The organism is Priestia endophytica (assembly GCF_026790145.1).
Classification (GTDB): Bacteria; Bacillota; Bacilli; order Bacillales; family Bacillaceae_H; genus Bacillus_I; species Bacillus_I endophytica_A.
In genome coordinates, this window is sequence record NZ_JALAMS010000016.1 from 1 (window position 1) to 49,716 (window position 49,716).

Here is a 49,716-nt window from a genome sequence, read left to right on the forward strand (position 1 = left end):
TTACCGGTCCCGCAGTTTTGGACGGGGACAGTTTTTGCGTCTAAACTAGTGGAGTAAGCCACACTATATAGAAGCGACTTCTTGTCGCACCATAAAACATGTTATAGGAAAACTATGTATTCTTAATGTTGGAAGTCGACTATTTTTGGCTAAATTAAGGGTAACCAAAACATAAATAAAGAGGAAGCAAAACATAAATAAAGAGGAAGCAAGTTCTCTTCCTCTTTATGATAAAGTTATTCTTTTTTCTCTATAAAGCAGTTTTTTCGTGTGTTGAAGAGGGCTGACTTTTATTTAACTTCCGTTTCATTGGAAAATAGTACAAAATTGCGGGGACAATTAATCCCACTAACCAAGCAATGTCCGCCCCTCCAAAAGCCTTTGCTATAGGACCTATATAGAATGAAGTATTAATAAAAGGAATTTCTGCAATAATGGCTATACCAAACGCTATACATGTAACTTGGTTTATCTTCCCGTATTGACCATTTAAGTCAAAGATATCTTTCACATTATATTTACCATGACGTAATAAATAATAATCTACAAGGTTAATAGATGTCCAAGGGATTAAGAAATAACTAATAAAAAAGATAAAGTTTAAGAAAAAGGACAGAAAATTACTTTGTCCTAATAGACACAAAATAGTACCTGCTAACGTAACACAAAATATCATTCCTATACGAACTTTTTGTGTTACTTTTATCTTCCAAAAAGGTTCTATGGTTGTAATGGTTGACATGAAGGCGCCATATAAATTAAAAACATTAATAGCAAGCTGGCCAAAAATAATAATTAGGTACATGAAGATAGAAAATTTTCCAAATAAAGAGGCTAAATTCCCCCCAGAGTGATCAAGAAAATTGGGAATTGCAATAGTCAAAGTTGCTCCTAAAACCATCATCCATACCGTTCCAACAAATGTACCTAGATAGCTATACCAAAATGTTTGAGAAGTTGATGTATTCACTGGCAGATAGCGAGAGTAGTCTGCTACGTATGGGGCGTATGCTAATTGCCATGTTGCTACAACACTAATCGATAGCAAGAATACAGGCCAATCTAAGCTAACTAACGACAAGCTGCCTGTCGGAAGTGGTAACTGAAATATAATAATAGTTGCTACTAGGTAAATTACAAGGGAGGACCATGATAATAATTTCTGCATTTTATGAATTAAATCGTGACCGTAAATTGTCACTACAAAACAAATAATGCTTAAAATTATGATACTCCAGCTCTGATTAATAGGAATTAAACTACTTAAAGTTTGAGCTGCAAGCACACTACTACTCGCAAAAAAACCTAAGTAAACGAACATTACAAGAAATAATGGAAAGATGGCTCCAATTACTCCAAACTGTGCTCGACTCTGAACCATTTGAGGGATTCCAAGTTTAGGGCCCTGAGCAGAATGAGAAGCCATGAAAATGGCACCTAATAGTGTTCCAATAATGATAGCAGCAAAACTCCAAAATAGATTAAGACCTAAACTAATGGGTAATGCACCTGTTACAAGAGTTGTAACATGCATATTTGCGCCAAACCAAATAGGGAATAAATCACGAGCTTTACCATGCCGTTCCTCCACTGGAACAAATTCAATACTACGTGTTTCAACTTTCACGGGACACGCCTCCTCATAAATTAACTGTTGAAAGTATTTGTATACATAAATGCATGTAGTGAAATTAAATTAGACTATATGAATAAACCTGTATACATTCTCTTCTTACAAAACATTTCAGACTATAAGGTTCTTATCCATTTACATACTTACACTCCATTAAGGGTTGATAATATCTGAATAATCAGAAAAATAAAGTTTTGATATTTTTCTCCTTTAGTCCCGTAAATGTCACATAGTAGAATCTGTTAATGCAAGAGGAATAATACTTACTACCGTTAATTCAAGAGGAACGTTTATCCTGTATAGTTATCTGCTTATAAAGCAATAATAACCTGCATCTTAATAGAGAAATTTTATACTATGTTTCATAGCATATACTCACTAAAAAAACAGAGCATAATGCATTTACGGATATTCCATTATTCTATTTTAAGCTAATTAAGGTTCCTAAAATTATTTTTAGTAGAAAGATTAGGGAATTTAATATTTTCTATTAATTGTTGTTTGCAAATAAGATTTGCACCACCAAAAAACTTCTTGCTTGTCTTAAGGAAGTTCTAAAACTTCCCATTCCTTGAGTTCTAAACGACGAACCCCTTCCAGAACATGGGGATCATTCTCCGCCATATATTTGGCTTCTTCTAGAGTTTCAGCGATATAGATAACCATTCCACCTGATTTATCTGAAAAAGGCCCTCTTCCCCAAATTTTCCCTTGTTGATCTAGTTTATTAAGATATTCAATATGATAAGGGAGAATCTTTTTATTCTTTTCTAAATCGAGCATATGCAATATTGCCGCGTAATACCTCATCTATTACGCCTCCTATTTAAACTAAAGATTAGTTTCTATTCCAAACAACGAGTTTTATCTCGGTCATTTCCTCAATTGCGTATTTTAACCCCTCTCTACCAAAACCACTCTCTTTTACTCCCCCATAAGGCATATGATCAACACGGAAAGTAGGGATATCATTAATCATGACGCCACCTACATGCAATTTTTCTGCTGCATTCAAAGCTGTATGTACATTTTCTGTATAGATTCCAGCTTGTAGACCATAGCGTGAATCGTTAACCAACTCAAAAGCTTCTTCAATAGAACTAACTTTATTAATTAAAACAATTGGGGCAAATACTTCTTGGCAAGATACTTTTAAAGAAGGCTCAGCATTTAAAATAACAGTTGGATAAAGGATATTATTCTCCACTTTTCCTCCTGTAACAATGTCTGCCCCACGTTCCTCTGCCTCCCTTATCCACTCCATACTTCTTTCTAAATCATTTGAAGAAATTAAAGCCGATAAATCTGTCTCAGCATCAAGAGGATTTCCTACTACTAATTTATTTGTTGCTTCAACAAATTTTTCAACAAATTCATTATAGATTTCTTCATGAACATAAACACGTTGTAATGAAATACAAACCTGACCTTGATTAGAAAAAGCTCCGGTTACACAACGGGAAATAATCTTATCAATATCAATCCCTTTATCAATAATTACTCCTGCATTAGATCCAAGCTCCAATGTTACTCGCTTTAACCCAGCCTTATTTCGAATCCCCATTCCTACACTTGGGCTACCAGTAAAGGTAATCATATTTACTCTCTTATCATTGACAATCTGATCTCCAATCACTCGACCACTTCCTGTTACTACATTGAGAGCTCCATTGGGAAGCCCAGCTTCTTGTAGTAGTTCAGCTATAAAAAAGGCTGATAAGGGTGTCTGTGAAGCTGGTTTTAAGACAATAGTATTACCAGCTGCGATTGCTGGACCAATTTTATGGGCTACTAAATTCATTGGAAAATTAAAAGGTGTAATAGCCCCTATGACACCTATAGGTTCTCTTTTTGTATAAGCAATTCTTCCTTCTCCCCCTTGAGCAGCATCAAGTGGCAATGTTTCACCATAAATTCGCTTTGCTTCTTCTGCAGCAAACTTATAAGTTTCTATTGTACGAGCAACTTCCGATTTAGCTGTTGTAATAGGTTTTGCAGCCTCTAGTGCGAGAATTCGTGCAGCTTCGTCTGCCTTTTGTTCTAATAGTCTACTTAAAGACTCTAAAATCCTTGCCCTTTGATGGGCTGGCATCTTCGCCATTTCATTACGGGCCTGATAAGCAACCTCTATGGCTTGATTTGTTTCTCTTTCAGTGGCTATAGGAATTTCAGCAATTACTTCTCCAGAATAGGGAGAAGATAGTGAGGTATACTCATCAGTTTCTATCCATTCCCCATTTATGAATAATCTTTTTTTCATATATCATTTCTCTTCCTTTCACCCATTAATTATAATTTTCAGCACCTAATTTATCGATTAAGTACCTGTTTCTAAATAATCCTTCGAAAAGTAGTTCTGTAATTTTATAGATAAACCTCCAGGTCCAAACTTCAATCGACCTTTTTCTGCCGTTTCAGATTTGAATTTTATTGATTCTAAAAAAGATAAGATATTTCGACGTCTTTCTAATATATCTGTTAATCCGTGTTTATAAAGCCAAGCATCTATTGTATTGTATACACCTCTGTTAATGCCATATTGAGAGTCACATAAGTTAACAAACATCAAGTCAGGTAAATGAATATTCCTTTCTAAAACTTTATTCATTTTATCCCTCCTATTAAAAGTAATTCATTTTTAGCCATCTGTTAGCTTACAAACGACTTTTAGCAAACTCAATATCCTTCTTAATTTGCAAAATTAACTGATCCAAATTTTCAAAGGCAATTTCATTCCGTATAAAGAAACAAACATCAACTTCTAGACGTTCGTTGTAAATTACTTTATTAAAATCAAAGATATGCACTTCGTAGTGGATACACGATTTTTCTTCATTAATCGTAGGTCTTGTTCCGACATTCATAATTCCTAAAAAAGATTCTTTATTATATATAACCCTTACGGCATATACCCCATGTGATAAATAGATTTTTTGTGAATCCACAAAAAGATTTGCAGTAGGAAAGCCTATTTCCCGGCCTATTTGATTTCCCATAATTACACGACCGGTAAACGTACATAAAACTTTTGATTTGTCTGTACGAAGAATCATATACTTTCCCTACCTTCCTATCAAACTTCTACTCCCTTTAGAGACTTTTGCATATAAACGACTTCTTTAGCCAGATTGTTCACTCTAGTTATAACCTCTTCATCAACTAATTCTTTTTGATCATTGAAATGACTATTATGAGCATATACATAACTAGGAGCAACAAAGGATCTAAAGTATCCCGCAATAGGTTTTAATTGGTTTTCAATCACAAGATAATGCTGATAAGTTCCCCCTGTTGCAGCGAATCCCATTACTTTGTTACGGAAAGATGTTGGAGGAATTAAATCAAATAAATTTTTAAGAACTCCGGTAATAGACCCCTGAAATATAGGAGTGCCAATAATATAGAAATCAGCTGAAGAAACGATATCAATGACTTTTCTCGTATCTTCGTTATAGGTAGAAGGGTTCCGTCCATCACAGAACTGGACATCGTAATTTTTCATATCCAGCAATTCCACCTTAATTTCCGGGTTGTTTCTTTTTACCTCTTCTAATAGGTTCTGAATGACTATAGCTGTCTTTGATCCTGTTATAGTTCCTGAAATCCCCAGTAATTTCATATTTAAAACGCTCCTTTACCTCATAATGAATGGGTCGACCATAGGTTCAGTTGAAGTATTCATCCAAACTACTTTATTTTGAGTATATTCATGAATGGACTCCACTCCGCCTTCTCTTCCATATCCACTCCAGTGTGATCCTCCAATAGATGCAATGGGGGAGATACTTCTATAAGTATTAACCCATACAATACCAGCTCGAACTGCCTTAGATATTTGATGTGCCCTTGCCAAATTGTTTGTCCAAATACCCGCAGCCAATCCATAGTTTGTGTTATTGGCTAAGCTAATGACTTCTTCTTCATTTTCAAATGGTATGATTGTTAAAACGGGGCCAAATATCTCTTCCTGAGCAATTCGAATTTCAGCATTAGTATGTTCAAAAATGGTTGGTTCAAAATACCATCCTTTTTTTAAATGTGCTGGTCGTTTTCCCCCGTAAATAAGATTAGCTCCTTGTCCCTTTCCTAGTTCAACATAATGTTCCATTCTTTTTAATTGTGATTCGGTTGCTAATGGTCCCATTTCTGTTGTTGGCGACATAGGATCGCCAATAACAATATTAGATGTGCGCGTAACAATTCGATCAACGACCTCATTATAAATACTTTTATGGAGAAACGCCCTAGATCCAGCCACACAACTCTGCCCCGATGCTCCAAAAATTCCTGCAATGATACCCATTGAAGCGCTTTCAATATCTGCATCATCAAAGACGATATTTGGTGATTTCCCTCCCAATTCTAATGATAATTGGGAAAAGTGTTTAGCTGAATTATGAACGACATGACGAGCTGACTCTGTTCCACCCGTAAAGGCAATTTTTCTAACAAGTGGGTGGCTTGTTAAAGCATTTCCAACAGGATCGCCAAACCCAGTCACTACATTTACAACACCTGGTGGGAATCCTGCTTTTTCTATGAGTGGCATTAATTCTAATAAGGAAGCAGAAGTAACTTCAGATGGTTTAATTACTATTGTGTTACCAGCTGCCAATGCTGGCGCTAGTTTTAACGTTGTAAGGTACAAAGGGGAGTTCCAAGGTGTAATAGCAGCTACTACCCCTAAAGGTTCTCTGGAAGTAAATACAAACATGTCTTTCTTATCAATAGGAAGAGTATCCCCATGAATTTTATTAGCGAGCCCTGCATAATAATAGTAGAATTCAGGAATATATTGAAGTTGTCCTCGCATTTCACGAATTAATTTTCCGTTATCTAATGTTTCGTAATCAGCTAGTTTCTCATAATCTTCTGCTATCAAATCGCCTAAACGTTGTAGTAGTTTTCCACGTTGTGAATATGTCATGGAAGTCCATTCAGAGTTCTCAAAAGCCTGGTGGGCAACTTGTACGGCTCTCTCTACATCCTCTGATGTTCCTTTTGCTACTTGGCACCAAGGTTCACCCGTTGCTGGATTGTAGCTCGTAAAATATCCACCATCACTTGATTCAACCCATTCTCCGTTGATATACATTTTATATTTTGCTAGTTCTGTCATTTGGTCATCTCCTTTTCAGAATATTTACTTAGTTGAGAAAGTAGGAGTTGATTTAGCGACTCAGGCGCCTCAATAGGTAACATGTGCCTAATGCCTTGGAAAATAACGACCTCTGAATGAGAAATTTCCTTAGCCATAAGTTCAGCCATTTCTGGGGTTGATCCATAATCCAATTCCCCTGTAACAATAAGAGTTTGACACTCTATTTGTGTTAATTGCTCATATATTTCTTCATCAGCCGTAGCAAACACGCGATAAGCTGCTGCATAAGCATCAGGTTGATTATTTTCAAGACATTTTTGAATTTGCCCTACTACCTCAAGATTTTCCTCTATAAAAGTCTGATTAAACCAACGTTTTATAGCCGCCTCAATAGTAGATTTATGTCCTTCTTTTTCAACTTTCTCTACCCTTGTAAGGACACCTTTTCTCTGCTCCTTGGAGCGTTTGGCGACGGAACTTATAATATTTAATGAAGATACTTTATTTGGATGAGATATAGCGTATGCTTGAGCAACTAATCCCCCCATAGAAAACCCTACTAAATGAGCTTCCGAAAGATTCAACAAAGAAAATAAATCATCTAATTGTTTAACAAAATGTTCTAACGCATAAGGCCCCGGGGGGCAGTCAGATCTCCCGTGGCCTAGCATGTCATAACAAATAACCCGATATTGGGAGGATAAAGATTTCACTTGCTTATGCCACATGTTTAGATCTAATCCAACCCCATGAATAAGTATAATCGGAACTCCTTGTCCTTCTTCCATATAATAAGTGGAACAATTACAGTTTAAAGATTGTTTCATTACGATTTCAATCCCATTTCTACCATATCCTGATGACGATCGCCAATTCGTGGATGTGGACGCCCTCCTGTGGAAGCACCAATGGCTACAACAATTTCATCCGCACGTGGTGCGTCTGGTATATTCACTTCAAAAGTAATAAAATGAGAACGTTTGGATTCATCAGTTTTGTGTACCATTGGGATGGTAATATAAGTACCTGGTCCACCTCGTTTATTTGTAAAAGATAAAATACTGGTTCCCTCTACTGCATCACGAAACTTGTTACCGAATCTAAACGTGTGAATGAGGGCAGAAGCATGTTCTAATTCGCCATTTACACCAACTACAGCTGCCTTACCAAATGCTTCTACCTGATCAGAGGAATCAATAACTTCAAATAGTTTGTTAACAAGCATCTCGCCTAATGGAGGAGCGTATTCTAAAATCTTCGGTTTTAAATCCTCCGTATACTCACAATCATTCCATGGGTTTTGAAGAACTGCTACAGCAGCAATGTTTAAAATTGGTGGTTTTACCTCCTTTCCACCCTCCATTCTTGTTTCCTCAACTACTGTATACAATTTTCGAACATTCACCATAATAAATAGCCCCCTTATACATGTAATGAAATATCTTTTTTAAATTTAGGCATAACCTCTTCTGCAAATAGTTTTGTACTACGCATAATTTTTTCATGTGATAAACTACCATGATTTGTCCAAAGTAATAATTGTTTTAAATTAAGTTCCTCTTTAAGTTCTTGAATTTTTTCTGCTACGTAATCTGGTGTTCCAAATAATAGATTACGAGAATGTAAAAATTCATAACTAAGTTCAGTACCAGGCTTTAATTCTTCTCCAGGATCCAGCATGTTGCCTAAACCACGCCAATGACAAATCCAACGATAAGTGTGTAATACAGCTTCCTCTGCATCTCTTCTTGCTTCTTCCATCGTATCTGCTACATAAACATCTCTTACAAGGGAAATACCTTCCCCTAGCTCTACAGGTACGCCCTTTGCTTCAGAAAGAGTGTCACGATATAATTCAAAGCGTTTCTTCAATTCTTTAACTGTAGGCATCCAAAAAATCCCGTTTACTTGATTTTCAGCAGCCCTCTTAATTGATCTAGGAGAATCGATTACTTGCCATATAGGAGGGTGAGGTCGTTGATGAGTTGTAGGTATGATAGACATTTTTGTAATTTCACCTTTTTCCATATCCATAAAGTCTTCAGATGGTGGACTCAATGGATGTTTCCATTGCAATCCAGGGGTAGGGAAATTATAAAATGTTCCTTTGTGGGAAAAGAATCGTTCAGACCATGCTTTTAATAAAATTTCATAAGTTTCTTCAAATAGTGCTCGATTTTGTTCTTGATCTTTGGGATTAGCTAATTGATTAAGGTTCATTGCTTCCCTGCCATAGAGGCCGCGACCAATCCCTACGTCTACACGCCCTCCACTTAATTGATCTAATAATGCTATATCTTCTGCTAATCGGAGTGGATGCCAGAAAGTAATAATATTAGCAGCCTGTCCAATTCGAATGTTTTTGGTTCTAGCTGCAATATCTGCTCCCATTAAAATTGGATTTGGGATTAACTCATATCCTTCATGACCAAAATGATGTTCAGTATACCAAATTGAATCAAATCCCACTTTGTCACAATATACAGCCTGCTCTCTAGCCTCCTCAAGTGCCTTTGTAAAATCCTCATGTTTCCATGGACGAGCTAGGTTTGCAAAAATACCAAATTTCATTTTACTCTCCTACCTTTCATCAATTTTGAAGATTTTAATTTTTAAATAACTTTTCTTTCATAATCTCTTTAAGTTTAGCTCCACTTTTTTCTACATGATCTCTCATTAGTTGTTCAGCTACCTTACTATCTTGAGACTTTATTGCTTCCACAATTCTTTTGTGTTCTTGTACCGATTTCTCTAATCGATTTGGTTGCTCAAGAGTTAAATATACAAATTTACTGTAAAAAAGCTGGTTAATTAGTAAGTCATAATGAAAGAGTAATTTACTATTTCCAGCTCCTGCTAAAATTGCTGCATGGAAAGTTGTATTAGCTTCTACATAATTGTCTATATTGTTCTCTCTCACAGAGTGCTCCATTTTTTCCATTGCTTGAACTAAATCTTCAAGTTCTGGTATTGGACCTCGTTTTGCCATTTCGCTAGCAGCAAGACCTTCAAGAGCCTCCTTTAGTGTAAACAACTCCGCAATTTCTTTTTCAGTGGGTTTTCTAACACATGTACCAACTCTAGGTATAATTTCAACTAATCCTTCCCTTTCTAATTGCTTTAATGCCTCTCGCACAGGAGTCCTACTCACATTCAGTTTTTGAGAAAGGGTCTTTTCAGAAATCTTTTGGCCCATTTCTAAATCTCCTGTAATAATCGCAGTGCGTAAAGCATTTGTAACTTGTGTATGAATACTATCAGTTGCAACAGATAGTTCCATTGAACTCACCTCTTTTCTTTTAGACTAAGCTTCTTTCTGTACCATGTACCATGTACCATACAAGGAGATGCTAAACAAAATACTAATGTAAGCGTGTACAATTGTCAATGATTTCAGAAAATAAAAAATATTTTCTTTTTTCGCTCTTTTATCTCTATTTATAAGAATAAAAAATTTTTTATTCTTATAAACTATTGAAACGAATTAATATTTTTTATGAGCACAATATATTTTATTTTTATTATTTCTACTGGTATATTTACTAATAAAAAGTAACCGAAAAAAACTTCACCTTTGCAAGTGCAAAACCTTGTTCTTTTAATGCTCTCCTTATTATGTTTTTTTATTAGAATGGCAACATTTCTAGACACTAATTATATAAAGGGAAACAGGATATAAATTATATTAGAAAAATGGGTGAAGATTAGATTAAGTAGATTACTTTCTATGCTTATGGGTTTCATAATTTTTTTAAGAACTAAAAAAGAGGACGATAGCGTCCCCTTTTCTTTACAAAGTAGTAGTTGTTTTTAGATTTTCATTAATAAATATTTAACAATCCATTCATCTATTCCATTTTTTGTTGTTTTTCGGCGTTCAAAACTTCTTGTGCAATCCGAAAACTATCTAAAGCAGCAGGAACTCCACAATAAATTGCTGTTTGTAAGAGAACTTCTTTAATTTCTTCTTCTGTAACGCCATTCCTTAAAGCTCCTCGAACGTGAGTTTTTAATTCATGTGGTCGGTTTAAAGCAGTAAGCATAGCTAAATTGATAATACTTCTAGTTTTTCTCGGAAGACCAGGTCTTTTCCAGACATCTCCCCAACAATATTCTGTTACAAGCTTTTGTAGATCCATATTAAAATCATTTGCATTATTAATTGATTTATCTACGTATTCTGTCCCTAATACTTCACGTCTAATTTCTAGTCCATCTTCAAAACGATTATTAGTCATTTTTTTCCCCTATTCTTTATTTATTAACTGCACTTACTTCACTTATTTTTATTAGATCCTTAATACCTTCACCAATGAGATCAAACAATTCTTCTATGTTTTCTTCCTCTACACAAGAAAATGCTATTCTTAAATCAGTGTCATTTATAGCTATCGTACCTACCCCATACTTTTCTAAGAGATGCAATCTTACTGTCTCTGCATTAACATTATGTAGTTTGAGACACATAAAGTAACCAGAATTAAACGGATAGTATTTCCAATATTTTTGATACTTTTCTTTGTTTAGTACCTCTTTTACCTTTGTAGCCCTAGCATACATAACCTCATATTTTTGTTGTTTTTCCTTAAGATATTCATTAGATTTTAAAGAATTTAATATAACAGTTTGAGACAAATGAGAACCACTTGAAATAGTTCCTCGTATAATCCCTTTTGTTTTTTGTTCAAGAGCGTCTAAGATAGTTAAGCTTTCAGATGCGTAAGTAATAAATCCTACTCTCAATCCCCAGACGTAATTTTCTTTTGTAGCTCCGTCAATCTTGATTGGTAAAATTCTTTCATGTAAATTAGCTAATTGCCCAAATAATGATTCTCTTAATGAATTTTCATAGAACAGACCAAAATAAGCATCATCTAATATAACAACCGTATTAATTCCATTTTGAGCAGCTTCATATAGTGCAGATATAATTCCTTCAACTTCCTTCTGATAAGGAGTGTATCCTGTAGGATTATTAGGGAAATTTAATAAAACTATTGCTTTTCCCTTCTCCTTTTGGTTAAGAAGACATTCTTTAAATGCAGGTACATTAAATTTTTCAAACTCATCAAACAGAGGATATGTAAGTATGTTAGCCTCTCTTCTAGTTTCAAATATAAAATTATAATTACCCCAATATTTATCTGGAAGAATAATAGAGTCATCTGCATTTACAAAGAGGTCAGCAACAATACTTAGGCCATGAGTTAACGCATTTGTGATTAGTGGTAAAGAGAATGTTTTGTTCTGTAATGAAGGGTTATCTTTTAGTAATTTACTTCTCCAAACCTCTCTTAAGGTTTGTTTTCCTGAAGGTGGAGCATAAGGATATATATCATTAGGGTCATAATTTCTAAATTGCTCTTGAATATGGTCAAAATGCATAGGAGTAGAATTTTCTGTTGCGATGCCAATAGTGGCATTAAAACGATGGGCTTTTTTATTAGCCTCAGCTGACTGACTTAAAATTCCTTTTGGATAATATGAATATTCACCCAATTTTGACAGCATTTCATTTATATATATGTTTTCCCTTTTTATATTGTCATTTAATTCCTTTGCGAGATGATTCATAAGCATTCCCCCAACACCCATAGTATAGTTAGAATTTTTATAATATTTTAACATTAATATAGATTTATTTCTATAATATTATAAATGTTCCATCAAACAGAATTGTTATAATTATAGGATCAAAGGTATAACTTTACCACTTTTCCATCCACTAGTTCTCCAATTATAAACTGGTAAAAAGGACAGATTACAAAGTAAAGAAAATATTTAACGTTATATTTTGAAAATGTATATCCTATTCATTTTTAATTAACATAATGTTGATTAGGGGAAGTTACTCGATTACTTTTGGCGGATATTGGTCAGATAATTGTCTTGGTAACTCTCTTTCCCACTCATCATCATTGCGCCAATCGTAAGTTTCCCCCTTGTTAACATTTAAAGTTTGATTTCCGATTTTAATGGTATCATTATCTATCCAGACTATATACGGATCTGCATCAGGGTAATTCCAATATATATTTCTTTTTCTGTTTGTTTGAGCATTAATTAATTCTCCCCTAGCCGCATCCAAACTTAATGAACCGCCATAATGAAAATAAGTTTTTACAACATATTCGCCATTAGGGGATTCTACTTTTCGGATTAATTCCCCTTTGGGGACGCCCTGTAGACTAAAAAATTTATAATATATACAGCCTGTTAAACTACTCATGAGGATAAGGAATATAATCCCTACCTTTATTAACCTCTTTTTCAAAATAAACCCTCCCATATTAATCCATTTTAATATAAAAAGGTTATGCATGGGTTATATAATTCTGATTTACATAAAATGCGTTATAGGACTCAAATTTTGCATTTAATGGAGTATGCTCTGTAAAACAGAAGATAATTGTAAAATTTGAGCCTATATTTGTGTGTTTTCATTGCAATAACTACTATGGGCCTGTGGGATTATTCCCTACATTTCCCACAAATCCCCTTGTCGATAATCTACTTTTCTTTAACCTAAAATGATTTCTTTCTATCCTGTTTTTATACTGTCTTTTCAAATGGAAAATGTCCCCACACCCACCACAACCACCCTTATCGTACCTTAACAAAGAGTAAAATATACAAATATACATGTATATTAATCTACAAAACTGTCCATACTTCTAATGTATTCCCCCATATGCAAAAACCCTTTGCTGGTGCTGAGCAAAGGGTTTCTTTTTATTACAGAAAATTCACCAATGAGTAGTTAGCATATGTTGATTATCGGTATAAAAAACTGGGCTCGGCTAATAAGTTCTGTCAACCTAAGAATTTTTCTACTTTTTCCGTTACCTGATTTAGAATTCTAATAGACATTGAAGTGCTCATAGGATCCGCATCTAAAGAATGATTAGCATTTGGTAAAACTTCAATCTCTATATTGGATTTATCTTTAATTTTCTCTATTGCCCTTGGGATGTAGTGAACGTCTTTTTCACCTATAATGATTAAAGTTTGGTGATGTCCCATAAGCAAGGATTCCACAATACAATCGAAATCTAATAATGGAGTAAGTAAAATTAATGGGGAGTCTTTGTACATGCTTGTTTTCATAAATTTATCAATAAGAGGAATTGTACCTAACGACTTACCTAAGAACATTGTTTCTGTATAATAATTATTTTTCCTCACGTCCTCAATAACTGGAATGATCTCTTTAACCATAATATTTGTTATTTCTTCTACTGAAAGATTAAGTATATCTTTCTCATAAGAATAGTGTATATGAACAACATCGCGTTTGCCTTGAAGCATGGTCATGGTTGAATAATAAAATAGAGGTTTTTCATACGTATAACCCGATCCAGAGAGCATAAAGCAAACCGTAGTACTCCCATTTTGGATATGAGTATAAGAGACTTCTTTTTTATCAATCGTTATTATTTTATGATCTACTCTCATAACATCTACTCCATCTATTTCAAATCATGTTCAATTAATATCCCCTAAATAAATAGGTGACTTCTCATCAAGCAAATACTTTATTATGTATTTACTTAATTCCTTAGGATATATTCTATATTGGAGTAAATCTCTAACACAGATCCATTCTATACCTACTTGATGGCTATCAGGATTAGTCGGTTTTTTATGATTATTTACTCCCTCCATTAGGTGACAAATAAAATAGGACTCAACTTGATGAATGTTAAAGTCGAATGAAGCATGTTCATGGTTTTTTCCTATATATTCGCGAATATGAAGAAGTGCCCCAATTTCTACCTTTTATCCAACTTCTTCTATACACTCTCTTATTAATGCATCATGAAGAGTTTCACGATATTCTTGTCCTCCACCAGGGTAAAGATAAAAGTACCCTTCATTGTCCTGGTTTTTTGTTAATAAGATCTTATCTTCATTAATTATAATAGCTTTTGCTGAGTTTCTAATATACACTTATGTTCCCCCTTTTTAACATCCTAATTTTACCATACAATCTCGTTATCTATATCCTTAATTAAATAAGGACCCTAATATATACTCCATACACTTTTAGTTAACTTAAAACATATCCCAGATGGTAAAAAAATACGAAATTGTTTAGTGAAAACATTTTTACATTTATTTCCATAATGAATAGGTATAATGTCAATATCCTTTAATTACCTTTTTAATTCATAAACAGTAAAATCAATTAGATTGTTCGCAAAGTGCACGTCCGTAAAAGTGTACTTTTACGGCCATTTCTTTTTGATTAGAAATCTAGCTTTTTTTATGTTCATTTAAGTTTAAATTTAAATTACGAACGTCCTTATAAAAACATACACTTTTACGAACATTTTTGATAGAATAATAGGGATATAAATTCAAAATAAGTATAAAAATAGAAATAACAGAATTTGTATCCACATTATTCTACTATGGAATCTTTATCTTTTTTATTTACTTGGAAAAATTTGTATTTTAATATATTTACAAGAAATAAAATACATAAATTGGGGGGTATTGTATTGGAATAAAAGATTAAGCAAAAAACATTTTTGAATCTGTTCCTTTTTACTCGGTATGAGTTTACTCCAACATATTTTTAGGAATATTCTATCACCTTCAGTTATGAAAAACAGTAAGAAGCATCATAGTACAACACTTCCTCTTTTACTTTTGAATCAGACATCGGAAAAATCCCAACACTTTCTCCTACAGAATTGAGGATCATCTTCACGAAGTTTTAACTTTTTCAAATAATTTGATTTTTATTAGCGATGTAAGATATATAAACGAATCTCTATTTTATATTCTAAAACTAAAATTAAACTAATAAATATATTAGTATTAGGGAGGAAAAAATGAAAAAAACTATTTCTATTTTAACAGCATTATCAATAGGTTTTGGGATATTGACTTTTAATGGCGGTAATGTAAGCGCTATCGAAAGAGAAACAAGTACTTTGAGTGAAGAACAAAAGCCTATTGATAAACTGAATGAAGAGCTCAAAAAAGAAGGAAAAGAACCGATAACAGAAGAACGTTATTTCGACCTTGCTAATGAGGCTTTAGATAAAGCAAGAATAGAAGTAAATAAACAGCTCGAAGAAGGAAAAGAAGATATAAAAGTTGAAGAGGAAATAGGAGATGAAGATTTATTTGGTACTGTAACTTTTGAAACAGAAATACTTCAACCTGAGCCAGCACCAAAGAACCTCTTACTGCAGAGTGATGGTTATAATACTCTAGCATATCAAAATAAAAACTATTCGCATAGTATTGCAATGAATGGTTTTGCTTATCAATTTAGAATGAAAACATTTGGTTCATTCACTCATGGAAAAAATTCAAAAGGTCAGGCTGTAGTAAATGGTTACTCGTATCAATGCGATGCACAAACTATATGGCCGTATAGTGCTTCTGATACTGTTAGGGCAAATAGAGTAGATCCCAGTTATGTAAAAGTAATTAGTAAGGGTACTTTTACTGCACTAAAGGTAGGAGCAACTTATCATGGATATATTGACATCGGATTATATGGTAGTGGGAACTATCGAGTCTTAAGATCAAAATTTGATTATTAGTCAAAAAGATCTGGATAAACAGACTTTTATTGATTATAGAGAGGTGTGAAAACTAAATGATGTTTGCAATAGAAGCTATTATAGGATATGTTTGTTTTTTTATACTTAATTTTGTAGTTGATAAATTTTTCAACAAGCAAAAAGCCCCTTTCGGGCGTCTAAGTATCATTTCGTTAATCCAAACTATTATCGCTATAATTATATATGTCATTATTTAGTTGACACACTCTTCTAAGTAAAAGCTCTGTAATTTACAAATAATAGGCAAACAGTACTCTTATGGTTGAATGATTATACAAAGCACAAGAAGGTAGCTTCTTGTGCTTTTAATTTTTATAATAACCTTTAATAATGTACAGGAACACAATCTAGTTTTTTCTGTTTCACTACATAATAACGACTATAACTATCTAGGAGTTTGTGTGTATCTGGATTAATAATAATTGGTTTATCTACGATTCCATTCTTTTCAATGCTCTCTTCTACAGCTTTTTGTTTCGCTATTATCGGTATAAATTGAAGAAAGGTTTCTGGAACCTTAATTTCCTCTAGGGACATCCAATCCTTCGTTCCCTTTGGAACAAGAAGAGGCTTTTTCTCTTTCTCTTTTTTGCCTTCTTCTTGTGGAGTGTATAATGGAAGTTCTGAATTAATGCCCATTTTTAAAATACATCAAAAACATACATTTATGATACATAGATTTTGATACAAGTTTTGAAACAGAAATAAGGGTTTATTGAGGTAGGAACTAATCCATTATGGAACCGTCTCAAAAACCATGTTTTTTGAGACAATGCGTTAATAACTAAAAACAAAGGTAGATAATGAACATAGACTTTGTTATGGATTATTAAATATAAAAATTACGAACATCTTAGCCTTTTCACACAAAAAAGGCTGAGAATTAATCCTCAACCTTTTTTGTATTCTTAAGATTATAGTCTTGTAAACTCTAGGAACTAATTCTTTTGTATAGGAATGTAGAAGGCAGTTTTATAAACTTCAAGAATTAACTCTTTCGTACATGGACGTGGATTACCTCCTGTACACACATCAGCCATAGCAGCGTCTGCTAAAGCATCAAGATCTTCCTCCTTTACACCAATTTCGTTCAACGTTTGAGGAATGTTAAGATCAATAGATAGTTGACGAACAGCCTCAATAGCAGCCTTACGATATTCGTTTTGAGTCATGTTGTCAACCCCTTCAACTCCCATGGCACGAGCGATTTCCTTGAACTTTTCACCCGTGTAATCTTTGTTGAACTCCATTACATATGGAAGCAATACAGCATTAGCTATACCATGAGGAGTATTATAGAATGCGCTTAATGGATGAGCCATACCGTGAACCACACCAAGACCTACGTTAGAGAAAGCCATACCTGTAACATATTGACCAAGAGCCATATCTTCGCGTCCCTTAGGGTCATTGTTAACAGCATCTCGAAGTGAACGAGAAATCAATTCAATAGCCTTTAGGTTTAAAGTATCAGTAAGCTCCCAAGCGCCAAGAGTAGTGTATCCTTCGATAGCATGAGTCAACGCATCTAGACCAGTAGCAGCAGACAATCCATGGGGCATGGAGGACATCATGTTAGGATCAACAATAGCAACGACTGGAATATCGTGTGGGTCAACACAAACGAACTTACGACGATTCTCTTCATCAGTAATAACGTAGTTAATTGTAGTTTCAGCAGCTGTACCAGCAGTTGTAGCAACAGCAATCATAGGAACTGCTTTGTTCTTAGTAGGGGCTACACCTTCTAAGGAAAGAACATCAGCAAATTCTGGGTTATTAATGATAATACCAATACCTTTACCGGTATCTTGAGGAGAACCTCCACCAATAGCGATAATATAGTCAGCACCAGCACTCTTGAAGGCTTCAACACCAGCTTTAACGATAGCAACACTCGGATTAGCTTTAACTTGGTCAAAGATTTCGTAAAGTAGGTTATCATTATCTAATAGGTCAGTTACCTTTTTAACAACACCAAATTTAACCAAATCAGCGTCAGTAACAATCAATGCTTTTTGAAATCTACGGTTTTTAACTTCACCAACAATTTCGTTAATAGCTCCAGCACCATGATAACTAGTTTCATTTAAGATAAAACGATAAGCCATTTTCAATGACCTCCATTTAATAAATTTTTAAGAGAATGGTTAATTCCTTGTAGTTGCTTCATGAAGCTATGTTTGAATTGGTCCCTCAGACCTCCTCCTATATGTGGGCGTTTGAATTGTTTTTAATATAATTGCTTTCTCAAGTAGGGAATAGGATTTGGGAGACCGTGATTTTTTCGAAGATGAAGAAGACCTTTATGATTTTCTAAGTTAAATACTCTTTGAATACCTCAATAAAAACATTACTTCTTCTCTTGGTTATATTGAAGATACATAACATGAGTTTGCAAGTACTCATCTAGTCCATGTTTTCCGTCAGCACCACCAATACCCGATTTTTTCCATCCGGCATGGAAACCTTGTATTGCTTCAAAATTTTCACGATTGACATATGTCTCCCCAAATTCTAATTCCTTACTTGCACGCATAGTTACATCAAGGTTTTGGGTAAAGATAGAGGACGTTAAGCCAAATTCACAATCATTTGCCAACTTTAGTGCATGGTCTAAATCCTTAAAGGTTGCAATAGGGAGAACTGGACCAAAGATTTCTTGTTGCATAATATCCATATCATTATTTACATTCACAAGTACAGTTGGTTCATAGAAGTACCCTTTTTCTCTCGTGGAACGCTTACCACCTGTCAGTAACTTGGCCCCATTAGCTACTGCTTCTTGGACCATTTTCTCTACAGATTCAAGAGCATCTTTACTAGAAAGAGGTCCCATATCAATATTTTCATCAACTAAAGGGTCACCATATCTTATTTCTTTCATTGCTTTTGTTACTCTTATGATAAACTCTTCAGCGATGTTTTCATGAACATAAACACGTTCTGTGCAGTTACATACTTGCCCTGTGTTAATAATACGAGAAGCGACAATTGAACGTACCGCCAAATCAAGATCAGCATCATCCATAACAATAGCAGGAGCCTTTCCTCCTAATTCCAAAGATACTTTCGTAATATTTTCTGCCGCAGCACGCATAACAGCAGCCCCAGCATTATAACTTCCTGTTAAACTAACCATACCTATCTTTTCATTTTTCACTAATTCTTGACCAACCGTACGTCCACTACCGGTCACAATATTAATAACACCTTTAGGCAGACCAACCTTTTTAATAATTTTTGCAAACTCTAATGCATTATTAGGTGATAAATCACTTGGCTTTAAGACAATAGTATTACCTGTGACTAGAGCAGGAGCTGCTTTACGAGCAATTAGGAAAAATGGAAAATTCCATGGTAAAATACCAGCGATAACTCCAATAGGTTCTTTATGAACAAAAATCTGTTCATTTGGACGATCACTTTGAACAATTTCCCCTTCATAGCGTCTTGCCCACCCAGCCATGTAATCAATGTAATCTGCTGTAAAGTTCACCTCCGTTTTAGCTAGAGATAACGTTTTTCCCATTTCTTCTGATATCGTATGTGCTAAAACATCTACATTCTCACGTATCTCTTTGGAAATTTCCTGTAAGTAATTCCCCCTTTCAATGGCAGGGAGTTTCCCCCATCTTTTCTGTGCTTTCTTAGCAGAATCAATTGCCGATCGTACATCCCCTATGGTTCCCCTTTGAATCTCTGAGATAATTTCCTCTGTTGCTGGATTAACAACATTTATTGTCTCTAGTGAACTAGAATTAACAAATTCTCCATCTATGAACATTTGGTACTTTTTAGTAGTAATCTCCATAAATCTTCTCCCCTCGACTGTGAATGAATATATCCTAATTTCGTTCTGTTTAATAAAGACTGTGTAACCCTAATCCATAATTTTCGTGATACTAATTCATTCCAATATAATGAACAAGTGAGTAAACTAGTTCTGACAATACTAACTCTCTCAATCATATATGGCTATATGCACCCTTATATAGCTATGGGCTTTACCATATCAACAAAAAACACACTTTTTTGTAACCGTTATCATTTCATTTCCACTTATTTCTCCCCTATATGACCATACATTTGGATATGAAGGAAATGTACTCTAGAAGTTTGGCGAAACTATTAACCTATAACTCAAAATTCTCATAACACGGTAGAATAAGGATATATAACTTAATAACCACCTTTCCTTTTATTCACTGAACATCTAGTCATCATATGACCTGATACACTTTATAATGCCATTTAAACACTAATTTGATATATTTGTCAATTTAATAATTTAACTTTTCTGAAAATTATTACTCTTAACTATCAGCAAAATTAGTTACCATAATCTTTTTTATCGGAAATAAAAAGCCTTGAATTCTTCAAATTCAAGGCTTTCTCAAATTATTTATAACGTCTAGCTGAAAAAAATTGGACAACTGGAAATACAACTAAAGAAAGACATAAAGCTGCAAACAAAGATATATTTCCAAAATCATTTTTTCTTAAAAAAATCATCCGATCTAAAATCCAAAGTAAAAAAAGACTTATAGTTAGGATGTAATAACTCACTTTAGCACTATTTGTAGCTATCTTTTTCCCCATTTCATCCTTCTGTACCTTTTTATCAGAACCCCAAGTAATGAACTGAAACCATGCTATGACTACTAAAACCATTCCTATTACATGATTTACATTTAATTTGGTTCCAGTTATAAAATCTGTCGTATACATTGTAAGTAAAAATAAGGAAAGCATAGCTAAGATTATGCCTCCAACTATATTATTCTTTCGATTTCTTGTCATTATAAATCCCTCCTGTTTTGGTAAGAAAATAATTCATCTACACTTACTCCTAATATTTCTGCTAGGCAAAAAGCTAGAGCTAAGCTAGGATCGTACTTATTATTTTCAATAGCATTTATCGTTTGCCTGGATACTTCGCAAGCATTGGCTAAATCCTCTTGAGAGAGCTTTTTTAATTTTCTTAGTTCTTTGATTCGATTAATCATCTATATCAACTCAACCCCATAATGTAAAATAAGTTTTACATTTAGATTATATGGTAAAAAATGATAAATGTCAAATTTATTTTACATTTAACTGTATACAAAAATGAATACTCTATACAACTTTAGTTAACATAATCCACCTTAGGGGAAGTGGAGAAGTTCCAGAACCCTTTTCCTCCAAGGATTCTAGAACTTCTCTTTTTTCCCCTTTATGCAAGTTTTTATACATCGTTGAGCTAGCAAGCTTTCTTCCCTTCTCCAATACAAAAAGAGGGCATACAAATCCTAGGTTTTATGCCCTCCTTTTTATTAAATGTTATCAAATATCTTTTAGGTTAATGTCTCTAACTTTCATAACTGCAAAAACTATGCTTGCTAAAATATAATATATACCTAGAATGGATAAACTACTAGTTACAACATTTATAAAATTTTCACTCTTTATAAAAAATCTCCAAATCAAGTTTGCTAATAAAAAAGTAATAGGAAAAAATATAAAAAATCCTAAAAAAGTTAATTTGGATGAATTACTCATAGGCCTCACCTTCTTTAATTAGCATATGTTAATCTGTATTCCATACTCATTTGGATCTATTTTATTTTAATTCTTCTTATAAAGAATGAAAATAAAATCTCTAATAATGCACAGGGACACGTTCTAAATTCTTTTTCTTGGCTACAAAATAACGACTATAACTATCTACAAGTTCGTGTGTATCTGGATTAATAACAATTGGTTTATCTACCGTTCCAGTCTTCTCAATACTCTCTTCTACTACCTTTTGTTTTGCCACCCCTGGGGTAAATTGAAGAAAGGCTTCCGGAACCTTAATTTCCCCTAAGGACATCCATTCCCTCGTCCCCTTTGGAACAAGAATCTGCCTTTTCTCTTTCTCTTGTTTACTTTCTTCTTGAGGTTGACTTCCCTCTTGTTTTTTAGCTCTTGAACCCTTTTTTGGTGTTTGTTTCGGTTGTTTTGTCTCTTTTCCTTTGTCCTCGATTTCTTGTATCTGCATACAGATAACGCCAATCTCACCTGTACATTGTTCAAACGGAATATCCAAACAAGGCTCTCCTTGTACAAGGAAGCATCGTTGAGAAAATTCCTCCTGGCTTATATTTAATTTGTTAAATTGTTTTAGACTCAGTACAACGGTATAGGTAATCGGATTACTTTTAAACGGAATCCCTTTTGGTGCATTAGGACTTCCCTTTTCTTCCATATCAAAAGCCAAGTACTTCCCATAGTCTTGAATTGAGCTCGTCGGACAGCCAGTTACACTAATTTTATGAGCCATCGTTCTTCCTCCTTCTCTCTCTATATGTCTAGTATATATATCCTTATATACCCTTGAACAGAGGTGAGGTTCAAAAAAAACAACAGAAAAAGATAATTTACCCATAATTCTATGGAATTACTATATTATTAATATTTTTCTATATTTGCTACAATAAAGAAATCAAAGGGAAAGAGGTGTTGATAAAGTGAAAAGTACAGGGATTGTAAGGAAAGTTGATCAATTAGGACGTGTGGTCTTACCAAAGGCGCTAAGAGAAAATCTGGCTATTGAGAAGAATGATCCTTTAGAAATCTTCGTAGACGAGAATCAAATCATCTTAAGAAAATATCAGTACCATAAAGCATGTATGATTACAGGGAAAATATCCGAAGACAATATGGTATTAGCAAATGGAAAAGTAGTACTGAGTCGAGAAGGAATAGAGATTCTTTCTAAAGAGGTAGGGGAAATCGACGTTTACGTCTAAAAGATGAATGCCAAGTATAAATGAGTATATACAGATGTGATGATAGGCCCGAATTTTGCATTTATCTTTTGTTTCGTGGGGATTCCTAAATGCAAAATTCAGGTCTATTTTAATACTGTTGGTTTGAAATGGAGTTTAACTGTTTACCAAAAAGATGAACTGATCTAAATTTAGGCTTTTCTTTTTAAACTATAGAAGCAGGTTAGCTCAATAAGGATTGTTAATTTATGTCTTCGAATTTTCAACTATTAAAAGAAGAGTATTAGGGATTTGATGTAAGAAGAGGCAAAGGTAATATTTTAAACATATGTTAGGGAAATATAATAAGGTTCAACTATTTATTTGGAATTACATTTAATGAAAGAGGGATATGATGAAACTATCAGGGAATACAGTATTAATTACGGGCGGGGCAGCAGGAATAGGGTTTGCATTTACCGAGAGATTTATAAAAGGAGGCAATAAAGTCATTGTCTGCGGTAGAAGCGAAGCAAAGCTCCAGAAAGCAAAGGAAAAATATCCTGAACTAATCACACGAGTTTGTGATGTGACCAAAGTATCGGACCGGATTGCTTTGTTCGATTGGGTAACAAGCGAGCATCCTGATTTAAACGTATTGGTAAACAACGCAGGCATTCAACAGCGCTACCATGTTCTTAAAACGAACGCGAAGGATGATTGGAACTATTACAGTCAAGAAATAACCTCCAACACCGAGGCGCCATTCCACTTTTGTATGCTATTTGCACCGTTTTTTGCCAATAAAGACTATGCAGCTATCCTTAATTTATCATCCGGTTTAGCCTTTACTCCAATGGCGATTGCGCCGATTTATTCAGCCACGAAAGCAGCAGTTCATTCATTTACGATGAGCTTACGGCATCAGCTTGAAGATACAGCCATTGAGGTGATTGAAGTTGCGCCACCCGCAGTTAATACCGATTTAGGCGGAGTAGGACTGCATACATTTGGTACCCCTGTAGATGAATTTGCAGATGCGGTATTTAAAGGTCTTAAGGCAGGACAAAACGAGATTGGATACGCGCGTGCTGAAAAAGCGATGAGGATGTCCCGTGATGAAATTGATGAGTCAGTAAGGGAGATGTACTCCAATATGAAAAACACAATTCTATAATAATTAAAGGAACTACCCATGTTGAGCTCTAAGTCCTATAAGGGCTAAAGCTTTTTATGACTTAACCTTAGTTATTTCTTGAATACTTCTTCTAATTAAGAAAGCTCTGCCTAAACAGCAGAGCTTTCTTTTTATTACAATTGATAAAACATACACATACACTTAGCTTCCTAATGAGACTAGGGATGAACTATATGAGACGTGGACAACGATGAATAACAATGAATGAACATAACCTTTATGAAAGCTACTTATTAAACTAACTGGTGCTATTGTTTAAGATTAAATTTTATTTCAACGTGACAAATACGTATTTTTCATTGCTTCTATCTTTTTTATCAACAAAAAATGATCCACTCTTGAAGAGTGGATCATTCAAGTATTTATTAATTCTTCGTGTTATATCCTTTGAAGTTATAACCATAGACTTTTGTTAACTCCTCAAAACTTCGGTAAGAGTATGTGATATTAACGGGCGTTCCCACTTGAACTTTATCATAAAGCTTTTCTACATCGGCATTATGCATTCGAACGCATCCTTGACTCACATATTTTCCAATACTGCTTTCATTGTTATTTCCATGGATCCCGTATGTATCACCATAGGTTCCATTGGCGTTGATTCCTAACCAACGTTTTCCTAATGGATTTCGAGGATATCCCCCAGGAATCTTTCCTGTGTAATATGGTCGATTCTTAATTTTATTAACAACTTTGAAAAATCCAACCGGTGTTTTATCCCACGTCTTCCCTGTTGCAACAGGCACCACCATTTCAAGGTATCCATTATGATAATACGCTAGTTTATTATAGTACTTGTTAATAATAATGAGGTCCTGATTTGCCGTGTTACTTGCTGCCTCCGTTTTTCCTGTCGCCATTCCACCTACTAGAAATACGAGTAAAGCTAAAATTGTCATGGTTTTAATGAATATCTTCTTCATAGCAACTGTTCCCCTTTTATCTATTTTTATAAAAATCTATAAATTCTAACTGTATTTTATAACAATACAGTAAAAAATTACATATATTTCATAGTTTATACAAATTATCTATAATATTCTGTAGCAATAAAGTGTTTTTTATAAAGAAAAGATGCTTTCTCATCACCTTTATTTATTTTTTGGCAGCCATTTTCACTTTAATATTGGGTAAATGCAAAAACTTATCTTCTTTTTATAAAGATTGAGCAGGAATTTTTTCACCTATATTTTCCTACCCCAAACCCATAGATATCATGAGAAAAGGCCGACATTATAGTTTTAGATATGTCGTTGTTAGATACCACTCAATATAAGAATAGTTTGGGAACCTTTATTGCAGACTTAGTTCTTCAAATCCTTTCTTGGATGGCCCAAGAGGAACGGGATTTTATTCAGAAACGTCTGCGAAAAGGAGGAGATTACAGCTGTTCAAGCCGTGAAAGAAGCAAATGTTAAAAAGACAACCTTTTATAAATTAGTAAAGGAACATGAGGATACTTTTAGCAAGAAACTTATATAATAAGAAGAAACTCGTAAAAGAGGCCTTTGTTCCATAACTTCCTGTATAGTTTGTGAATAAGCATCTGTGAAATCTATTAATATGTAGACATTTAAGGTTAATACGATTTAAGATAAATTATGAACTCTTACCTATTGTAAAAGAGTCTTTCAGTGTAATGAGAATAAGACATTCCAGACCAGAGAGATGAGGGATATAAGACGATGATTTTAATTGAAAATGATTGGTTAAAGGTAGGTATAGAAAATAAAGGTGCAGAAGTACGTAAAGTTGAACATAAGAAAAATGAGTTAGACTATATGTGGACAGGGGACAGTGCCTACTGGGGACGTGTCTCTCCAGTATTATTTCCAATTGTAGGACGTTTAAAGGAAGATCAGTATCAAATCGATGGTCAAACTTATAATTTGCCACAGCATGGCTTCCTACGTGATGTTGAATTCGATGTAGATAATCATACAACAGAACAGGTTTCTTTTGTGTTTAAGTCTGCTGGACGTTTTCTACATATTTATCCTTACGAATTCAAAGCCACTATTTATTATATACTTAACGAGGATTCCCTTATTGTACGCTGGAAAATAGAAAACGATAGTAAGGAAGAGATGTACTTTTCTATTGGGGCACATCCTGCGTTTAAAATTCCACTTTTAGATAATGAAGCGATTGAGGACTACAGACTAGAGTTCACTCCTGCTCCAAATAAGACTGTACTTCAATATGAGTTAAAAGATGCTCTTATTCATGAGAAAGGAACTGCTAACGATATTGCCTCAATTTCTCTTACTGCTTCTCTATTTAAAAATGATGCTGTTATTTACAGTAATATTGATAACATCATACTGGCATCTAATAAATCAAGTCATGAAGTAGAAGTAGCATTTAATGGTTTCCCATTTGTGGGGATATGGTCAAAATATATCGAGACAGATGGTACTATGGCGCCATTTGTTTGCATTGAGCCTTGGTACGGCATTGCCGACACACATGATACATCAGGAAACATGAAGGAGAAATTTGGAGTGAATAGGCTTGAGGTTGGAAAAACATTTCAGGCTGAGTATGAGATGAAGTTTAAATAAGCGTACTGCCACACAGCCATCAAGTTATGATAACGGTTAATAACATAATATCAAGGTGATATTGTTTCCGTTTGAGTAAGTTTTCTTTTTTCATACTAGTCATGCATGTCCTTTTGAGATTACTTATAGATATGTTGAAGTTTTTAAGCCAAAACCAAATACTTTATCAAAAGGCTGTGTTCTGAAAATCACTACTTTCTGAACACGGCTTTTTGATTAATTTAGTCGATACTTATGTATTAATAACTGTTTGGAACTGCTTCGTAAATTAGTTATTCAAATAAAACCAGACTTCCCTATTTCCAAACTATAATACTTGCATTAGAACCTGTGTCGATACTAATATAAAATTAGGTATATTTTTATTGGGGAGATCTACAGATTAATACAAAGTAAGGTGATTATCATCAAAAATATAAAAAGTATCCTATTTTTTCTTCTCGGCTTCATAGCCTTAGGAATCGGGATTGCCGGGATTATACTACCTGTTTTACCAGGTGGTCCATTCCTTTTATTCGCTTCTTTTTGCTTTGCTAAAAGTTCCAAACGAATTGAAAATTGGTTTCAAAAAACCTCATTCTATAAAAAATATGTTATAAGATTTTATAAAAAAACAGGTATGACACGTAAAGAGAAAATTCGTATTAACTTGATTGCTGATGCTTTTATTATATTTTCCGTGTTTTATGTGAACATACTTCCGATTCAAATCCTTCTACTGATACTTGCCCTCTACAAACATTACTATTTTATAAAGAAAATCAAGACTATTAAATTAAAACAAGATGAAATTGTAAAAGAGTTTGGATAAGAAGTACAGGAGAGTTTGATAATACTCTCCTTTTTATTTTAATAAAGTCATGTAGTTTCTTAAATTTAAATCATACCGATTTTTATTCCTGAGTGTCTTCATCACTTTTATATTTTTAAAATATCACCAAGCTGACATTCTCAAACCTTACAAATCACCTCTAAAGTGGCTAATCGAATTGCTTTCGCCTTTCCATTTTTCAATATAGAAAGATTAGCCACCTCTCCGAAAGTTCTCTTACGCTCATTTTCCTTTTCGCCAACATCACATCGACATTGATTATAATTGTCATGTCAGCCACTTCAGACTATTAAATCATTCTCTGATTTTATATCGATAACTTTTTGTAAAAGTTTTTGAAGAACAGCAGCAAAGACCGCAATTACCATTGAAGCAAAAGTGAGCATTAATCCCAAGCTTATAAAACCTGTTATGTCTTCACCTTCACCCGCAATCAATATAAATCCAGATATTATTCCTACTACAATTAAGGTGCTGATAGTGATTGCACAGTATTTTATATACTTCTTCAAAGCTCTAACAGATAATTCCGAGAAAACTTTATTCTGATCAATATAGCTTAAAAGTTTTAAGGACTGATACAAGGCAAGGAAAAACGATGTTACTGTTATATATGAACCTATTAAAAAGGGATACTGCAAGTAAGCAGTCTCTGGATGTGCTGCTGCATCTTTAGTGGCTATCCAAGGCAACCAAAATATACACAAAGCAAGAACTGGAATTCCGATAATAAAAACAGCTATCTTTAAAAAGAGTGTTGAACTTTGTTTCATAAAAGCACCTCATTCATTTTATTTCTAGTGTGATTCTAACAAAGAATTTATTGAATTACAATAAATAATTATTGCTTATTATTTATTTTTTATTGCTAATGATTATATATTATTAATTTTATATAAAGATAAAAAGTATTTCTTATTAAAAAGAAATGCTCTATGATTTGTTCAACTAACCTGCTTTGTTAGCTCAATAAGCCTTACTCCATTAAGTGACTCTATACAAAAAGGCAGCGCCTTGAAGACGCTGCCTTTTTGTAGTTAAACTTATTGATGACGGAGAGCATTAATTTCTTCTTGGGTAAGACCTGTAAGGTCACTTATCGTTTCATTGTCTATCCCTTTATGAATCATGCCGAGAGCCATATTTTTAATGGTTTCCTTTCTTCCTTCTTCTCTACCTTTTTCTTTTCCTCTGCTCTCAGCTCGTTTCAATGCAGATTTTTCATCCAATAAGGCCTTTCTTCTCGCTTCATAAGCCAGTAGGACTTCTGGATCTTGACTAACACGTTCCCATTCATCTATTGCTTTCTTTAATACTTGATCTTCTTGCATCGCAATCTCCTCCAGTACTTGAGTGATTTCTTCATCTTCCGATGCTTCAAGTAATAATAACCATCTTACTAATTGATCTTCTCGTGGATCGACTTCTTTTCTACGCCACTTAATAAGCAGTTTAGGAAGTTCCATAAAATGAATTTCTAACATGTCCGTTAGTAACAATCTTTCTTCACGCTCATATAACTGAAAGATTGAATGATAATGATTGATATGAGACAAATAACGGAAGTTTACAATGTTAATGGTAATCGTTTGGCACAGCTCACCATAATCCATCCCTTCCTTCATCTGACTGCTATACATCTTAGACCAATAGTAAAGCGTTCTTTTTTCCATATCATGTTTATTATTCAATTGAATTTCAATGTTTATACGGGTTCCATCTTCTAGTTGAGCATGAACATCAAGAATGGATCGTTTATCTTCCTGGTTTTCTTTATTAAAATGTGGATCTAATAAGTGAACGGTCGTAATTTTCTTTTCTTCTGGTAAACGTAGAGCTGCATTTAAAAAAGCAGCTAAAATGGATTCATTTCCATGAGTCCCAAAAAGAGATTTAAAGGCAAAATCGACACGTAAATCTAATCGCTTTGTCATTATATCCTCCGTGATTTCTTCTTTTCTTTTAGTATAACATGAGTTTTGCTTTTTCCTCTTAAGTATACTTTTGCAGATAGTTTATTCCATAAATAAGTACTTAAGATATATAAATTTTGAATTTATGTAGGAAAAAGTTGAGACCAATGTAATTGCTTATAAGCATCCTTTAATATTTCTGGCTCCATAACAACAACTATATGACTATGGAAATACCTCTCCAAATATTTCCCTTTTTTGCTTCATAAAAAAAAGACAAACAGCCAATCATGTTATAGATGACATGGTTGGCTGTTTGCTTACTCAATATTCAAACTTCAAGAATTGATACTAATTAATAATATAACAAGTTGGAATAAGTATCAATAAGTGAAAATTCTGCATTAAATATTATAGTCAATCTGTTTTACTAGTTACCTCTCGAGGGACATGGTGTTGCCGTTGAAATAATGCCGTTTTAAGTCCTATTAGCGATAAAATAAAGGTAAGGACCCCAGCGAAAGTAAATATCAAAGCTACATCCATGTATTCAGCAATTATACCTGATACCATTCCTCCGAAAGGAAGGGCTAAGAAAGCCAACATACGAGTAGAACTAATAACGCGCCCAAGTAGAGAAGGTGGGACTACCTCTTGTCGCAAAGTAAACCAATTAATAGATAAAATGGTTACGGAACCAATTATGACTATTCGGCACATAATAAGGAGAATTACGATTCCTTGAGACATAGTTAAAGCTACCTGTCCTATTCCTATTATCAGCCCTGCTATAATAATAATATTGCCTCTAGGCATCTTATTTAATTTATTAGCTAGATAAATTGCTAAAAATGAGCCTAGTGTCTGTAATGAGAAGATTAACCCAACATATTGCGATGATAATTTTAAAGAATCCTTTAAATAAAACATGAATAAAGACTCCATTGCACCATAGCCAAGGTTGACCATAAAAATAAAAATGGTACCTATTAATATCTTCTTCGTTTTAAGGACATAGTTAATTCCTTCTTTAATAGAAGAAATGATCGAAGAACTTGAAGGACTACTTTTATACTTCTCATTTATAAAGCCAATAAATATGGCGGAAAGAAGATAGGTAACAAAATTTAAATATAATAAATTATGTATTCCAATTACAGCTATTAATACACCAGCTATAGAAGGGCCTATAAACGTGGTGATCGTTTCGGATAGTTTAAATAGTGAATTACCTTGAATTAAGTTTTCCCCTTTTAAAATCTCTGGCACTACAGATTCAAAACTTGGATGATAAAAGGCACTAACTGATGATAAACAAAAAGCTACAACATAAACTATCCATACTTCTAAAGAATTTGCCAGTGATGCAAGTGGTATGATTACTATTAAAACACTGGATATAATCTCTCCTATAAGTAAAATGTTTCTCTTACTTATTCGATCAGCAAAAGCTCCCCCCATCAAACTAAAGAGAACTTGAGGGGTTATTTCGAGAACAAATGTTAAAGCCATTAAACTAGGGGATTTAGTTAATTCATAAACTAATAAAGGCAAAGCCACTTGAAAAACGGAAGTGCCCAACTTACTAGTTGTGGCACTCAAAAATAACCATAAGAAATTTCTATTCTTCAATACTTGATAAGATTTCATACGTACTCCCTTCTCACATCAGATTACGAAGTAGCTGTTACTGATGTTGAGTTGCAAACTGAACACTCTTCTTGTTTTTCCCATTCAGAAATAGGATAGGTTTGATAAGTGAGGAAATTCAGTTCCATCATCTTTCCTAGAGAAGTAGGATGTTTAATTCCTGTGACAAGTCCTAAAAATTCATTGACCATAGCACCAGCTAACATAGCTACATTAGGACTAATAGCTGCATTATTTCTTTGGAAGTTTACTTGATTCATATTATTAAGCTGATCATTAACTTTCTCGTCACTAGCTATAACTGTGTGTTTATGACATTCTACACAACCTGTTTTCCCTGGAATAATTGAATAAAATCTCCCTCTCGTATTTAGTACTCCCCCAGAAACTAAAGGTTTACCTAACTTAACTACAGCCTCATTTACCCAATCCTGAATATATAGAGTAGGTTTGTCAGCTACACAAATAACATATTCGCTATCTTGAATATGATTCATAACATCCTCAGCACACTCTATACGCTTGTTTACAATATCTAATTTCACATTAGGATTAAATTTAGATATTCTTTTCTTTGCCATCTCAATTTTCAATTCGTCGATGTTTTCTTCAGAATATAATAACTGACGATTAAAATTACTTAATTCTAAAGTATCAAAATCTAGGGCCGTTATATTATGGAACCCTAATGCTGCTAGATGATAAAGAATTTGGCTTCCTAATCCACCTACACCTAGTAAAGCAATTTTAGTATTCATAACCTTTTCTTGAATATCAAATTTGCTGTCTTCTAGAGATGTAAACAATGAGAAGAAATTAAGATTTGCTTTATATCGCTCTTTTTCATATTCACCCATTAGAGTTGGAGTAATAGCATTGTCTTCTAAGTACTTTTCTTCATTTAATGATTGAATAGCCCCCTGCACTTCCTCAGCCGTGATATCAGGGTACTTTAAAATAACTTTTTCAATAATAGTTTCAATAGTATTTTCTCCATCAATTAATGAGATAAGATATTGAATACTGCCATTTGGATCCTCAATGACACCTGCTACTCCGTCTTCTTCACCAATATGTATTTCATTGTTTACAAAAAAGACTGGAATTGTTTCTTTAAATTTAGGTTTAATCATCTTATTGGTATCCTCCATTCTATTATAAACTTAATAAATAAGGAACTATCTTAATGATAGTTCCCCATTCTTGAAGTTTGAGTATTAAGTAATTATTAGCCTGGGAAGCTGTAAAGAACAGCAGCTTTTTTGCTAGTTTTTTTAACTTTAACCGACATATAGCACACCTCCAAATTAAGAAGATACACAAAGGTTAAAATTCTAATTATTCTGTAAATTCAGACTAAAAATGACATTAGCCTGGGAAGCTATAAAGGACAGCAGCTTTTTTGCTAGTTTTTTTAACTTTAACTGACATATGTAACACCTCCATATATTTGAAATTAAGTTCATTTTATTATGATAAAAAGAAAATTACAATAACTTTTTTAAAAAACATAAAACTAAAGTGTTAAAATTTGTAATCAATCCACCTATTATTATAGTATTTATAAATAAATACTTATTTTTTATATAAAGATAACCCTATGATAATCCATCCCTGTAATTAATTTAAAATTTCTAGTAATATTAATTATGAACATATTATCTAGGAAAGGGAGAAGTATAGTGAATACAATTGATTTTCTAGAGTTTAATCTCAAAGAAACAAGAAGAAGAAGTGAAATTGTGTGGAACGCAATTCCTGAGGAAAAACTTAATTGGAAGCCTGATGAAGAGGCCATGACGTGTATAGAAATGGTACGTCATGTGCTAGAAGCAGAGCATTATTATTGTTTAGCTATTAAAAATAAGGCTAGTATTGAAAACTTTGATTCCCCCTTTGATAAACGTCCTTTTATTTCAATTAAAGATGAATTAGATTTTGCGGAACCTTATCACAGAGAATTTATAAATAGTCTTCAATTTTTCTCTAGTGGAGATTTAGAGAATATTAAGATTGACCGTTCTGATGAGGGATACATACGTTCATTAGGCGATATGTTAATGCGTATTGCTTATCATGAAGCTGTTCATACTGGCCAACTTTTAGATTACCTTAGAACAATGGACGTTCCTAGACCTAAAATTTGGGATTGACCAAGAAAATCTCTATAACTTTAGTTATAGAGATTTTCCTATATCATAACTATTAGATAACTTATATTTAATTTTGATTAAATTCCATTCTATTAGCTAATTCCTTATATGAAATTGTACCCTCATTCATGTATTCAAGGTTACTGTCCTTCATAATGTGACGACTAATCTTTTTTAACAGGGTCACTGTTGCCCTAAAAGGGGCAGAACCACAGCTTACTCTTTCAATACCAATATTAGATAACTCTTCTAATGATGGGGAACCAGATTCAGCTAGTAGATTAATAGGACACGAAATCTCCTGTCTAAGTGTGTTAATAGAATCTATACCTCTCAATCCAGGGATAAATACGCAATCAGCTCCTGCTTCTTGATAAGCTCTTGTCCTCTTAATAGTGGATTTTAATCGTTCATTAGGATTACCAACATTTAACCAATATAAATCTGTTCGTGCATTAATAAATAAGGGCATATTCATAGATTGAGAGATTTCCTTAATTATCCCTATTTTCTCTAGCTGTAGAGAAAGATCTGTTATAGGGTTGTGAGAGTCCCCTGTTCCATCCTCAATGTTAATTGCTACTACCCCTGTTAGAATGATCTGTTTAATTTTCTCAGTTAATTCTTCACTACTTATTCCATATCCTCCTTCTATATCTGCACTTACAGGTACATTTACGGAGTTAACAATTAGCTTGAAGACACTTAACATCATTTCAAAAGGGATATTTTCCCCATCAGGATAGCCTAACGAGATTGAGATTCCTGCACTCGTAGTACCAATCGCTTGAAAACCTTCCTCCTGATAAACTCTCGCACTCATAGCATCCCATGCATTGGGTAATACAAAAGTAGAAGGTTGCTGATGAAGCTCTTTAAACTTCTGAAACTTTTCAAATCGAATTTGAGTATCCATGCAAAATTCCTCTCCCTTGTTATTCGATATAGTACCTATCGTTATATTAAGAATTATAAAATAAAATGAAAAATAACTCTGAACACACAATTTATTGCAAATAAACAAACTGTCCTACATCAAAAATAGTCCTAGATAACCTTTCACGAACACTTGGTAACTTAGCAGCTCCATTAGTTAATTATTAACTTGAATACTTAGAAGAAAAAGTAGAAGAAGCACATCACTTATTATTTAAAAATGAAATAATTATGTATGAAAATGATTATTATTATCAATAATATTAATAATCATTAATAAGGGCAACCATATGGAAGATGGTTACCCTTATTTATTAAGCTTCTGGTACAAATGTTTTGCAATCCGTTTCTTCACTGTTGGATGCTTGTTTGCCTTTATGACTTACTACATAAATAGCGTCAGCCTTACATTTATTCCCTTGTCCCCAGTACTTACAGTTGTTTACTTCACAAAGAACATCTTGAGCCATAATATTACACCTCCTACTTTGTTATGATTAACAAATTGTGGATTGTTGATACTAATCTTCTATATAGTTTTTTTATGAATCACAAGGTTCAAAAGTTTTACAGCCTGTTTCTTCGGCTTCAGATGTTTGTTTCCCCTCAAGATTTACAACGTAAATGAAATCAGCACTGCATTTGTTTCCATTCTCCCAATTCTTACAGGTATCTACCTCACACAATACACCAGTTGCCATCATATTCACCTCCCTTCAAATCTCATATAATTGGTTTATTAAAAGTTATTTCTACTCACCTAACAAAAAACCTTTTTAATATAAAAACTTGATTTATATAAATGGATACTCTGTGGCCTTTTGAACGAACTACTCAAGGTACGTAACATAAATTATCATCTTTAATATCTTCATATGTAACAGAAAACTCTCTACCTCACGGAAAGTTTTTCTATTTTTAACTGTACCCCCTATAGAAACTTAGTTAACATGTTGTTCGTTAGGAAAGTTGGGACTTTTCTAACTTCTTGGCCTTCAAAAAAACTTATAATATTTCCTTTCTCTTCTTATAAAAGATTCTATACATCGTTGAGTTAGCAAGCTCTTCTTCGTTCTCCAACACAAAAAGAGTGCATAAAAACCAAATGTTTTATGCACTCAATAAATATAGAAACTTCTTCTAATAATGTACAGGGACACGATCTAAATTCTTCTTTTTTGCGACATAATAACGGCTATAACTATCCAGAAGCTCATGTGTTTCTGGATTAATAATAATCGGTTTATCTACCGTTCCATTCTTCTCAATGCTTTCCTCTACTGCCTTTTGTTTCGCTATCCCTGGAGTAAATTGAAGAAAGGATTCTGGGACCTTAATATCATCTAAAGACATCCAATCCTTGGTCCCCTTTGGAACAAGAAGAGGCTTTTTCACTTTCACTTTTGTACTCTCTTCTTGATGTTTACTTTCTACCGATTTTTGAGCCCTTGAACCCTTTTTCGGTATTTGTTTCTTCTCTTTTGCTTTGTCCTCAATTTCTTGTATCTGCATACAGATAACGCCGATCTCACCTGTGCATTGCTCAAACGGAATATCAAAACAAGGTTCTCCTTGAACAACGAAACGCCGTTGAGAAAATTCCTCTTGGGTTATATTTAATTTATTAAATTGTTTTAGGCTCAACACAACGGTGTATGTAATCGCATTACTTTGAAAAGGAATTCCTTTGGGTGCATTTGGACTTCCCTTTTCCTCCATATCAAAAGCTAGATACTTACCATAGTCTTGAATTGAGCTAGTCGGACGGCCAGTTAAACTAATTTTTTGAGCCATCGTTCTCCCTCCTTCTATATATATATGTCTAGTATATATACCCTTATATACAATTGAATAGTGCCGAAATCCAAAAAACAACAGAAAAAAGTTATTATTCTATGTATTTATTAAATTTCCAAATCACTAATCTTTTTCCACTGAATATTCTTATTAATGAGCTTTTCCAGATTATATTTTCGAGTCATTTGTTTATGAAAAGAAAGCCAGGATTTCAATCTGTATTCCAAAAATTCTTGTTGTGATATTCTTTTTTCTTTTGCCATTTCATCAATCTTTTTCACCTCAACTAGACCTATATTTCTCACTTTAATCTCCATTCCATTCCTCTTCTCTCAACATTCAGTGCTCTACATTCGAAAAGATAGAAGAGCATAAGGGGTTTTTGCTATCACATAGGGTGATAGACTAGGCGAAGCCTAGTAAAACGGTGATATCAAAGAAAAGCGCTTAACGTCCCCTCGGCGTCCCCTCAAATTATGATGAGGTCCCCTCAGTGGCCCCCTTACGTCCCTTCAACGTCCCCTGGGTTTTAACGAGTAGGGACTAAATTTTTCTCTTTTTCGTTTAACTTTCTGAGCTTTTCCTTCAATAGTTTCTTCTCTTCTTTATAGAAATTAATGCCCTCTTCTTTCATCCAAATCTTATCCTCCTTTAGCAAATTTTGAGTTTCTGTTTCAACTTTTTTTATATCTATTTGATACTCCCTATCGGCTTTAAATTCGCCGATTTCTTTTCCTAAAGCTCTCTGATTTTCCACCTCAATTGCAATAGAAATTTTATAATATTTTATTTTCATTTTGTTAAATGTCATCCACTAATAACTTGTAAGCTTGCCTATTTTGAGATGACTTTTCCGGACTCGTAGGCGTTTTTGTTTGACCGGTAGAGATTGTCTGAATGAGTTTATCTTGTGACTCTTCTCCCTCTATTTTCACTTCATTTCCCGCAACATCCACGCTTTCTGCTTCCATCAGTTTTGATATAAAGCAAGGGCTAAGACTTCCTAATTTAAAGTTAAGTATTTCGCCCTTACCACGTACATGACACAAGACTTTAATCAGTATGTCTACCCTTGAATGGACTTTTTCTAGACTTAAAATTAAATTCTTCTCCACTTTATTCATTCAACTTTTTCATCTTATCCCCTTATAAAAAATAGCCCTCACATAATGTGAGGGCTATACTATATTCCTTAAAATTCATCAAAAAATTGATTTCGGGTTAACCTTTTGATAATTAACTTTACTTTTAGCTTCTGGTTTATTCGTTTCTTCACTTACACGACGTTCATCTCGTACAGAGGAAGACGGCTTCTCAGGCATAGACGAAATTTCACCTGGAGATCCTACCGAAAGGATACTCTCCTTTACCGTTAAGGCCTCTTTTCCTCTAAGCGCTTCTAAAATAAACATATCTCGACTCATTTCTTTATCGACATGATGATTTAAAACGCTCTCCGTTCCATACAACTCAATCATATGGTACACAATCTTACGTAAAGAAAGCGCAATATTATCCTGATTTTCAAACCATTCATAAAACTCATCGGTCTCGTTGCTTTTAAACTTCCAATTGTACTGTGTTTTTCTCTTCTTTTCATTCGTCATATGCTTACATCACCACAGTTTCTTCATATTCTTCTGTAAATAGCATGTTGCGATTTAAGATATCTAATCCTTTCACGTTCATATCAACTGCATATTGTGCGGGGATCCAAAGGACTTTTGCATCTACGGAATCTGCAAATTCTTTTAGATACTTATATATATCTTCTTTAAACTCAATAGAACCTCCACCATAGCAAGCTAGATATTCCGGTTCACTAGAGAGTGTTGTCGTATATTTACGTTCTACATCTTCCAGGATGAAATCCACTTGATTGATACGAGCCTCACGCAAGTAATGAACAGCTAAATCATGATCCTTTGGATACTCATCTGGTCGCTCAATGTATTTCGCAAATTGCTGACGATTAATATTAAGACCTTTACGTTCTTCTTTCATTAATTGAATCGCTTCTTCTACCGCATGTCCCACTCCTCGTCTTTCTCCTGTACATTGTTCTGGTTGTGGATTCACTCCTACGGAATAAATATACTCCGTTGTGCCACTTCCAATATCAATATGCATAATCTTCGAGTTCATAAAGTAAGAACCATCAATACCCTTCATTCCATATTCTTTACAAAACTCTTGAAACATATCATTTGGCGCTTCAAAGATGGCGTATAACGCTGGAATTCCCTCCTTCGTCACCTTTACTTGTGAGAAGTTTAGCTCTACCGTTACTTGCTCTTGACCGACATACACAATCACTACATGAGAAGTATCCATAAAACGTTCTTCTAATTGCTTCGCTGTCTCCACATTATGTTGACTCGCTGGAATGGCGCTACTCATGCCGACTTCCACTTTTAATGATTGAGGAAGTTCCCCTTCTTCTTCATATTGTTTCTGTACAGCTCTTGCTGCAGCATAACCTAACGTATTAATTAAAGGTAAATCACTACTATGCTTTTCATGAACGGCGATATCCATGTTACTTACGCCTTCTGTCGTTTGAATTGCTCGTTCTCCAATCATATATAAACCATCACGACGAATAGATAAGCTCGAAATATGTACAAGTAATTGATCAATGAGGTTCGTTACGTTCTTTTTTATGTCATTCTCATGAACGGAAGGTTTTCGGTTAATTCGCTTATAAGCACTCGGAATTTTCACTACTTGTTCCATTCCTGGTTCAAGAATTTTCATTTTGTCATTTCCAATATCGTTCGCAAGGATTAATTTCATTATTAAATCCACTCCTTTTTTGTTATCTTATATCAATTTTATCATAAATTATATAAAAATATAATAATAATTATATAAAATGATAACCAAAAAGAGACTCGAAGTAATGAGAGAAGAAAATGAATTTTTTTATATATAAAATATATAATTAAAACATCTTTATTATATTAATTTAATTAAAAATAATATATCTATACACTGAACACTTCTTTTTATAAGAAAACAAAGACTTAATGAATTGTTTTTATATAAAAATCATATAAATCAGACTAAAATAACAAATTTGCATACCACCTTATTATTTAGTTGATCCAAAATTAAATTTTGTAGCAGAAACTATAATGAGGTAAAACACGGTATAAAAAACTATATAACGCGTATTTTTTCAAAAGAATTTATGAAATAGATATTTTAATCGATTTTAAGTGGCGTCGTATCTCTCGTAACGCCATAAGAGCTTATAAACGTTGATAATAAAGGGTTTTTCACAATACATTTTCTTTTGTGACGCTATCCGTTATAGCCTTTATCACCTGTTTATAGCGTTTCCTACAGCGTTATAAATAAGCAAGTACAGGATATCCTAACTTATTTAAATTTAGTTGTCTTTATCTATTTATCTAGTGTATTTATGTTCAAATTTAATTAAAACATTTATAAAAATAAGCTCTGATCTATTATTTTTAATGAGCATAGTTCCAAACTTAGACAAAGGTATTATTTACATCGTCCAGAATTAAAACTAATAGAAAGTATTGTCACATCATAAAACACGTTATACCAAACTATATAACGCGTATTTTTTCAGAAGCATCTATGAAATAGATATTTTAATCAGTGTTATATTTACCGTAACGCTATAAGAGCTTATAAACATTGATAATAAAGGGTTTATATAATACATTTTCTTTTTGTGACGCTACCCGTTATAGTCTTCACAACCTATTTATAGCGTTTTATACAGCGTTATAAATAAGTCAACACTGTATAGCCTCACTTATTTAAATTTGGTTACCTTTTATCTATCTCTACATTGTATTTATGTTCAAATTTAGTTAAAACGTTTATAATTATAATATCTGATCTATTATTTTTATAAGTATAGTTCCAAACTTAGATAAAAGTGTTATTTAGATCGTCTAAAATTAAAACTAATAGAAAGTATTGTTGTCTCATACAAAACTACATAACGCGTATTTTTCAAAAGCATCTATGAAATAGATATTTTAATTATTTTTAAACAGCGTTATATTTCTTATAGCACCATAAGGACTTATAAACATTGATAATAAAGGATTTCTAACAATACAAAAACCTCTTGTGACGCTATCCGTTACAAACTACATAACTTATTTATAACGTTTTATACAGCGTTATAAATAGAATAATTGAACACATTTTAAGCATGAAAAAACTAAGAAAAATAAATTATTTTTGATAATTGAATTACATTATAAGAATGGAGGAATATACTATGGAAAACAGTACAATTGACCAAGAAAAGGCTTACTGGACAAGAGAAGTAGCCGAATTATTAGATATAAAAGAGGGAACAGTGCGTAAGTACGCTCGTCTTATGGAGGAAAACGGGTATAATTTTCATAGAAACGAGCACGATCAACGTGGTTTTTTCGAAAGAGATATTTTACTTATGAAACGCATCAAAGCTCTTAGCAAAACAAAAGGTGTGACGCTAGAAGATGCTGTAAATACTGTTACAAAAGGAATTTCGGTGCCAGAAAGAGAGCCTATGACGCATACCGTCATGAATCTTCAAGAGGAATTAGAGCGTTCTATAGAACGTCATAAACAAACTATGGAAGCTTTTATTGAACTAAAAAATGAAAATACAGAGATGAAGGAATTGTTAATTAACTTGTCAGAACAGATGAAACAACAACAGACATATATTGAGAATAGTTTAGAGAAAAGGGATCAAGTTTTGTTAGAATCTATCCAGAAGACTTTAGAAAAGAGAAAAGAAGAAGAGAGTACTGGATGGTTTAAAAAATTATTCAAGTCTAAATAAGCATTTACTATTTACTGATGGAGACTTATAAAGCATGAGGAGACTGTTTTCATATTTACATTTAACAGGTTAGTCTTTCCTCAGTGTTTAAATAATATGACTGCTTAAAAGGCATAGAAATCTTAAAAGATTTTTTATGTCTTTTAACTGCTTTATTAGTACGAGACAAAAAAGGGAATAGGTAGATAAGCATCCTTATAACTTACTTTTTCATCTTCAATCCAAAGTGAGTTATTGATTTCAAAAATCAAATTTATCATCAGGAGCATTAAGTATATGTCCATTAATGGTTACTGTATTGTTATCTATCCATTTAATATCTGCAGTGTCCTCGCGATAATTCCAGTAAATATTTTTTGCCTTTATTGTTAAATACTAATTCACCACGTACAGCAAATGAAGTTGTAGCACCTCCAATTGTTACATATGCTTTTAAAGTATACACTCCATCAGGAGACTTTTTCTCTGAGAGATAATCTCCTGTGGGCAATCTATCCATATCCTATAAAGCCAATAAACAATAGGAAACCAAAGAAAAATACTTTCAATCTCTTTTACAGCCTTTTCTCTTACTATTTATCAAATTAGTACCCAAAGAATTTTCCTTAGATAAAGCAGGTATGTAGTAGGGGGGATAACCTATTGCTTTAGTTAAGTATATAACGCTAAAATGGCTTTCATTTTTGCTATCTCATCTTCTGGTGACATTTCATACATATCTTGCGCTTGTGATTCTTTTTCTACTAAAACTTCTTTCTTTTGTTGCTCTTGGAACCAATCAGGTAACATTTCCTTACGAACAATCTTACGTGATGATGTTACAGAATCTAGGTTATTATTTGGATTTTCTGTTTGAACTAAATCATTAAACTTATTCAAAGCGATACTATATACTAATTTACATTGCTCCTCAAAACTCATAGAACGTGTTTTTATGTATGTAAAAAGAATTTGAATAGATTCATAAGCTATGGAATGAATATTCTTCTTTGAAAGAGTTATAGATAAAGATTGACCTACTTTTCTAGAAGCCAAACGAATACGTAAATAAAGATCTCTTAAAGAATCTTTAAACACATCTTTAAAGGTTTGATTAATTAATTTTGGGACTCCTTTAATGAAAGGAATGGTTTTGCACATAAAATGATCTTTAATATAATTATTAGGTAAATAATAGGTAGAAACTTTTTTGGCCTCTTCATTCTTACTCTCACAAGGGTTTTCAGCATTTTCTGCTTGGACATCTGTTTGGACATTAAAGTCAAAATACTGTTGCCAGTGTTCAAAATAAGGGTGATTTACGAAGAAATAAACGGCTGCACCTCGACCATTATGTTTAGAAGAAGAACGATGAGCCTTCACAATCTTCCCAGCTTTTTCTAAGGCTTTCATAACACGACGAATCGTACGAGTAGAAATATTGTGTTTCTCAGCAAAATAGGTGTCTTTGGCATACACAAAGCCTTTATCCGTTGCTAAAAAGCAAATCATATCAATAGCATCACGTGTTTCTAATTTCAAACGAGCAAAAGCATCTCCAAAGACAGATTCTACAATTTCTAATAATTTATATTTCATTTGTTTCTGTTGATCTTTTGTTTTTATGTAAGATTCATAGTTTTGCATACGGGCAAAATCATCACTAAAGATTAACATATTTTTTCTCTCCTCTTTTCTTGCGGAAAAAGAAAAAGGACATGTTTACCGTTTGAAAATCCGGTAAACACACCCTTTAATAAAGAGAGTACAATAAACCCTTGCAATAATTAAAGTTTTACTGTAAAATGCAGATAGAAACTTTAATTATGTGAACAAGGTTTGAGGTAAGTGTTTACCGTGGTGCGACACGGTAAGCCGTCGCAGGATGCTTCCAACATCGCTGCGATTGCCTTGAACCTTTTTTCTGTTCCGAACTGTCTAATTGCTGTTATTATAGCAAACTATGGCAATGAACACAATGTCAATTCGACCTAATTTTGGTCAAATCCCTTTAAAAAGATATTATTTTTTTGTATAATATTTTCTTTTAGAACATAGTTCTTAAAGAAAAATAAAGTGTGATAAGGGCTGCTTAGTTGAGATTTGTCCCTATTAATATCTATACCGTTTGTAAGTTCTATAAAAAATAATTTTCAATATCTTCGATTGTTAGAATCTCTGCATTAACTTTATACTCTTTGCACCAAGTTAAGATTTTGTCTTTTCTCACTTGAGTAGTCGTATAAAAGATTAATAAGGCTTGCTGTTCTCCTAGAGCTTGAAAGAGGGAACGATACAGTTTAATTTTCTTCTTATTTTCGAGCATCTTCTGTTTGAGATCCACTTCCACAAAACAAATGACACCGTGAAGGGAAAAGCGAGCATCACAAATGAGCTTATACCTTTCTCCTTGAATCCTCCATTCATTAGGTCGTTCTACTTTCCAATCTTTTGGACAACCATAATACAAGTAAATATCATTCCGTCTCACTTTATGTTCAAGCTGGATTAAAGAAGGTTTGGTTTTCTCTGATCCAATATGTTGGCGTCCTTTCTTTGATAAATAATAGATGTTTTCATGAAGACGTTTGTGGTTTAAAAAGGGAATCATGTTATACAGAACACGGTTTGCATTACGTACACTCTTCAATTGGAAGAGGTATTGTAGTTGAGACCGACTCATACATTCCAACTTATCCAAGACGTACATAATCTTCTCCTGTCTCGTTTGGCACAGCTGTTTGTTTTGCAACTTCATACCCTCCAATCCGTTTCCATATCTCATCATGAGTAAGGTATGGGACTTGCACTTCCTTAATCTCGTGGGTTTTAATCAGTGCACGCCCTTTAATATCCGAAGGTAAGGCTTCAGCTCCATAGGAATCAATAGCCACTTTAGACGCATAATCACTTCCTAAGCGAAAACTAATCTTTAAATCCGCATTTTGCTTGATAGAACCGTTCAACACATTTGAGGTAGGGTATTGGGTTCCATAGACCAATCGAACGCCTAAAGCGCCTCCTATGCGTGCAATTTCACTAAGTATAGATTGACAGTGTGCTAAATGTTTCTTTTCTTCTTTCTCCATAAATTTTTCCGGCATGAGTTGGGCTGCTTCATCAATCAAAACAAAAAGACGTTGAGAGAGGGGAGTGTCTACAATATTAGACCATTCTTGGCGCTTAAAACGTTCCATTCGTTCCTCCATATCCTTCTGTATCTGTTTTAAGACATATAAGGCCTCCCTTGGATTATTAGCAACCCATTTCACTTGTTGAAGATTCTTATACCGGTTAAACTCTAATCCGCCCTTTAAGTCGATAATAATGAATTGAGCATCCCAGGGATGATGTTCAATAAGATACGCCATCATCACTTTCATCATCACTGTTTTTCCAAAGCGAGTCGTTCCGGAAATCGTGGTATGCGGTGTATGGTCAAAATGATGAAAATGCCATCCCTGATGGTTTTTCCCTAATGGAACCATCCATCCTTTTCGATGTGGAACGTCTTGATAAGACACATACGAAGGCATTTTATGTTTGGAAATCTCAATGATGAGCCATTTCTTGAACGATATGTTCACTTCTTGATCTAAGGTGACGGATAAAATCTGTTGTAACGTTCGTAAGGTTTTTTCTTCTAAAGCTAAAGGTGTACGGTAAATCAGCTTCATTTGTTTCGTACTTTTGCATTCTCGAACAAGCTGAGGATACCGGTTGTTTTTGCCATCTTTGAAGTGAATATGATATTGCTCAAAAATCTGCTGGACGATCCGATGTTCCTCGCTGAATGTATTTTTGCCAAACCACAAAGCAGCAGCCCCCGTTAAAAGGGGAATCGTTATGAGCTCCCACATCGTTCTCACTCCTTCTTTTTATCTTCTATAGATAGTTCCTCGAAAAAGGAAGCTTCTAAATCCCTTCCTTATCGTAATGATCCTATTCCTTTTCCTCTTCTAGGCTGGTTGGAACCCTAGTCATAAGAAAGGAAGGAAAGAGGACAACGTATATAAAAAATAGAGTAAGCTACCCATGATACCAATATTCATTCCAACGTGCATGATCATTCTTACTTTTGATTTGTCGACCCATCCTTTTTTCTCCGCATAGATCACTGTAAATAACACCATGCTTGTTCCCATGACTGTAATCATATAGACCTCCTTATAAGTTGGTATAGTCGATTGTATGTTGCATGGCTTGTTCAACTTATCTTGTCCCTATAATTTCTTCCACTAGAGTTGCGAATTCCATGTATAAGAGTGGAAAAAAATGTACATAATGCTTGATAACCAAGAATAAAATGGAGTGAACGAAATGAGTGGCAAACAGAGAGGGAAGTTAGGGAAATGGCTTGATAAGAGAGGAATTAAACAGGAATGGTTAGTGAAGGAGACCAATCTAGCTCGTAATACAATTAGTGATATCTGCAAAGGAAGAAGAACTCCTACAACTCCTACACTAAAGAAACTCATGAAAGCACTTAGAAAAGTAGATCGTAATGCTAAAGTGGATGACTTTTTTGATATTTAACATGACAGACTGGAATATTGTCGTGAAAAAAAGAATAGTTATATGTCATAAATATACTTAAGACCGCCTTATATACTAATGGATATTGGGCGGTCTTTGCTATGAGTATGACTATTTTCTAAAAGAGACTATTTATATAGAGTACTAGCACTTGGTTTATATGCTAAAGAGAACTAGAAGTATGACAAAGGCGTTTGTAGAAGGTGTAAGGAATACTCCAGCAATCATTAGCTGTTATCCCAAAGAAATCGATTTTTTATTTTACCTCTAAAAGCGATAGAGAATTTTTCTAATGACCTAGGTCATACTAAAAGAAAAAGAGTGATGGATAGGTTATAAACAATATTTCTAGCAAAGCATAGGAGGAAAAAATGAAGCAAACCATTGCAGACTTATTGATTGAATCGTTATTACAAGCTGGAGTTAAACGAATTTACGGAATCGTAGGGGATTCACTAAATGCTGTTTTAGATTCTATAAGACGTTCCGAAAAAATTGAATGGATTGGCGTTCGTCACGAGGAGGTTGCAACCTTTGCTGCTGGTTCTGATTCTCTGCTCGGTGAAAGCATTGCCGTTTGTGCAGGAAGTAGTGGTCCTGGGAACCTTCACCTAATCAATGGATTATACGATTGTCATCGTAGTCGGATTCCTGTTTTAGCTATTGCTGCCCATATCCCAAGTAACGAAATTGGAAGTGAATATTTTCAACAGACACATCCAGAGCAACTTTTTAAGGAGTGTAGTCATTTCAGTGAGGTTATAACGAGACCGGAACAGATGCCTCGTTTAGTAACAATTGCATTGCAGCATGCTATCTCTAAACAAGGGGTTTCAGTTCTTGTTCTCCCTGGTGACGTCGCAGCATTATCTGATGAAGAATCTGTCCCAGAACAAGTGATGCATGTGACCCAACCAGTCATTCGACCATCTGATACTGAACTAAAGAAGCTTGCTGAATACCTTAATAACGGAAAGAAAATCACACTGTTATGTGGGGCTGGTTGTGAAGGGGCACATGAACCGTTAATGCAGTTGTGTGATAAACTACAGTCTCCTATGGTTATCGCCCTTAGAGGGAAAGAACACCTTGAATATGATAACCCTTACTCCGTTGGCTTGACGGGTCTCATCGGCTATTCATCAGGGTTGCATGCTATGATGGATTGCGATGTATTGTTAATGCTTGGTACTGACTTTCCGTACAGACAATTCTTCCCTAAGAAAGCTGTCATTCTTCAAGTAGATATTCGTCCCGAGCATCTTGGACGCCGAGCTGCTTTAACCCTAGGTCTTTGTGGTGATATTAAGTATACAGTTGAATCATTACTTCCTTATCTAACCGAACAGCATGATTCCCATCATCTAGATAAATTTGTATCAGATTATCAGGACGTTCGTAAAGATCTTGATAAACTCGCAATTGGAAAACCAGGTCACACACCGATCCACCCTCAATACCTCACAAAAATTGTAAGTGACCTTGCTGATGAGGATGCTGTATTTACATGTGATGTTGGAACGCCAACCTTATGGGCCGCCCGTTACCTTGAAATGAATGGGAAAAGAAGGCTACTTGGTTCATTCAACCATGGAACAATGGCAAATGCGATGCCGCAAGCTATCGGAGCACAATGTGCAAATCCAGGCAGACAAGTGATTGCCCTATCAGGTGATGGTGGCCTCTCCATGTTAATGGGAGATTTGTTAACACTGCGTCAGCACAAATTACCGGTCAAGATTATTGTATTTAATAATAGCTCTTTGAGTTTTGTGGAACTTGAAATGAAAGCTGCTGGTTATTTGGAGACTGGAACGGGGTTAGAAAACCCTAATTTAGCGTCTGTAGCACAAGCTATGGGGATTGAAGGAATCCGCGTAGAGGATCCAGCTGATCTTGAAGATTCCATAAAACAAGCTTTTCAACATAAGGGACCGGTTTTATTAGATGTTCTTGTCAACCGTCAGGAGTTGGCCCTTCCTCCTAAAATTAAATTTGAGCAAGCTAATGGATTCACACTCTGGATGCTTAAAGCCGTTCTTAATGGAAACGGCAATAAACTGGTGGAACTTGCTAAAAGCAATTTATTCCGATAGATGTTTCTTGTTCAAAGAAGAAAGGCATTGGTTCATCTCTAACACTACGTGAACAATTAACAAAGCCTTGAATAAAAAAGACCCGTTAAAAAGTCTCTAGTTTTACTAGAGTTTTTAACGGGTCTCTTAATCGATTAATTTAGATTTTCATAATACCACCAGTGCTAGCAGATGTAACAAGCTTAGAGTAACGAGCTAAATAGCCTGTTTTAACTTTTGGTTCAAAGCCTTTCCAGTTTGCTTTTCGTTGCTTCCACTCTTCCTCAGAAACTTGAACGTCCATTGTGCGCTTTTCAATGTCAATGACAATATGATCACCGTTTTGAACAAATGCAAGTGGTCCACCTTCTGCTGCTTCTGGTGAAGCATGGCCGATAGATAGACCGCGGGAAGCACCTGAAAAACGTCCGTCTGTTACAAGCGCTACTTTTGCGCCTAAGCCCATACCCATAATTTGGGAAGTTGGTGCTAACATTTCCGGCATACCCGGTCCACCTTTTGGACCCTCATAACGAATGACAACAACATGTCCTTCTTTGACTTGTCCCCCGGCAATACCTGCTAAAGCCTCATCCTGTGAGTCAAAGACAATCGCTGGTCCCTCATGAGAAGTAATTCCGCCTTGGACACCACCTGTTTTGATAATTGCGCCATCTGGAGCAAGGTTACCAAATAACACCGCAAGTCCACCCTTTTCTGAGAACGGATTATCAATTGAATGAATAACATTATTATCTTTCACATCACAACCAGCGATGTTTTCCCCAAGTGTTTTTCCTGTTACCGTCATGACGTCAAGGTGAAGTGTACCTTCTTTTTTGGATAATTCATTTAATGCAGCAGATACTCCACCTGCTTCATGTAAATCTTCAATGTGTACATCTGATGCTGGCGCAAGCTTTGAAAGATGCGGCACACGCGCTGCTACTTCATTGATTCGTTCAAGCGGATAGTCTATACCTGCTTCGTTTGCAAGAGCAAGCGTATGTAAAACTGTATTTGTTGATCCACCAAGTGCCATGTCAAGGGCAAATGCGTTATCAATTGCTTTCTCTGTCACAATATCACGCGGCTTTAAATCTAAATCAATTAACTTCATTAACTGAGTAGCTGAGCGTTTAACAAATTCTTTACGCTCTGGTGCCACTGCTAAAATCGTTCCGTTTCCTGGTAGAGCAATTCCAAGTGCCTCTGCTAAGCAGTTCATAGAGTTAGCAGTAAACATTCCAGAACAAGATCCACATGTTGGACATCCAAACTGCTCAAGCTCTAGAAGACCTTTCTCATCAAGGTTCCCTGACTGATAAGCACCCACCCCTTCAAATACAGAAGAAAGAGAGATTTTTCGGCCATCACTTGTACGTCCAGCTGCCATTGGACCACCACTAACAAAAATCGTCGGAATATTTAAGCGCATAGCTGCCATCATCATGCCTGGTGTAATTTTATCACAGTTTGGAATACAGACCATTCCATCAAACCAGTGTGCTGATACAACTGTCTCCACGGAATCAGCAATAATTTCACGACTTGGTAATGAGTAGCGCATCCCAATATGCCCCATCGCAATACCATCATCTACACCAATTGTGTTCATTTCAAACGGAACACCACCAGCTTCACGAATTGCTTCTTTTACAATCTTCCCAAACTCTTGTAAATGTACATGTCCAGGAACAATATCAATATATGAATTGACAACAGCAATGAATGGTTTGTTAAAATCCTCTTCTTTTACGCCAGCAGCGCGAAGCAAGCTTCTATGCGGTGCTCGGTCAAATCCTTTTTTAATCATATTACTGCGTAGTTCTGCCAAAATAAATCCCTCCATCTAAGTCTCACTATGATGACTATAAATTTAAACTTTTCAATATTGTAACACTATTCTCAATATAATTGTATCCTTAATAACACTGTTATGTAATTTATTAAGTTTCTTTTAAATAGATATTAGGATTTCGATAGTTTAAAAAATGTCACGGAAATAAGCATATATAAGTCAGTTTACTGATTTCTTAAGATGTAGTGATTGAAAACCTCTGTATGTTGGAAAAGAATACAGTTAGACTTTAAAATCTGTGCGTAAGAATATATATAAAATAAAAAGCGCAAACTCGTTGTTACTGAACGGGTTTGTGCTTTTTACTTCCGTAAACATGTTTTGTGGTGCGACAAGAAGTCGCTT

At 34.3% G+C, this 49,716-nt stretch carries 49 protein-coding genes and 4 pseudogenes; 10 read left to right on the forward strand and 43 right to left on the reverse strand.

Annotated features, from left to right (window positions below; translation table 11 throughout):
• Window positions 1-250 precede the first annotated feature (250 nt).
• From MOC86_RS13450 to MOC86_RS13525, 16 genes and pseudogenes are all read right to left on the reverse strand, one after another.
• Window positions 251-1,627, reverse strand: coding sequence for a purine-cytosine permease family protein (locus MOC86_RS13450; protein ID WP_268584622.1), 1,377 nt, complete (start codon window positions 1,625-1,627; stop codon window positions 251-253).
• Between the two features lie 549 nt (window positions 1,628-2,176).
• Window positions 2,177-2,443: a YciI family protein gene (locus MOC86_RS13455; RefSeq protein WP_268584623.1), complete on the reverse strand. Its 267-nt coding sequence runs from the start codon at window positions 2,441-2,443 to the stop codon at window positions 2,177-2,179.
• A gap of 28 nt (window positions 2,444-2,471) precedes the next feature.
• Window positions 2,472-3,893 (reverse strand): aldehyde dehydrogenase family protein, encoded by a 1,422-nt coding sequence (locus MOC86_RS13460; RefSeq protein WP_268584624.1) that lies wholly within the window; start codon window positions 3,891-3,893, stop codon window positions 2,472-2,474.
• Window positions 3,894-3,950: 57 nt separating this feature from the next.
• Complete coding sequence (locus MOC86_RS13465) at window positions 3,951-4,241, reverse strand: hypothetical protein (RefSeq protein WP_268584625.1); 291 nt, start codon at window positions 4,239-4,241, stop codon at window positions 3,951-3,953.
• Between the two features lie 46 nt (window positions 4,242-4,287).
• Window positions 4,288-4,686 carry a riboflavin kinase gene (locus tag MOC86_RS13470; RefSeq protein WP_268584626.1) on the reverse strand — a complete coding sequence of 133 codons (399 nt, stop codon included), beginning with the start codon at window positions 4,684-4,686 and terminating at the stop codon, window positions 4,288-4,290.
• Window positions 4,687-4,706: 20 nt separating this feature from the next.
• A complete protein-coding gene (locus MOC86_RS13475; RefSeq protein ID WP_268584627.1) occupies window positions 4,707-5,252 on the reverse strand; it encodes an NADPH-dependent FMN reductase in 546 nt (181 codons plus the stop codon).
• A gap of 15 nt (window positions 5,253-5,267) precedes the next feature.
• The gene (locus tag MOC86_RS13480) at window positions 5,268-6,752 is read right to left on the reverse strand and encodes an aldehyde dehydrogenase (protein WP_268584628.1); all 1,485 of its coding nucleotides are present in this window, start codon (window positions 6,750-6,752) and stop codon (window positions 5,268-5,270) included.
• The gene (locus tag MOC86_RS13485; protein ID WP_268584629.1) at window positions 6,749-7,561 is read right to left on the reverse strand and encodes an alpha/beta fold hydrolase; all 813 of its coding nucleotides are present in this window, start codon (window positions 7,559-7,561) and stop codon (window positions 6,749-6,751) included. Before MOC86_RS13485 ends, MOC86_RS13480 begins: the two co-directional genes overlap by 4 nt.
• The gene (locus MOC86_RS13490) at window positions 7,561-8,145 is read right to left on the reverse strand and encodes an amino acid synthesis family protein (protein WP_113715381.1); all 585 of its coding nucleotides are present in this window, start codon (window positions 8,143-8,145) and stop codon (window positions 7,561-7,563) included. The genes MOC86_RS13485 and MOC86_RS13490 overlap by 1 nt, the downstream gene beginning before the upstream one ends.
• Window positions 8,146-8,156: 11 nt before the next feature.
• Window positions 8,157-9,305, reverse strand: a complete 1,149-nt coding sequence (locus tag MOC86_RS13495) for an LLM class flavin-dependent oxidoreductase (RefSeq protein ID WP_268584630.1) — start codon at window positions 9,303-9,305, stop codon at window positions 8,157-8,159.
• A 34-nt stretch (window positions 9,306-9,339) separates the two neighbouring features.
• Entirely contained in the window at window positions 9,340-10,014 is a 675-nt protein-coding gene (locus tag MOC86_RS13500) for a GntR family transcriptional regulator (RefSeq protein ID WP_268584631.1), read from the reverse strand.
• A gap of 568 nt (window positions 10,015-10,582) precedes the next feature.
• A complete protein-coding gene (pcaC, locus tag MOC86_RS13505) occupies window positions 10,583-10,972 on the reverse strand; it encodes a 4-carboxymuconolactone decarboxylase (protein WP_268584632.1) in 390 nt (129 codons plus the stop codon).
• A 16-nt stretch (window positions 10,973-10,988) separates the two neighbouring features.
• Complete coding sequence (locus MOC86_RS13510) at window positions 10,989-12,308, reverse strand: aminotransferase class I/II-fold pyridoxal phosphate-dependent enzyme (protein WP_268584633.1); 1,320 nt, start codon at window positions 12,306-12,308, stop codon at window positions 10,989-10,991.
• A 274-nt stretch (window positions 12,309-12,582) separates the two neighbouring features.
• Window positions 12,583-13,023, reverse strand: coding sequence for a DUF5412 domain-containing protein (locus tag MOC86_RS13515; protein WP_419146640.1), 441 nt, complete (start codon window positions 13,021-13,023; stop codon window positions 12,583-12,585).
• A 524-nt stretch (window positions 13,024-13,547) separates the two neighbouring features.
• A complete protein-coding gene (locus MOC86_RS13520) occupies window positions 13,548-14,189 on the reverse strand; it encodes an alpha/beta hydrolase (RefSeq protein ID WP_268584635.1) in 642 nt (213 codons plus the stop codon).
• 30 nt (window positions 14,190-14,219) lie between these two features.
• Window positions 14,220-14,684 (reverse strand): annotated as a pseudogene (locus tag MOC86_RS13525) (NUDIX domain-containing protein).
• Window positions 14,685-15,574: 890 nt separating this feature from the next.
• Here MOC86_RS13525 and MOC86_RS13530 point away from each other — a divergent pair.
• Window positions 15,575-16,297 carry a hypothetical protein gene (locus MOC86_RS13530; protein WP_268584636.1) on the forward strand — a complete coding sequence of 241 codons (723 nt, stop codon included), beginning with the start codon at window positions 15,575-15,577 and terminating at the stop codon, window positions 16,295-16,297.
• Window positions 16,298-16,642: 345 nt separating this feature from the next.
• On the opposite strand, the gene MOC86_RS13535 is transcribed toward MOC86_RS13530, so the two are convergent.
• From MOC86_RS13535 to MOC86_RS13560, 6 genes are all read right to left on the reverse strand, one after another.
• Window positions 16,643-16,957: a hypothetical protein gene (locus MOC86_RS13535; RefSeq protein ID WP_268584637.1), complete on the reverse strand. Its 315-nt coding sequence runs from the start codon at window positions 16,955-16,957 to the stop codon at window positions 16,643-16,645.
• Window positions 16,958-17,256: 299 nt separating this feature from the next.
• A complete protein-coding gene (fucO, locus tag MOC86_RS13540) occupies window positions 17,257-18,429 on the reverse strand; it encodes a lactaldehyde reductase (protein WP_268584638.1) in 1,173 nt (390 codons plus the stop codon).
• A gap of 242 nt (window positions 18,430-18,671) precedes the next feature.
• A complete protein-coding gene (gene aldA, locus MOC86_RS13545; protein ID WP_268584639.1) occupies window positions 18,672-20,132 on the reverse strand; it encodes an aldehyde dehydrogenase in 1,461 nt (486 codons plus the stop codon).
• Window positions 20,133-20,719: 587 nt separating this feature from the next.
• Complete coding sequence (locus MOC86_RS13550; protein WP_268584640.1) at window positions 20,720-21,121, reverse strand: hypothetical protein; 402 nt, start codon at window positions 21,119-21,121, stop codon at window positions 20,720-20,722.
• A complete protein-coding gene (locus MOC86_RS13555) occupies window positions 21,121-21,327 on the reverse strand; it encodes a helix-turn-helix transcriptional regulator (protein WP_268584641.1) in 207 nt (68 codons plus the stop codon). The genes MOC86_RS13550 and MOC86_RS13555 overlap by 1 nt, the downstream gene beginning before the upstream one ends.
• A gap of 635 nt (window positions 21,328-21,962) precedes the next feature.
• The gene (locus MOC86_RS13560) at window positions 21,963-22,625 is read right to left on the reverse strand and encodes a hypothetical protein (protein ID WP_268584642.1); all 663 of its coding nucleotides are present in this window, start codon (window positions 22,623-22,625) and stop codon (window positions 21,963-21,965) included.
• Between the two features lie 187 nt (window positions 22,626-22,812).
• Between MOC86_RS13560 and MOC86_RS13565 the strand changes: the two genes are divergently transcribed.
• Both MOC86_RS13565 and MOC86_RS13570 read left to right on the forward strand, forming a co-directional pair.
• Window positions 22,813-23,094 carry an AbrB/MazE/SpoVT family DNA-binding domain-containing protein gene (locus MOC86_RS13565; RefSeq protein ID WP_268584643.1) on the forward strand — a complete coding sequence of 94 codons (282 nt, stop codon included), beginning with the start codon at window positions 22,813-22,815 and terminating at the stop codon, window positions 23,092-23,094.
• A 373-nt stretch (window positions 23,095-23,467) separates the two neighbouring features.
• Window positions 23,468-24,229 carry an SDR family oxidoreductase gene (locus MOC86_RS13570; protein WP_268584644.1) on the forward strand — a complete coding sequence of 254 codons (762 nt, stop codon included), beginning with the start codon at window positions 23,468-23,470 and terminating at the stop codon, window positions 24,227-24,229.
• A 386-nt stretch (window positions 24,230-24,615) separates the two neighbouring features.
• Here the strand turns inward: MOC86_RS13570 and MOC86_RS13575 are convergent, their stop codons facing one another.
• Window positions 24,616-25,173, reverse strand: a complete 558-nt coding sequence (locus tag MOC86_RS13575) for a L,D-transpeptidase (RefSeq protein ID WP_268584645.1) — start codon at window positions 25,171-25,173, stop codon at window positions 24,616-24,618.
• Window positions 25,174-25,473: 300 nt separating this feature from the next.
• On the opposite strand from MOC86_RS13575, the pseudogene MOC86_RS13580 reads away from it, so the two are divergent.
• The 3 genes and pseudogenes from MOC86_RS13580 to MOC86_RS13590 form a co-directional block, all read left to right on the forward strand.
• Window positions 25,474-25,732, forward strand: a pseudogene (locus tag MOC86_RS13580) (recombinase family protein); the annotation flags it as partial.
• Window positions 25,733-25,935: 203 nt separating this feature from the next.
• The gene (locus MOC86_RS13585; protein WP_268584646.1) at window positions 25,936-26,814 is read left to right on the forward strand and encodes an aldose 1-epimerase family protein; all 879 of its coding nucleotides are present in this window, start codon (window positions 25,936-25,938) and stop codon (window positions 26,812-26,814) included.
• A gap of 397 nt (window positions 26,815-27,211) precedes the next feature.
• Window positions 27,212-27,625: a YbaN family protein gene (locus tag MOC86_RS13590; protein WP_268584647.1), complete on the forward strand. Its 414-nt coding sequence runs from the start codon at window positions 27,212-27,214 to the stop codon at window positions 27,623-27,625.
• A 140-nt stretch (window positions 27,626-27,765) separates the two neighbouring features.
• On the opposite strand, the pseudogene MOC86_RS13595 reads toward MOC86_RS13590, so the two are convergent.
• The 5 genes and pseudogenes from MOC86_RS13595 to MOC86_RS13615 form a co-directional block, all read right to left on the reverse strand.
• Window positions 27,766-27,917 (reverse strand): annotated as a pseudogene (locus MOC86_RS13595) (helix-turn-helix domain-containing protein).
• A 10-nt stretch (window positions 27,918-27,927) separates the two neighbouring features.
• Entirely contained in the window at window positions 27,928-28,419 is a 492-nt protein-coding gene (locus MOC86_RS13600) for a DUF2975 domain-containing protein (protein WP_268584648.1), read from the reverse strand.
• A gap of 270 nt (window positions 28,420-28,689) precedes the next feature.
• A complete protein-coding gene (locus MOC86_RS13605) occupies window positions 28,690-29,580 on the reverse strand; it encodes an Rpn family recombination-promoting nuclease/putative transposase (protein WP_243519556.1) in 891 nt (296 codons plus the stop codon).
• Window positions 29,581-29,976: 396 nt separating this feature from the next.
• Window positions 29,977-31,209: an MFS transporter gene (locus tag MOC86_RS13610; RefSeq protein WP_268584649.1), complete on the reverse strand. Its 1,233-nt coding sequence runs from the start codon at window positions 31,207-31,209 to the stop codon at window positions 29,977-29,979.
• A gap of 23 nt (window positions 31,210-31,232) precedes the next feature.
• Window positions 31,233-32,342 (reverse strand): HesA/MoeB/ThiF family protein, encoded by a 1,110-nt coding sequence (locus MOC86_RS13615; protein ID WP_225985433.1) that lies wholly within the window; start codon window positions 32,340-32,342, stop codon window positions 31,233-31,235.
• Window positions 32,343-32,891: 549 nt separating this feature from the next.
• Here MOC86_RS13615 and MOC86_RS13620 point away from each other — a divergent pair.
• Window positions 32,892-33,362: a DinB family protein gene (locus MOC86_RS13620; RefSeq protein ID WP_268584650.1), complete on the forward strand. Its 471-nt coding sequence runs from the start codon at window positions 32,892-32,894 to the stop codon at window positions 33,360-33,362.
• 67 nt (window positions 33,363-33,429) lie between these two features.
• Here the strand turns inward: MOC86_RS13620 and MOC86_RS13625 are convergent, their stop codons facing one another.
• The 9 genes from MOC86_RS13625 to MOC86_RS13665 all read right to left on the reverse strand — a co-directional run bounded on the left by MOC86_RS13625 (window position 33,430) and on the right by MOC86_RS13665 (window position 38,891).
• Window positions 33,430-34,278 carry an isocitrate lyase/PEP mutase family protein gene (locus tag MOC86_RS13625; RefSeq protein WP_243519565.1) on the reverse strand — a complete coding sequence of 283 codons (849 nt, stop codon included), beginning with the start codon at window positions 34,276-34,278 and terminating at the stop codon, window positions 33,430-33,432.
• 334 nt (window positions 34,279-34,612) lie between these two features.
• Entirely contained in the window at window positions 34,613-34,768 is a 156-nt protein-coding gene (locus MOC86_RS13630; RefSeq protein ID WP_019392431.1) for a DUF1540 domain-containing protein, read from the reverse strand.
• Between the two features lie 72 nt (window positions 34,769-34,840).
• On the reverse strand, window positions 34,841-34,999 hold the full coding sequence (locus MOC86_RS13635) for a DUF1540 domain-containing protein (protein ID WP_268584651.1): 159 nt from the start codon (window positions 34,997-34,999) through the stop codon (window positions 34,841-34,843).
• A 439-nt stretch (window positions 35,000-35,438) separates the two neighbouring features.
• The gene (locus MOC86_RS13640) at window positions 35,439-36,092 is read right to left on the reverse strand and encodes a hypothetical protein (protein ID WP_268584652.1); all 654 of its coding nucleotides are present in this window, start codon (window positions 36,090-36,092) and stop codon (window positions 35,439-35,441) included.
• A gap of 110 nt (window positions 36,093-36,202) precedes the next feature.
• Window positions 36,203-36,412, reverse strand: a complete 210-nt coding sequence (locus MOC86_RS13645; protein ID WP_268584653.1) for a hypothetical protein — start codon at window positions 36,410-36,412, stop codon at window positions 36,203-36,205.
• 212 nt (window positions 36,413-36,624) lie between these two features.
• Entirely contained in the window at window positions 36,625-36,891 is a 267-nt protein-coding gene (locus MOC86_RS13650) for a hypothetical protein (protein ID WP_268584654.1), read from the reverse strand.
• A gap of 4 nt (window positions 36,892-36,895) precedes the next feature.
• The gene (locus MOC86_RS13655) at window positions 36,896-37,219 is read right to left on the reverse strand and encodes a hypothetical protein (protein WP_268584655.1); all 324 of its coding nucleotides are present in this window, start codon (window positions 37,217-37,219) and stop codon (window positions 36,896-36,898) included.
• 78 nt (window positions 37,220-37,297) lie between these two features.
• Entirely contained in the window at window positions 37,298-37,702 is a 405-nt protein-coding gene (locus tag MOC86_RS13660) for a hypothetical protein (protein WP_268584656.1), read from the reverse strand.
• Window positions 37,703-37,706: 4 nt separating this feature from the next.
• Window positions 37,707-38,891 carry a ParM/StbA family protein gene (locus MOC86_RS13665; protein WP_268584657.1) on the reverse strand — a complete coding sequence of 395 codons (1,185 nt, stop codon included), beginning with the start codon at window positions 38,889-38,891 and terminating at the stop codon, window positions 37,707-37,709.
• A 1,474-nt stretch (window positions 38,892-40,365) separates the two neighbouring features.
• On the opposite strand from MOC86_RS13665, the gene MOC86_RS13670 reads away from it, so the two are divergent.
• Window positions 40,366-40,920: a MerR family transcriptional regulator gene (locus MOC86_RS13670; RefSeq protein ID WP_268584658.1), complete on the forward strand. Its 555-nt coding sequence runs from the start codon at window positions 40,366-40,368 to the stop codon at window positions 40,918-40,920.
• A 240-nt stretch (window positions 40,921-41,160) separates the two neighbouring features.
• Here the strand turns inward: MOC86_RS13670 and MOC86_RS13675 are convergent.
• The 5 genes and pseudogenes from MOC86_RS13675 to MOC86_RS13695 form a co-directional block, all read right to left on the reverse strand.
• A pseudogene (locus MOC86_RS13675) lies at window positions 41,161-41,419 on the reverse strand (DUF5412 family protein).
• Between the two features lie 152 nt (window positions 41,420-41,571).
• Entirely contained in the window at window positions 41,572-42,576 is a 1,005-nt protein-coding gene (locus MOC86_RS13680; RefSeq protein WP_268584659.1) for an HTH domain-containing protein, read from the reverse strand.
• A 460-nt stretch (window positions 42,577-43,036) separates the two neighbouring features.
• A complete protein-coding gene (locus MOC86_RS13685) occupies window positions 43,037-43,609 on the reverse strand; it encodes a replication-relaxation family protein (protein WP_268584660.1) in 573 nt (190 codons plus the stop codon).
• A complete protein-coding gene (locus MOC86_RS13690) occupies window positions 43,593-44,759 on the reverse strand; it encodes an FtsK/SpoIIIE domain-containing protein (protein ID WP_268584661.1) in 1,167 nt (388 codons plus the stop codon). Before MOC86_RS13690 ends, MOC86_RS13685 begins: the two co-directional genes overlap by 17 nt.
• Window positions 44,760-44,879: 120 nt before the next feature.
• Complete coding sequence (locus MOC86_RS13695; protein WP_268584662.1) at window positions 44,880-45,056, reverse strand: hypothetical protein; 177 nt, start codon at window positions 45,054-45,056, stop codon at window positions 44,880-44,882.
• A 163-nt stretch (window positions 45,057-45,219) separates the two neighbouring features.
• Here MOC86_RS13695 and MOC86_RS13700 point away from each other — a divergent pair, with 163 nt between their 5' ends.
• Both MOC86_RS13700 and poxB read left to right on the forward strand, forming a co-directional pair.
• Complete coding sequence (locus MOC86_RS13700) at window positions 45,220-45,435, forward strand: helix-turn-helix transcriptional regulator (RefSeq protein ID WP_268584663.1); 216 nt, start codon at window positions 45,220-45,222, stop codon at window positions 45,433-45,435.
• A 371-nt stretch (window positions 45,436-45,806) separates the two neighbouring features.
• Complete coding sequence (gene poxB, locus MOC86_RS13705) at window positions 45,807-47,531, forward strand: ubiquinone-dependent pyruvate dehydrogenase (protein ID WP_268584664.1); 1,725 nt, start codon at window positions 45,807-45,809, stop codon at window positions 47,529-47,531.
• Between the two features lie 139 nt (window positions 47,532-47,670).
• Here the strand turns inward: poxB and ilvD are convergent, their stop codons facing one another.
• Window positions 47,671-49,347, reverse strand: a complete 1,677-nt coding sequence (gene ilvD / locus MOC86_RS13710; protein ID WP_268584665.1) for a dihydroxy-acid dehydratase — start codon at window positions 49,345-49,347, stop codon at window positions 47,671-47,673.
• Window positions 49,348-49,716: the final 369 nt, after the last annotated feature.

Excerpts from the sequence above, each read along its gene's own strand:
- MOC86_RS13665 (WP_268584657.1), bottom strand. The coding sequence starts at position 38,891 with ATGAAATTAATCCTTGCGAACGATATTGGAAATGACAAAATGAAAATT.
- MOC86_RS13535 (WP_268584637.1), bottom strand. The coding sequence starts at position 16,957 with ATGGGCATTAATTCAGAACTTCCATTATACACTCCACAAGAAGAAGGC.
- MOC86_RS13585 (WP_268584646.1), top strand. The coding sequence starts at position 25,936 with ATGATTTTAATTGAAAATGATTGGTTAAAGGTAGGTATAGAAAATAAA.
- MOC86_RS13680 (WP_268584659.1), bottom strand. The coding sequence starts at position 42,576 with ATGTTAATCTTTAGTGATGATTTTGCCCGTATGCAAAACTATGAATCT.
- MOC86_RS13550 (WP_268584640.1), bottom strand. The coding sequence starts at position 21,121 with ATGACAAGAAATCGAAAGAATAATATAGTTGGAGGCATAATCTTAGCT.
- MOC86_RS13470 (WP_268584626.1), bottom strand. The coding sequence starts at position 4,686 with ATGATTCTTCGTACAGACAAATCAAAAGTTTTATGTACGTTTACCGGT.
- MOC86_RS13480 (WP_268584628.1), bottom strand. The coding sequence starts at position 6,752 with ATGACAGAACTAGCAAAATATAAAATGTATATCAACGGAGAATGGGTT.
- MOC86_RS13485 (WP_268584629.1), bottom strand. The coding sequence starts at position 7,561 with ATGAAACAATCTTTAAACTGTAATTGTTCCACTTATTATATGGAAGAA.
- MOC86_RS13640 (WP_268584652.1), bottom strand. The coding sequence starts at position 36,092 with ATGGCTCAAAAAATTAGTTTAACTGGCCGTCCGACTAGCTCAATTCAA.
- pcaC (WP_268584632.1), bottom strand. The coding sequence starts at position 10,972 with ATGACTAATAATCGTTTTGAAGATGGACTAGAAATTAGACGTGAAGTA.
- MOC86_RS13635 (WP_268584651.1), bottom strand. The coding sequence starts at position 34,999 with ATGGCAACTGGTGTATTGTGTGAGGTAGATACCTGTAAGAATTGGGAG.
- MOC86_RS13465 (WP_268584625.1), bottom strand. The coding sequence starts at position 4,241 with ATGAATAAAGTTTTAGAAAGGAATATTCATTTACCTGACTTGATGTTT.
- MOC86_RS13690 (WP_268584661.1), bottom strand. The coding sequence starts at position 44,759 with ATGTGGGAGCTCATAACGATTCCCCTTTTAACGGGGGCTGCTGCTTTG.
- MOC86_RS13615 (WP_225985433.1), bottom strand. The coding sequence starts at position 32,342 with ATGATTAAACCTAAATTTAAAGAAACAATTCCAGTCTTTTTTGTAAAC.
- MOC86_RS13660 (WP_268584656.1), bottom strand. The coding sequence starts at position 37,702 with ATGACGAATGAAAAGAAGAGAAAAACACAGTACAATTGGAAGTTTAAA.
- MOC86_RS13625 (WP_243519565.1), bottom strand. The coding sequence starts at position 34,278 with ATGGATACTCAAATTCGATTTGAAAAGTTTCAGAAGTTTAAAGAGCTT.
- MOC86_RS13520 (WP_268584635.1), bottom strand. The coding sequence starts at position 14,189 with ATGAGAGTAGATCATAAAATAATAACGATTGATAAAAAAGAAGTCTCT.
- MOC86_RS13495 (WP_268584630.1), bottom strand. The coding sequence starts at position 9,305 with ATGAAATTTGGTATTTTTGCAAACCTAGCTCGTCCATGGAAACATGAG.
- MOC86_RS13655 (WP_268584655.1), bottom strand. The coding sequence starts at position 37,219 with ATGAATAAAGTGGAGAAGAATTTAATTTTAAGTCTAGAAAAAGTCCAT.
- MOC86_RS13570 (WP_268584644.1), top strand. The coding sequence starts at position 23,468 with ATGAAACTATCAGGGAATACAGTATTAATTACGGGCGGGGCAGCAGGA.
- aldA (WP_268584639.1), bottom strand. The coding sequence starts at position 20,132 with ATGGAGATTACTACTAAAAAGTACCAAATGTTCATAGATGGAGAATTT.
- MOC86_RS13600 (WP_268584648.1), bottom strand. The coding sequence starts at position 28,419 with ATGAAACAAAGTTCAACACTCTTTTTAAAGATAGCTGTTTTTATTATC.
- MOC86_RS13560 (WP_268584642.1), bottom strand. The coding sequence starts at position 22,625 with ATGGCTCATAAAATTAGTGTAACTGGCTGTCCGACGAGCTCAATTCAA.
- MOC86_RS13515 (WP_419146640.1), bottom strand. The coding sequence starts at position 13,023 with ATGGGAGGGTTTATTTTGAAAAAGAGGTTAATAAAGGTAGGGATTATA.
- MOC86_RS13575 (WP_268584645.1), bottom strand. The coding sequence starts at position 25,173 with ATGAAGAAGATATTCATTAAAACCATGACAATTTTAGCTTTACTCGTA.
- MOC86_RS13530 (WP_268584636.1), top strand. The coding sequence starts at position 15,575 with ATGAAAAAAACTATTTCTATTTTAACAGCATTATCAATAGGTTTTGGG.
- MOC86_RS13475 (WP_268584627.1), bottom strand. The coding sequence starts at position 5,252 with ATGAAATTACTGGGGATTTCAGGAACTATAACAGGATCAAAGACAGCT.
- MOC86_RS13510 (WP_268584633.1), bottom strand. The coding sequence starts at position 12,308 with ATGAATCATCTCGCAAAGGAATTAAATGACAATATAAAAAGGGAAAAC.
- MOC86_RS13650 (WP_268584654.1), bottom strand. The coding sequence starts at position 36,891 with ATGAAAATAAAATATTATAAAATTTCTATTGCAATTGAGGTGGAAAAT.
- MOC86_RS13645 (WP_268584653.1), bottom strand. The coding sequence starts at position 36,412 with ATGGAGATTAAAGTGAGAAATATAGGTCTAGTTGAGGTGAAAAAGATT.
- MOC86_RS13500 (WP_268584631.1), bottom strand. The coding sequence starts at position 10,014 with ATGGAACTATCTGTTGCAACTGATAGTATTCATACACAAGTTACAAAT.
- MOC86_RS13685 (WP_268584660.1), bottom strand. The coding sequence starts at position 43,609 with ATGTACGTCTTGGATAAGTTGGAATGTATGAGTCGGTCTCAACTACAA.
- MOC86_RS13630 (WP_019392431.1), bottom strand. The coding sequence starts at position 34,768 with ATGGCTCAAGATGTTCTTTGTGAAGTAAACAACTGTAAGTACTGGGGA.
- MOC86_RS13460 (WP_268584624.1), bottom strand. The coding sequence starts at position 3,893 with ATGAAAAAAAGATTATTCATAAATGGGGAATGGATAGAAACTGATGAG.
- MOC86_RS13700 (WP_268584663.1), top strand. The coding sequence starts at position 45,220 with ATGAGTGGCAAACAGAGAGGGAAGTTAGGGAAATGGCTTGATAAGAGA.
- MOC86_RS13455 (WP_268584623.1), bottom strand. The coding sequence starts at position 2,443 with ATGAGGTATTACGCGGCAATATTGCATATGCTCGATTTAGAAAAGAAT.
- MOC86_RS13605 (WP_243519556.1), bottom strand. The coding sequence starts at position 29,580 with ATGACAAAGCGATTAGATTTACGTGTCGATTTTGCCTTTAAATCTCTT.
- MOC86_RS13695 (WP_268584662.1), bottom strand. The coding sequence starts at position 45,056 with ATGATTACAGTCATGGGAACAAGCATGGTGTTATTTACAGTGATCTAT.
- fucO (WP_268584638.1), bottom strand. The coding sequence starts at position 18,429 with ATGGCTTATCGTTTTATCTTAAATGAAACTAGTTATCATGGTGCTGGA.
- MOC86_RS13670 (WP_268584658.1), top strand. The coding sequence starts at position 40,366 with ATGGAAAACAGTACAATTGACCAAGAAAAGGCTTACTGGACAAGAGAA.
- MOC86_RS13610 (WP_268584649.1), bottom strand. The coding sequence starts at position 31,209 with ATGAAATCTTATCAAGTATTGAAGAATAGAAATTTCTTATGGTTATTT.
- MOC86_RS13555 (WP_268584641.1), bottom strand. The coding sequence starts at position 21,327 with ATGATTAATCGAATCAAAGAACTAAGAAAATTAAAAAAGCTCTCTCAA.
- poxB (WP_268584664.1), top strand. The coding sequence starts at position 45,807 with ATGAAGCAAACCATTGCAGACTTATTGATTGAATCGTTATTACAAGCT.